The sequence below is a fragment of the Parerythrobacter aestuarii genome, assembly GCF_030140925.1.
In the GTDB taxonomy this organism is placed as follows: Bacteria; Pseudomonadota; Alphaproteobacteria; order Sphingomonadales; family Sphingomonadaceae; genus Parerythrobacter; species Parerythrobacter aestuarii.
Window position 1 is genome coordinate 279,753 of sequence record NZ_JARBWD010000001.1, and the last position, 55,108, is coordinate 334,860.

58 protein-coding genes and 1 tRNA gene (2 of these 59 only partly in view) are annotated in these 55,108 nt (G+C 63.9%); 30 read left to right on the forward strand and 29 right to left on the reverse strand.

The features are described from left to right. Positions 1-96, reverse strand: the beginning of a protein-coding gene (locus QPW08_RS01460; protein ID WP_284123950.1) for an EI24 domain-containing protein. 597 nt of this gene lie to the left of the window's left edge; only the first 96 of its 693 coding nucleotides appear in the window; the start codon lies at positions 94-96; the stop codon falls past the left edge of the window. Between the two features lie 134 nt (positions 97-230). Between QPW08_RS01460 and QPW08_RS01465 the strand changes: the two genes are divergently transcribed. Next, positions 231-1,226 carry an adenosine kinase gene (locus QPW08_RS01465; RefSeq protein WP_284123951.1) on the forward strand — a complete coding sequence of 332 codons (996 nt, stop codon included), beginning with the start codon at positions 231-233 and terminating at the stop codon, positions 1,224-1,226. 270 nt (positions 1,227-1,496) lie between these two features. Here QPW08_RS01465 and QPW08_RS01470 read toward each other — a convergent pair whose 3' ends face one another. Further along, positions 1,497-2,036, reverse strand: coding sequence for an NADAR family protein (locus QPW08_RS01470; protein WP_284123952.1), 540 nt, complete (start codon positions 2,034-2,036; stop codon positions 1,497-1,499). After that, positions 2,033-3,319: a phosphoribosylamine--glycine ligase gene (purD, locus tag QPW08_RS01475; RefSeq protein WP_284123953.1), complete on the reverse strand. Its 1,287-nt coding sequence runs from the start codon at positions 3,317-3,319 to the stop codon at positions 2,033-2,035. Before purD ends, QPW08_RS01470 begins: the two co-directional genes overlap by 4 nt. On the opposite strand from purD, the gene xseA reads away from it, so the two are divergent. The 4 genes from xseA to QPW08_RS01495 are packed head-to-tail and all read left to right on the forward strand — an operon-like array spanning position 3,318 to position 6,900. Continuing rightward, the gene (gene xseA / locus QPW08_RS01480) at positions 3,318-4,772 is read left to right on the forward strand and encodes an exodeoxyribonuclease VII large subunit (protein ID WP_284123954.1); all 1,455 of its coding nucleotides are present in this window, start codon (positions 3,318-3,320) and stop codon (positions 4,770-4,772) included. The genes purD and xseA overlap by 2 nt on opposite strands. A gap of 24 nt (positions 4,773-4,796) precedes the next feature. Then, entirely contained in the window at positions 4,797-5,000 is a 204-nt protein-coding gene (locus QPW08_RS01485) for a DUF2093 domain-containing protein (protein ID WP_284123955.1), read from the forward strand. Next, a complete protein-coding gene (locus QPW08_RS01490; protein ID WP_284123956.1) occupies positions 5,000-5,884 on the forward strand; it encodes a M23 family metallopeptidase in 885 nt (294 codons plus the stop codon). The genes QPW08_RS01485 and QPW08_RS01490 overlap by 1 nt, the downstream gene beginning before the upstream one ends. A gap of 17 nt (positions 5,885-5,901) precedes the next feature. Then, entirely contained in the window at positions 5,902-6,900 is a 999-nt protein-coding gene (locus QPW08_RS01495) for an esterase-like activity of phytase family protein (RefSeq protein ID WP_284123957.1), read from the forward strand. A 74-nt stretch (positions 6,901-6,974) separates the two neighbouring features. Here QPW08_RS01495 and rpmB read toward each other — a convergent pair whose 3' ends face one another. Beyond that, positions 6,975-7,262, reverse strand: a complete 288-nt coding sequence (rpmB, locus tag QPW08_RS01500; RefSeq protein ID WP_284123958.1) for a 50S ribosomal protein L28 — start codon at positions 7,260-7,262, stop codon at positions 6,975-6,977. A gap of 120 nt (positions 7,263-7,382) precedes the next feature. Here rpmB and QPW08_RS01505 point away from each other — a divergent pair, with 120 nt between their 5' ends. After that, a complete protein-coding gene (locus tag QPW08_RS01505; protein WP_284123959.1) occupies positions 7,383-7,838 on the forward strand; it encodes a nucleoside deaminase in 456 nt (151 codons plus the stop codon). Here the strand turns inward: QPW08_RS01505 and QPW08_RS01510 are convergent. The 6 genes from QPW08_RS01510 to QPW08_RS01535 all read right to left on the reverse strand — a co-directional run bounded on the left by QPW08_RS01510 (position 7,810) and on the right by QPW08_RS01535 (position 12,514). Further along, positions 7,810-8,223 (reverse strand): hypothetical protein, encoded by a 414-nt coding sequence (locus QPW08_RS01510; RefSeq protein WP_284123960.1) that lies wholly within the window; start codon positions 8,221-8,223, stop codon positions 7,810-7,812. The genes QPW08_RS01505 and QPW08_RS01510 overlap by 29 nt on opposite strands. A 29-nt stretch (positions 8,224-8,252) precedes the next feature. Next, positions 8,253-8,951, reverse strand: a complete 699-nt coding sequence (locus QPW08_RS01515) for a ribonuclease T2 family protein (protein ID WP_284123961.1) — start codon at positions 8,949-8,951, stop codon at positions 8,253-8,255. After that, positions 8,944-9,327 carry a hypothetical protein gene (locus tag QPW08_RS01520; protein ID WP_284123962.1) on the reverse strand — a complete coding sequence of 128 codons (384 nt, stop codon included), beginning with the start codon at positions 9,325-9,327 and terminating at the stop codon, positions 8,944-8,946. Before QPW08_RS01520 ends, QPW08_RS01515 begins: the two co-directional genes overlap by 8 nt. A gap of 47 nt (positions 9,328-9,374) precedes the next feature. Further along, positions 9,375-10,238, reverse strand: a complete 864-nt coding sequence (nadC, locus tag QPW08_RS01525) for a carboxylating nicotinate-nucleotide diphosphorylase (protein WP_284123963.1) — start codon at positions 10,236-10,238, stop codon at positions 9,375-9,377. A gap of 256 nt (positions 10,239-10,494) precedes the next feature. Then, entirely contained in the window at positions 10,495-11,292 is a 798-nt protein-coding gene (locus tag QPW08_RS01530; protein WP_284123964.1) for a LytR/AlgR family response regulator transcription factor, read from the reverse strand. A 4-nt stretch (positions 11,293-11,296) separates the two neighbouring features. Further along, positions 11,297-12,514 (reverse strand): sensor histidine kinase, encoded by a 1,218-nt coding sequence (locus QPW08_RS01535; RefSeq protein WP_284123965.1) that lies wholly within the window; start codon positions 12,512-12,514, stop codon positions 11,297-11,299. Positions 12,515-12,609: 95 nt separating this feature from the next. On the opposite strand from QPW08_RS01535, the gene QPW08_RS01540 reads away from it, so the two are divergent. Further along, entirely contained in the window at positions 12,610-13,230 is a 621-nt protein-coding gene (locus QPW08_RS01540; protein ID WP_284123966.1) for an HD domain-containing protein, read from the forward strand. On the opposite strand, the gene QPW08_RS01545 is transcribed toward QPW08_RS01540, so the two are convergent. The 10 genes from QPW08_RS01545 to QPW08_RS01590 all read right to left on the reverse strand — a co-directional run bounded on the left by QPW08_RS01545 (position 13,227) and on the right by QPW08_RS01590 (position 22,644). Then, complete coding sequence (locus QPW08_RS01545; RefSeq protein ID WP_284123967.1) at positions 13,227-14,177, reverse strand: M48 family metalloprotease; 951 nt, start codon at positions 14,175-14,177, stop codon at positions 13,227-13,229. The two genes, QPW08_RS01540 and QPW08_RS01545, sit on opposite strands and share 4 nt — an antisense overlap. 2 nt (positions 14,178-14,179) lie before the next feature. Next, a complete protein-coding gene (locus QPW08_RS01550; protein ID WP_284123968.1) occupies positions 14,180-14,890 on the reverse strand; it encodes a DsbA family protein in 711 nt (236 codons plus the stop codon). An 11-nt stretch (positions 14,891-14,901) separates the two neighbouring features. After that, positions 14,902-16,257: a M48 family metalloprotease gene (locus QPW08_RS01555; protein ID WP_284123969.1), complete on the reverse strand. Its 1,356-nt coding sequence runs from the start codon at positions 16,255-16,257 to the stop codon at positions 14,902-14,904. An 11-nt stretch (positions 16,258-16,268) separates the two neighbouring features. Continuing rightward, the gene (locus tag QPW08_RS01560; protein ID WP_284123970.1) at positions 16,269-17,120 is read right to left on the reverse strand and encodes an alpha/beta hydrolase; all 852 of its coding nucleotides are present in this window, start codon (positions 17,118-17,120) and stop codon (positions 16,269-16,271) included. A gap of 179 nt (positions 17,121-17,299) precedes the next feature. After that, on the reverse strand, positions 17,300-19,402 hold the full coding sequence (locus tag QPW08_RS14740; protein ID WP_407674540.1) for a PAS domain-containing protein: 2,103 nt from the start codon (positions 19,400-19,402) through the stop codon (positions 17,300-17,302). A gap of 118 nt (positions 19,403-19,520) precedes the next feature. Then, complete coding sequence (locus tag QPW08_RS01570) at positions 19,521-19,985, reverse strand: DUF2141 domain-containing protein (protein ID WP_284123971.1); 465 nt, start codon at positions 19,983-19,985, stop codon at positions 19,521-19,523. After that, the gene (locus QPW08_RS01575) at positions 19,943-20,632 is read right to left on the reverse strand and encodes a sterol desaturase family protein (protein ID WP_407674562.1); all 690 of its coding nucleotides are present in this window, start codon (positions 20,630-20,632) and stop codon (positions 19,943-19,945) included. The genes QPW08_RS01570 and QPW08_RS01575 overlap by 43 nt, the downstream gene beginning before the upstream one ends. Positions 20,633-20,706: 74 nt before the next feature. Next, positions 20,707-21,201, reverse strand: a complete 495-nt coding sequence (locus QPW08_RS01580; RefSeq protein WP_284123973.1) for an MmcB family DNA repair protein — start codon at positions 21,199-21,201, stop codon at positions 20,707-20,709. 49 nt (positions 21,202-21,250) lie between these two features. Further along, positions 21,251-21,649, reverse strand: coding sequence for a hypothetical protein (locus QPW08_RS01585; protein ID WP_284123974.1), 399 nt, complete (start codon positions 21,647-21,649; stop codon positions 21,251-21,253). Positions 21,650-21,687: 38 nt separating this feature from the next. Beyond that, positions 21,688-22,644: a hypothetical protein gene (locus QPW08_RS01590; RefSeq protein ID WP_284123975.1), complete on the reverse strand. Its 957-nt coding sequence runs from the start codon at positions 22,642-22,644 to the stop codon at positions 21,688-21,690. Between the two features lie 121 nt (positions 22,645-22,765). Between QPW08_RS01590 and QPW08_RS01595 the strand changes: the two genes are divergently transcribed. The 5 genes from QPW08_RS01595 to QPW08_RS01615 all read left to right on the forward strand — a co-directional run bounded on the left by QPW08_RS01595 (position 22,766) and on the right by QPW08_RS01615 (position 27,816). Continuing rightward, positions 22,766-22,842, forward strand: a tRNA-Arg gene (locus QPW08_RS01595). Between the two features lie 183 nt (positions 22,843-23,025). Then, complete coding sequence (locus tag QPW08_RS01600) at positions 23,026-24,156, forward strand: DUF1611 domain-containing protein (RefSeq protein WP_284123976.1); 1,131 nt, start codon at positions 23,026-23,028, stop codon at positions 24,154-24,156. 19 nt (positions 24,157-24,175) lie between these two features. Further along, complete coding sequence (locus QPW08_RS01605; protein WP_284123977.1) at positions 24,176-25,831, forward strand: ABC transporter ATP-binding protein; 1,656 nt, start codon at positions 24,176-24,178, stop codon at positions 25,829-25,831. Then, positions 25,821-26,660, forward strand: a complete 840-nt coding sequence (locus QPW08_RS01610) for a PHB depolymerase family esterase (protein ID WP_284123978.1) — start codon at positions 25,821-25,823, stop codon at positions 26,658-26,660. The genes QPW08_RS01605 and QPW08_RS01610 overlap by 11 nt, the downstream gene beginning before the upstream one ends. Then, positions 26,653-27,816 (forward strand): OprO/OprP family phosphate-selective porin, encoded by a 1,164-nt coding sequence (locus QPW08_RS01615; protein ID WP_284123979.1) that lies wholly within the window; start codon positions 26,653-26,655, stop codon positions 27,814-27,816. Before QPW08_RS01610 ends, QPW08_RS01615 begins: the two co-directional genes overlap by 8 nt. An 82-nt stretch (positions 27,817-27,898) precedes the next feature. On the opposite strand, the gene QPW08_RS01620 is transcribed toward QPW08_RS01615, so the two are convergent. Then, positions 27,899-29,398, reverse strand: coding sequence for a S8 family serine peptidase (locus tag QPW08_RS01620; protein WP_284123980.1), 1,500 nt, complete (start codon positions 29,396-29,398; stop codon positions 27,899-27,901). A gap of 201 nt (positions 29,399-29,599) precedes the next feature. On the opposite strand from QPW08_RS01620, the gene QPW08_RS01625 reads away from it, so the two are divergent. The 4 genes from QPW08_RS01625 to QPW08_RS01640 all read left to right on the forward strand — a co-directional run bounded on the left by QPW08_RS01625 (position 29,600) and on the right by QPW08_RS01640 (position 32,557). Then, positions 29,600-30,121 carry an RNA polymerase sigma factor gene (locus QPW08_RS01625; RefSeq protein ID WP_284123981.1) on the forward strand — a complete coding sequence of 174 codons (522 nt, stop codon included), beginning with the start codon at positions 29,600-29,602 and terminating at the stop codon, positions 30,119-30,121. Continuing rightward, the gene (locus tag QPW08_RS01630; RefSeq protein ID WP_284123982.1) at positions 30,118-30,861 is read left to right on the forward strand and encodes an anti-sigma factor family protein; all 744 of its coding nucleotides are present in this window, start codon (positions 30,118-30,120) and stop codon (positions 30,859-30,861) included. Before QPW08_RS01625 ends, QPW08_RS01630 begins: the two co-directional genes overlap by 4 nt. Positions 30,862-30,951: 90 nt before the next feature. After that, positions 30,952-31,461, forward strand: coding sequence for a hypothetical protein (locus QPW08_RS01635; RefSeq protein ID WP_284123983.1), 510 nt, complete (start codon positions 30,952-30,954; stop codon positions 31,459-31,461). A gap of 187 nt (positions 31,462-31,648) precedes the next feature. Beyond that, positions 31,649-32,557 carry a hypothetical protein gene (locus tag QPW08_RS01640; RefSeq protein WP_284123984.1) on the forward strand — a complete coding sequence of 303 codons (909 nt, stop codon included), beginning with the start codon at positions 31,649-31,651 and terminating at the stop codon, positions 32,555-32,557. A 114-nt stretch (positions 32,558-32,671) separates the two neighbouring features. Here the strand turns inward: QPW08_RS01640 and QPW08_RS01645 are convergent, their stop codons facing one another. Beyond that, positions 32,672-34,210, reverse strand: coding sequence for a fatty acid--CoA ligase (locus QPW08_RS01645; protein ID WP_284123985.1), 1,539 nt, complete (start codon positions 34,208-34,210; stop codon positions 32,672-32,674). A gap of 166 nt (positions 34,211-34,376) precedes the next feature. Here QPW08_RS01645 and QPW08_RS01650 point away from each other — a divergent pair, with 166 nt between their 5' ends. Both QPW08_RS01650 and QPW08_RS01655 read left to right on the forward strand, forming a co-directional pair. After that, complete coding sequence (locus QPW08_RS01650; RefSeq protein WP_284123986.1) at positions 34,377-35,357, forward strand: diacylglycerol/lipid kinase family protein; 981 nt, start codon at positions 34,377-34,379, stop codon at positions 35,355-35,357. After that, positions 35,354-36,268, forward strand: a complete 915-nt coding sequence (locus QPW08_RS01655; protein ID WP_284123987.1) for a hypothetical protein — start codon at positions 35,354-35,356, stop codon at positions 36,266-36,268. The genes QPW08_RS01650 and QPW08_RS01655 overlap by 4 nt, the downstream gene beginning before the upstream one ends. Here QPW08_RS01655 and QPW08_RS01660 read toward each other — a convergent pair. The 4 genes from QPW08_RS01660 to QPW08_RS01675 form a co-directional block, all read right to left on the reverse strand. Beyond that, positions 36,259-36,756 (reverse strand): DUF2141 domain-containing protein, encoded by a 498-nt coding sequence (locus QPW08_RS01660; protein ID WP_284123988.1) that lies wholly within the window; start codon positions 36,754-36,756, stop codon positions 36,259-36,261. The two genes, QPW08_RS01655 and QPW08_RS01660, sit on opposite strands and share 10 nt — an antisense overlap. Before the next feature lie 139 nt (positions 36,757-36,895). Then, positions 36,896-38,647, reverse strand: coding sequence for an ABC transporter ATP-binding protein (locus QPW08_RS01665; RefSeq protein WP_284123989.1), 1,752 nt, complete (start codon positions 38,645-38,647; stop codon positions 36,896-36,898). A gap of 8 nt (positions 38,648-38,655) precedes the next feature. Then, a complete protein-coding gene (locus tag QPW08_RS01670) occupies positions 38,656-40,533 on the reverse strand; it encodes an asparagine synthase-related protein (RefSeq protein ID WP_284123991.1) in 1,878 nt (625 codons plus the stop codon). 327 nt (positions 40,534-40,860) lie between these two features. Next, the gene (locus QPW08_RS01675) at positions 40,861-41,127 is read right to left on the reverse strand and encodes a PqqD family protein (protein ID WP_284123992.1); all 267 of its coding nucleotides are present in this window, start codon (positions 41,125-41,127) and stop codon (positions 40,861-40,863) included. A 166-nt stretch (positions 41,128-41,293) separates the two neighbouring features. Here QPW08_RS01675 and rpe point away from each other — a divergent pair, with 166 nt between their 5' ends. The 3 genes from rpe to purH are packed head-to-tail and all read left to right on the forward strand — an operon-like array spanning position 41,294 to position 45,409. Further along, entirely contained in the window at positions 41,294-41,959 is a 666-nt protein-coding gene (gene rpe / locus QPW08_RS01680; protein ID WP_284123993.1) for a ribulose-phosphate 3-epimerase, read from the forward strand. Further along, positions 41,956-43,815, forward strand: a complete 1,860-nt coding sequence (locus QPW08_RS01685; RefSeq protein ID WP_284123994.1) for a heparinase II/III family protein — start codon at positions 41,956-41,958, stop codon at positions 43,813-43,815. The genes rpe and QPW08_RS01685 overlap by 4 nt, the downstream gene beginning before the upstream one ends. A 7-nt stretch (positions 43,816-43,822) precedes the next feature. Further along, a complete protein-coding gene (purH, locus tag QPW08_RS01690; RefSeq protein ID WP_284123995.1) occupies positions 43,823-45,409 on the forward strand; it encodes a bifunctional phosphoribosylaminoimidazolecarboxamide formyltransferase/IMP cyclohydrolase in 1,587 nt (528 codons plus the stop codon). A gap of 24 nt (positions 45,410-45,433) precedes the next feature. Here the strand turns inward: purH and QPW08_RS01695 are convergent, their stop codons facing one another. Then, complete coding sequence (locus QPW08_RS01695; protein WP_284123996.1) at positions 45,434-46,006, reverse strand: hypothetical protein; 573 nt, start codon at positions 46,004-46,006, stop codon at positions 45,434-45,436. Between the two features lie 244 nt (positions 46,007-46,250). Between QPW08_RS01695 and QPW08_RS01700 the strand changes: the two genes are divergently transcribed. The 9 genes from QPW08_RS01700 (at position 46,251) to QPW08_RS01740 (ending at position 54,267) form a co-directional block, all read left to right on the forward strand. After that, on the forward strand, positions 46,251-46,388 hold the full coding sequence (locus tag QPW08_RS01700; RefSeq protein ID WP_284126355.1) for a hypothetical protein: 138 nt from the start codon (positions 46,251-46,253) through the stop codon (positions 46,386-46,388). 137 nt (positions 46,389-46,525) lie between these two features. Then, entirely contained in the window at positions 46,526-47,062 is a 537-nt protein-coding gene (gene msrA / locus QPW08_RS01705) for a peptide-methionine (S)-S-oxide reductase MsrA (protein WP_326521311.1), read from the forward strand. A 53-nt stretch (positions 47,063-47,115) separates the two neighbouring features. Beyond that, positions 47,116-47,574, forward strand: coding sequence for a Fur family transcriptional regulator (locus tag QPW08_RS01710; protein WP_284123997.1), 459 nt, complete (start codon positions 47,116-47,118; stop codon positions 47,572-47,574). 23 nt (positions 47,575-47,597) lie between these two features. Next, positions 47,598-49,613 (forward strand): adenylate/guanylate cyclase domain-containing protein, encoded by a 2,016-nt coding sequence (locus QPW08_RS01715; RefSeq protein ID WP_284123998.1) that lies wholly within the window; start codon positions 47,598-47,600, stop codon positions 49,611-49,613. Continuing rightward, the gene (locus QPW08_RS01720) at positions 49,594-50,475 is read left to right on the forward strand and encodes a hypothetical protein (RefSeq protein WP_284123999.1); all 882 of its coding nucleotides are present in this window, start codon (positions 49,594-49,596) and stop codon (positions 50,473-50,475) included. Before QPW08_RS01715 ends, QPW08_RS01720 begins: the two co-directional genes overlap by 20 nt. Then, positions 50,472-50,846, forward strand: coding sequence for a hypothetical protein (locus tag QPW08_RS01725; protein WP_284124000.1), 375 nt, complete (start codon positions 50,472-50,474; stop codon positions 50,844-50,846). Before QPW08_RS01720 ends, QPW08_RS01725 begins: the two co-directional genes overlap by 4 nt. A 93-nt stretch (positions 50,847-50,939) precedes the next feature. Beyond that, the gene (gene dxs / locus QPW08_RS01730) at positions 50,940-52,862 is read left to right on the forward strand and encodes a 1-deoxy-D-xylulose-5-phosphate synthase (protein ID WP_284124001.1); all 1,923 of its coding nucleotides are present in this window, start codon (positions 50,940-50,942) and stop codon (positions 52,860-52,862) included. Continuing rightward, positions 52,859-53,485 (forward strand): hypothetical protein, encoded by a 627-nt coding sequence (locus tag QPW08_RS01735; protein ID WP_284124002.1) that lies wholly within the window; start codon positions 52,859-52,861, stop codon positions 53,483-53,485. Before dxs ends, QPW08_RS01735 begins: the two co-directional genes overlap by 4 nt. Beyond that, positions 53,482-54,267 (forward strand): alpha/beta hydrolase, encoded by a 786-nt coding sequence (locus QPW08_RS01740; RefSeq protein WP_284124003.1) that lies wholly within the window; start codon positions 53,482-53,484, stop codon positions 54,265-54,267. The genes QPW08_RS01735 and QPW08_RS01740 overlap by 4 nt, the downstream gene beginning before the upstream one ends. On the opposite strand, the gene QPW08_RS01745 is transcribed toward QPW08_RS01740, so the two are convergent. Together QPW08_RS01745 and QPW08_RS01750 are read right to left on the reverse strand one after the other, a co-directional pair. Continuing rightward, on the reverse strand, positions 54,264-54,944 hold the full coding sequence (locus tag QPW08_RS01745; protein ID WP_284124005.1) for an NnrU family protein: 681 nt from the start codon (positions 54,942-54,944) through the stop codon (positions 54,264-54,266). The genes QPW08_RS01740 and QPW08_RS01745 overlap by 4 nt on opposite strands. A 60-nt stretch (positions 54,945-55,004) precedes the next feature. After that, a protein-coding gene (locus tag QPW08_RS01750; RefSeq protein ID WP_284124006.1) for an amidohydrolase family protein crosses the window boundary here: on the reverse strand, positions 55,005-55,108 show its final stretch. It continues 1,207 nt past the right edge of the window; only the last 104 of its 1,311 coding nucleotides appear in the window; the start codon falls outside the window, past its right edge; its stop codon occupies positions 55,005-55,007.

Here is a 55,108-nt window from a genome sequence, read left to right on the forward strand (position 1 = left end):
CAGTGTTATTGCGATGCTCTTCGCAAGCACCCGCAGGACCGAAGGGTCGGCCAACTGGCCAACGGCGCGGGCTAGGGCTGTGGGAAGGCTCATCATGGTTGCCGTGCTTGTGAGTCGGGCTTGCGGCCAAGTCAATCGCTCGCATGGCCCGCGCAGCCAAACAGGGCTTGGCCTGTGCATGGCGAGCGGCTAGGCGCTCCCGGCACCTCTCCCCAATCGACGGAATACCCATGACCGAACCCCGCTACGACGTAATCGCCATCGGCAATGCCGTGGTCGATGTGATCGCTTCCTGCACCGATGAGCTGATTGACGAGCTCGATCTTAATCGCGGCGGGATGACGCTGGTGGACGCAGAAGGGGCAAAGACGCTCTACGCCGCGATGGGGCAGGCCCGCGAGGTCTCGGGTGGTTCGGCTGCCAACACGCTGGCTGGCGCTTCGATGCTGGGCCTGCAATGCGCCTTTGTCGGGCAGGTCTGCGACGACCAACTGGGCGAGGTCTTCACTCATGACATGCGCGCCACCGGGATCGATTTCGACACCCCACCGCTCACCGACGAGCCGCCGACCGGACGCTGCCTGATCTTCGTCACTCCCGATGGCGAGCGGACCATGAACACCTTCCTCGGCGCAGGCCAGTTCCTGCCCGCCACGGCGCTCGACGAAGAGCTGATCGCGAGCGGCGCGATCCTCTATCTCGAAGGGTACCTGTGGGACCCGGAAGAGCCGCGCAAGGCGATGCGCAGGGCGATCGAGGTTGCCCGCAAGGCCGACCGCAAGATCGCCTTCACCGCCAGCGAAAGCTTCGTCATCGACCGCCATGGCGACGATTTCCGCGCCATGATCGAAGAGGGCGTGATCGACATCCTGTTCGTCAACGAACACGAGCTGGCGACGCTGACGGGCGAGAGCGACTTCGAAGCCGGGGTCGCGGCGGTGGCCGGCAAGGTCCCGGTGCTGGTCGCCACCCGCAGCGCCAAGGGTGCCATCGCCATCGCGCATGGGACACGCGCCGAAGTCGCTGCCGAGCCGATCGACAAGGTCGTCGACACCACCGGCGCGGGCGACCAGTTCGCCGCCGGGTTCCTGTCGGGCTACGCCAAGGGCGAGCCGCTCGACCGCTGCCTCAAGCGCGGCGCCATCGCCGCGGCCGAAGTGATCAGCCACTACGGCCCCCGGCCCGAGGTGGATTTGAAGGCGCTGATGGCAGAGAAGCTGGGCTGATCCTCCTTCTTCGTCACCCCGGCTCGGTGGCCGGGCTGACGAGGTGGGGCAGGTGAGTGGCTGGCCCGCAAGTTGGTTGCACCGAGTCCAAGTTGATCAAGTACATACAGCGGGCGGGGCCTGACCCCGCTCCATAGGCACGCCAGAAACGGCAAAGCCCCGCTGGCGGGCGGGGCTTGTCGGACTGTTGTTCTTCACATCTGTCAAAGAGCGGAAGGCAGGCTAGGCCAGAGCCAGTGCTGTAGGAAAGGTGTTTCTCGCCCAATATACCTACAGCATCTCTTCCTCACTTAGGTTGTCGCGCACCAAAGTCAGGATGCGTCCGAGAAAGTTGGTTCCGCGCCACTGATTCGGGTCGTGTGTGGCGGGGTCGTCTGCGGCGAGGCCGTTTCCCCAGACCCAGTCGCGCGGATTGGCTTCGACCAACATTGACGGAGCAGTGTTCCGCAGTCGACGACGCGCACCCGCGTTCTGCGAAAACTTCGCTATGCTGGCTGTATGAACAATGTGATAGCGCCAGCGAGACCAGGTCGCTGAATCGAAGCTCTTCACTTGCGCGCCTAGGCGCTTGTGCAGCGCCGGATCGTCGCTGCCCATGATTTGAGAGTAAATCGCCTCAGCACCGAACAGGCTGGCTTTCGCCGCCATCATATACTGTTCAGCGCAGTTGTAGGCGACTCCCTCAACCTCGAACGGAGTCGGATGCCACTGGCTGAATACCCCCTTCAGAAAGGGGTGAAAACTCCCGAACTCGTGCGCCGCGGGCAGGTCTGGTTCAGCGATCGCTGGCGAGGCGGGAAAGGCAATCACGAAGCCTCCCGCTCCACCTCGCGCCAGCCGATATCCCTCCGGCAGAATCCACTCGGGAAACTGATCGCATCGACAGCTGCGTAAGCTCCCAGCTGCGCTTCGCTCACACTCGAGCCCATCGCTGTGACATTGAGGACGCGGCCGCCATTGGCGACCAGCTGGCCCTCCCTGAGCGCCGTCCCGGCATGGAAAACCTTCGCCCCGTCCGCCTCAGCCCCGCCCAGATCGATCGCGCCGCCCTTTTCCGGGGTGCCGGGATAGCCTTTTGCCGCCATCACCACCGTCAGCGCGGTTTCGGCTGACAGCTTCGCTTCCGAATACTCGCCCAGCCGCCCCTCGGCGCAGGCCAGCATCAGTTCGCCGAGGTCTTCCTCCAGCCGCATCATCAGCACCTGGCATTCGGGATCGCCGAAGCGGGCGTTGTATTCGACAAGCTTGGGGCCTTCGTCGGTCAGCATCAGCCCGGCGTAGAGCACGCCCGAATAGGGCATGCCCTCGGCCCGCAGTGTGGCGACGGTCGGCTCGATGATCTCGCGCATCGCCTGCGCCTGCAATTCCTCGGTCAGCACCGGGGCGGGGGAATAGGCGCCCATGCCGCCGGTGTTGGGGCCGGTGTCGCCTTCGCCCACGCGCTTGTGGTCCTGCGCGGTGCCGATCGGCAGGATCGCGGTGCCGTCGGTCAGCGCGAAGAAGCTCGCTTCCTCGCCGTGCATGAACTCCTCGATCACGACCTCTGCACCCGCGTCGCCGAATTGCCCGCCGAACATGTCGGCCAGCGCCGCTTCGGCCTCCGCGCGGGTTTCGGCGATCACCACGCCCTTGCCCGCCGCCAGCCCGTCGGCCTTGAGAACATAAGGGGCGGCGAAGCGATCCAGCGCTTCGGTCGCCTGCGCCAGCGAGGTCGTGCGGACATAGCCCGCAGTCGGGATCCCGGCGCGTTCGCACAAATCCTTGGTGAAGCCCTTGGAGCCTTCCAGTTGCGCTGGGGCCTTGTCGGGTCCGAACACCGCCACGCCCGCCGCGCGCAAGGCATCGCCCAGCCCGTCGACCAGCGGGGCCTCGGGGCCGACGACGACCAGCCCGATGGTGTTGTCCGCGCAGAATTGCACCACCGCGGCGTGGTCCGCCACGTCCAGCGCCTCGCACTCGGCATGCTCGGCAATGCCGGGATTGCCTGGCGTCGCGTAGAAACGATCCCCATCTGCGGCAAGCAGGCGGGATTGCGCCAGTTTCCATGCCAAGGCATGTTCGCGCCCGCCCGAGCCGATCAGAAGGATATTCATGGCAGATCCCTATGGAGATGACAGTACAGGCGGGCTGGTAGCGCGCGAACGGGCCGGCGACAACGCCGAGCCGCTGACTGTCAGCGCCTTGTCCCAAATGCTCAAGCGCACGGTCGAGGATCGCTTCGGCTATGTCCGGCTACGCGGCGAGCTGTCGGGGGTGAAACGCGCCGCCTCGGGCCACCTCTATTGCGCGCTCAAGGATGACAAGGCGGTCATCGACGGGGTGATGTGGAAGGGCACGACCGGGCGACTGGCGTTCGTGCCGGAAGACGGGCTCGAAGTGATCGCCACCGGCAAGCTCACCACCTATCCCGGGCGCTCGAAATACCAGATCGTCATGGAAAGCCTCGAGCTGGCGGGCGAAGGCGCGCTGCTGGCGCTGCTGGAAAAGACCCGCCAGCGGCTCGAGGCCGAGGGGCTGTTTGCGCGAGAACGCAAGCGGGCGCTGCCTTTTCTGCCCCGGGTGATCGGCGTCGTGACGTCTCCCACCGGGGCGGTGATCCGCGATATCCTCCACCGGCTGGCCGACCGCTTCCCAAGCCATGTGCTGGTATGGCCGGTGCTGGTGCAGGGGCAGGGTGCGGCCGAGCAGGTGGCGCAGGCGGTGCGCGGCTTTGGCGCTATTCCCGAAGGCGGCGCGGTGCCGCGGCCCGATCTGCTGATCGTCGCCCGTGGCGGCGGCTCGATTGAGGATTTGTGGTGCTTCAACGAAGAGATCGTCGTCCGCGCCATCGCCGAGAGCCCGATCCCTGTCATCAGTGCGGTCGGGCACGAGACCGATACCACGCTGGCCGACTATGCCGCCGATCGCCGCGCGCCGACGCCGACAGCTGCGGCGGAAATGGCGGTGCCGGTGCGCGGTGAGCTGGCGGCGACGCTCAATGATTTCGCGGCGCGACAACAACGGGGGGTCCTGCGGCCGCTGGCACTCGGGCGCGAACGGCTGGAAGCGCGAGCGCAGCGCCTGCCCAAGATCGAGACGCTGCTGCAACCGCAGGCGCAGAAGCTCGACGAGCAGGTCGAGCGGCTGCGGCAGGGGTTGAAGGCACAGGCAAGCAAGGGGCGCGAAGCCCTCAGTGCGCTCAGGCTATCGCCGCAGGTGCTGGAGCGCGGCTTGCGCGATGCACGGCGCGGGTTGGAGCAAGTCCGGCTAAGCCCCGAGCTGGTGCAGAAGCAGCAGGCGCAGGTCGGCGAGCGCCTCGTCGCCCTCGCCCGCGTGCTGGCGAGCCTCGACCCCAAGGCTCCGCTCGAGCGCGGCTATGCACTGGTGCGCGATGCCTCGGGCGCGCTGGTGCGCAGCCGGGAGGCGGCGGCGAAGGAGGCCCAGCTGTCGGTCGAATTCGCCGATGGTGCGCTGGGCGTGGTCCCTGCAGTGGGACCCGCCCCGAAAAAACCTGCCAGCTCGCGCAAATCTCCTGCCTCAGGAACGCAGGAAGATTTGTTCGGTTAATCCTGGGCTGCTAGAAGGTCTCTCATGTTGATGTCATCACGCAACCAGCCCGCACTGCTCGAATATGGTCCCAACGGCTTTCGCGTCCTGCGCACGGGGCGCTTCGTATTGTGCGCGGTCAGCGGCGTCGAAATTGGGCTTGAAGACCTCCGCTACTGGAGCGTCGAACATCAGGAAGCCTACGCATCGGCCGAGCTGGCAACGAAACGCCTGACCGGGGAGGGCTGATGGCCCGCCGATGGCATTGGGGCGCTGCGGCTGGTGCAGCGCTTGCGGTTGCGTTTGTTCTCAATCTCGCTGCGCCCGGTAGCGGTTCGGCCGCGAGCGAGGCAACCGGGCCTGTTTTGCGCGAAACAACCAAATTCCTGCTCGAGGGCGAACTGGAGCAAGGTGGCTGGATACGAGGTCAGGCACCGTTGCGTACCGTACGATTACAGTTCGGTAATAGGCTGCTCGAGCTTGACCAGGACCGTCGCTTCTTTGCCGCCTTCGACCGCGATGCCGGGCCGTCGGCCGAGCTGATCGCCACCCTGTCCGACGGTAGCGCCATTGCTGCTCCGCTCACCATCAAGCCACGCGCCTGGAACATCGAGCGGGTCAATATCGCCCGCCGCAGCGGAGGGATGAGCGATGCCTTCTGGCAGCGCCGCAAGCCCGAGCTCGACCGGATCAACGCGGCGCGCAGCGTGGACGCTGACAGTCGCGGCTGGGCGCAGGACTTCATCTGGCCGGTGACCGGGCGCATTTCAGGCCGGTTCGGCTCGCAGCGGATCTATCGTGGCGAGCCGGGCAGCTATCATTCGGGCATGGACATCGCCACCGGCGCGAGCGGCACACCCTTCGTTGCCCCGGCCGACGGCGTGGTGACACTGGCGGCGACCGGATTCTCGCTCGAAGGCGGATTGCTCATTATCGATCATGGCAATGGGCTCAACAGCGCTTTCCTGCACCTCTCCAAGATCGCCGTCAGCGAGGGCGAGCGCGTGCGGCAGGGGCAATATGTCGGCAATATCGGTGCTACCGGGCGCGCCACAGGGCCGCATTTGCATTGGAGCATGAAGTGGCGCGATGCGCGGGTCGATCCGCTGCTGTTTACCGGCCCGATGCGCTAAGGGGCCGGGGATTGCCGATGAAGCGCCGCCTGATCCTGCTGGTGCTGGTTGCGGTCGCGCTTGCGCCGGGAACATGGCTGCGCAGTGCTCCTCCACCCGTGATGCTGAATGCCGGGGTCGAAGTCATTCGCCTCGCCATCGATAAACCGCGCATTGGAGCGCTGGACGTTATCGGGACCTGGCAGCTCAAGAGCGAACATTCCCTGTTCCATGGCTATTCGGGGCTCGTCGCGCTTGGTGGCGGCAAGTTCCTTGCTGCCAGCGACGCAGGGGCCGGGTTGGCGTTCTCCATGGCGTCGGGAGGCCCGACCGACTTCGAGCTGTTTCCCTACGATCCCGACACCAGGTTTACCGACAAGATGTACCAGGACATCGAAGCGCTGGCGCATGATCCGGGCACGGGGCGCGTCTGGGCAGCATTCGAAGGCCGCAACATGATCGAACGGCGCGAAGGGGACCTTTCGGACCCGGCCCAGGCCCTGCCGGAGCCGATGCGGCGCTGGGGCGAGAACAGCGGGCCCGAGGCGATGACGCGGTTGAGCGACGGGAGCTTCTTGATGCTGGGCGAAGGCAGGGCCGGGTTCATGGGCGAAGAATTTCCGGGCCTGAAGTGGCAGCGCGATCCGGTGCTGGGTGACAAGCCAATGGAGTTCAGCTTTGCCGCCCCAGAGGGCTTTCGCCCCACCGACATGGCGGCGCTGCCTGATGGCAGGGTCTTGATCCTTGTGCGCCGGATCGCATGGGGCTTTCCGCCGCATTTCAAGGTAGTGCTGCTGGTTGCCGACCCGGCGGAAATCGTTGTCGGCGAGAGTTGGAGCGGCACGGAGCTGGCACGTTTTGACCCGCCGTTTCCGACCGACAATTATGAGGGACTTGCGATCGAACCCGGAAGTGATCGCGGCACGGGCTACCCCGTGATGGTGACGATAATCTCGGATGACAATGCCGTATCCTACCAGCGCACGCTCCTGCTGCGGCTGCAATGGGACGGCAAACTGCCCGCGCCCTCAAGATAGGCCGGACACAGCAAAGGGCGCACAGGTTGCCCCGCGCGCCCTTGGATGCTGTCAGTGGCCCTGAGGCCCTTGGCTTACGCCGCGGCCAGAGCCTTCTTCAGCTCGCGCTTCACCTTGAGCGCGTTAGAGGAAAGCTTCTCGTCCTTGGTCTTGAGCAGCCAGTTGTCCAGTCCGCCATTGTGCTCGACCGAGCGCAGGCCCTGGGTCGACACGCGGAACTTGAAGCTGCGGTCGAGCTTCTCGCTCAGCAGCGTGACGTTCTGCAGGTTGGGCAGGAAGACGCGCTTGGTCTTGTTGTTGGCGTGGCTCACGTTGTGGCCGACCTGGCGGCCCTTGCCGGTCAGTTCGCAGATGCGCGACATGGTTCGTCTCTTCTCAAAAAATATCGGTCAATGCCGGGAAAGGCGCGCGCATAGCGGCGGAGGGGCGAATCGTCAACACGAGTCTGGCTATTCGGCACCAGCGGCGGTAGCGCCCATGGCATGACCCGCTGGCCCTTACCAGACCCGATGCGCCGCGCCCTCGACGCCGCCCGTGCGGCGGCCGAGGCCGGCGAAGTGCCGATCGGGGCGGTGGTGACACGCGGCGAGGACATCATCGCCGTCGCGCACAACTCTCCGCGCACGGACACTGACCCCACTGCCCATGCCGAAGTGGCCGCGATTCGCGCCGCTGCCAAGGCATTGGGGCAGGAGCGGCTGGAAGGTTGCGACCTGTGGGTGACGCTCGAACCCTGCGCCATGTGCGCCGGGGCGATCAGCCACGCGCGGATCGCGCGGCTCTACTACGCCGCCAGCGACCCCAAGGGCGGCGCAGTGGAGCACGGAGCGAAGGTGTTCGATCATCCGCAATGCCTGCACGCGCCGGAAGTGTATGCGGGCATGGGCGAGGACGAGGCTGCGGGGTTGCTCAAGAGATTCTTTGCTGAGCGTCGGTAGGGACAGGGCTTCCTTTGCCAAGTTGCTCTGCTCCGAGCCTTGTCAGGCATTCATCCCTTGCAGCCAACTCTCGGTCTGTCTTCGCTTCGGCAAGCAACGGTCCGAGGTGATAGAGCAGCAACTCTCGATCTCGTCGCGATTCCGGAACCAGCCTGCCCATCACCGAGAAGAACCTCGCCAAGCCCAGCAGTTTCCTGAACACAATGTAGGGCTTGGCATGGGCAAATACTCGCCCACGAAGATAATGCTCGGCCAGCGCAACCGCATCGACCCGCTTGAAAGAAAGATGCTCGAGCAAAGCGAATGCAACGCCGAGTTCGGAGGAATCGCGGGGATAGTTCGCGATCAGCCATTCTGACGCCTCATGGGACGGCATCTTGCGCAAGCGGGCAGCCTGTTCTCGAAGTTCTTTCCTCACAACCCCCGCCAGATCTTCGCCGACACATTGTCCCGCGCGCCCAGCTGGCTGCGCTTGCAGCGGGTCGGCATCCAGTCCTTGCCGTAGCAGAGCCGCAGTTCCTGTAGCCACCCGCGTTCGTTGAGTTTCACGCCGACCATCTCCGGCGTCCAGTCGGGGTTGGCGCGAGTGAAGGCGGCGCGGATGCGGCCTGCGGTCAGCCCGTCCTCGCGGCTCAGGCGGTCGTAGTCGGGGTGCTTGAGGCTGTTCCAGAGGATGCGGGTGACCTTGAAATAGGTCTCGGGCTTGCGGGTCAAGCAGGCGCCATGCTTGCGCCACTGGTCGGCCATCAGCCGGGCCGAGGGCATCATGCACATATTGCGCTTCGCCTCGGGCACGCTGACGCGCTGGGCGGTGCGGCAATATTGCGGCCAGGTGGAGCGGCCGTCCGGCCACAGGCCATGCACCACCATGCCGAAGCGCCCGTTGCGGCCCGAGCATTGCGAGCGATGGCGGGGCGAACTTTGACGGTTCTTGCAGAACTCCGGCGACCAGCTCAGCGCGAAGGTGTAGCCAGTGACCGGCAGCTGGCGCGGCTGGCCCGACTTGCCCTCCGGCACCAGCAGGTTCTGCGGCACGCGGCACTGGTAGGATTGGGCGAATGCGGGACCCGCACATAGGCCAGCCAAGCCGACAAACAGGGCGATCTTACGCATCGCTCCCCCGCGTTTGTCCAGATATGGCCCGTGATGCGGTGTAGCCGGCCACAGCGAACATCAGCAGGCCATTCAGGAGATACCAGTTCACCACCGTTTGGTTCACCGTATGACCATCATCCAGCGCAGCCTGCAGCCAGGGGATCGGCAGATAGAGAGCTAAGGCCCAGAAAACGAGATTCGTGATACGCCTCGGGTAGATCGCAAGAACGAGCGGTATGACTGCGTGAACGAACAAATACTCGACAATTTCCGGCCGGACGTAGGCGAACCTTTGGCGGACCTCTGGCTGATCCCAATAGGCGCGATATTCCGCAGTCGCAGCGGCGAGGTAGAAGAGGCTCGCAAGAAGCGCGCCTGCTATCAGCACACGCAAGACAATTACGGTCCTTGCATCGAGCCAACCGCGAGCGAACAGCCACCTCACAGCGGCTTAAAATCCAAGCCAATATCGGCTGCAGGCGCGCTCTGAGTCAGACGGCCGACGGAGACGTAGTCCACGCCCGTCGCGGCCTTGGCCTTGATGGTCTGGAGGTTGATCCCCCCGCTCGCTTCGGTCGGGACGCGGCCGGCGACGATGCTCACGGCCTCGCGCAGTGTATCGGGCTCCATATTGTCGAGCAGCAGCCGGGTCGCGCCCGCCGCCAATGCCGGTTCGATCTGGTCGAGCCGGTCGACCTCGCAGATGATCTCCTGCACCCCGGCCTCGACCGCGCGCCGCACCGCTTCGCCGACGCTGCCGGCGACCAGCACGTGGTTGTCCTTGATCATCGCTGCGTCCCACAGGCCCATGCGGTGATTGCTCGCCCCGCCCATGCGCACAGCATATTTCTCCAGATGCCGCAGGCCGGGGATGGTCTTGCGGGTGTCGAGCAGGGTGCAATCCGGATTGTCCATCGCGTCGACATATTCGCGCACCATGGTGGCGATGCCAGAGAGGTGCTGGAGGGTGTTGAGCGCGCTGCGTTCGGCAGTCAGCATGGCGCGGGCATTGCCTTCCAGCCGCATCAGGTCGGTCCCGGCGGGCACCTGCGCGCCTTCCTCGACGAGGATCTCGATGGTCATCTCCGGCTCGAGTGCGCGGAAGAACGCCTCGGCGATGGGCAGGCCGGCGACGCTGATGGCATCGCGCGTATCCATCACCCCGGCAAAGCGCGCCCCGGCCGGGATCACGCTTTCGCTGGTCACGTCATGCCCGCCGCCGGGCAGGCCATTGCCCAGATCTTCAGCCAGCGTGTCGCGAACGAAAACGTCGAGGTCGAAACCGGGGAGGAAGAAGTTGGTCATTGCGCGCTTTTGGCCTTTCTTTTGTTTGGCCTCAAGCGCCGGCGTTCGCGTCCGCTCACTTGGCTTCCGCCCTACCGGGCGGCGCGCAGTCGCGCGCTGTCGTCGCCTTTCAGGCGCCGAGACCTACGCTTGCTAGCAAACTCGCGCTGGACACGGCCATGATAGGGGCCGCAAGGGCGACCGCCCGCCCGCAGCGGGCGCAGCTTGCTGCGCGTCTAGCGAGGACGAAAGCGCGGAGGCGCATTCGAAAGCCAAATCAGTGCACGAAACGCGCGACGACATCCCTGTACGAGCGACTGACCTTCACTTCGGCGCCTGAATCCAGCACCAGGAAGCATTCGCCATTGGTATGCGGCTTGACCTGGCGGACCTGGTCGAGGTTGACGATGGTCGAGCGGTGCACGCGCTGGAATTTGCGCGGATCGAGGCGACGCTCGAGGTCCTTCATCGTCTCGCGCAGGATCAGCGAGTTGTCGCCGGTATAGATGCACATATAGTCGCCTGCGGCCTCGATATGTTCGATCGAGTCGGTTTCGACTCGGAATATCTGCCCGCGATCCTTGACGTTGATGAGCTTTTCGTAGCGGTCGCTGGTGTCGTCACCACCTTCGGCGAATTCCTCGGCCGCATCGGGTGCGACTTCGCTAAGGACGTTAAGCAGCTTCTCGGCCTCTTCGGCGCTTTTCTTCTCTGCCAGCCGCTGGCGCACACGCTCGATGGTGTCGGCCAGCTTGTCCTCGTCGACCGGCTTCATCAGGTAATTGACGGCATTTGCCTCGAACGCGCGAATGGCGTGTTCCTGGTAGGCGGTGACGAATACGAACAGAGGCGGTTCGATCTCCATCACGCCCTTGACCACGCTGAAGCCATCGAACCCCGGCATCTGGATGTCGAGGAACACCAGGTCGGGTTTCTCGGTCTTGATCTTGCGGATCGCTTCGCGACCGTTGGAACAGGTGCCGATGATCTCCACGTCTTCGAACGGCTGCAGCCGCAGCTGCAGGCCCTGGATGGCGAGCTTCTCATCGTCGACGAGGATGGTGCGAATGGTCATGGGTTCAACTTCCGGTGGCGCGATGGGCGTCTAGCGATTCCACATTGGCAGGCAGCTCCGACCTCGGGTTAGCTGCAGTTGGGGCAGGGCCGTTGGGGGAAATGGCCTCGCTATCTTCCAATGCGGTTTCATAGGGGAGTTCGATCACGACGGTGAAGCCGCCATCATCGGGGGTGCGAATTTCGAACAGGTGGTCCTCTCCATAGGCCTGCGCCAGCCGATCACGGATATTGGCGAGACCTACTCCGGTGGAGACAGGCTTGCCGGACAGCGCAATTGGCAAGCTGGCGCGCGTTTCAGGCCTTTGCAATCCCGGCCCGGTGTCGGACACGGTGATGCGAAGTCTCGGTCCGACCAATTGCGCCGACAGGGTGATGCGGGCACCCTCCTCCTGCGGTGAAACTGCGTATTTGATGGCGTTCTCGACCAACGGTTGCAGCAGCAATGACGGCAGCACCGCCTTGGCAGCATCGGGCGCTATGTCGAATTCGGTCCGCAGGCGCTCTTCGAACCGCATGCGCTCGATATCGAGATAGAGCTTCAGAGTCTCGACTTCCTGCGCCACCGTTACCTTGCCACCGGGCTCGCTGATCAGCGTGTGCCGCAGGAAGCCTGACAGGCGCGTCAGCATGGCATTGGCCGGCTCGGTCTGCTTGAGCAGCACCAGCGTGCTGATCGAATTCAATGTGTTGAAAAGGAAATGCGGGTTGAGCTGGTAACGCAGCATGGCCAGCTGGGCGCTGGTCGCCTGCGCCTCCAGGCGTTCCAACCGGTCGGCCTGCTCCTCGACCTGCAGGAAGAAGTTGATGGCGTAATAGAGCCCGGTCCAGGCACCCAGCACCGAAAAATCAACGAACAGGTACAGCAGCACCAACTGGGTCAAGGTGGTGGGGCGGTCAGCGAAATAGAGCGTGCTGATCCATGCTTCAACCAGGACATAGATGCCGACAGCGACTGCCAATACCCCGGCCGTTGCGCCCCAGGTAACCAACGGGGGCCTATTGATCAGCTGGCGGTAGACAACCGATAGCAGCGTGCTGAGCGAAAAGCCGGTGATGCCGACGATCAGCATCAGGATGATGTAACTGGCCGGCTGGCCGTTCGAGATGCCCTGAACCGATCGCAACATCACGGCCCCGGTCCAGCCGGCGAACTGCAGGTTCCAGAAAGCGCGGCTCTTGTTCTCGAAGAACGGGGTGGGGCGGAAGGGCAATACGGCCATGATCGTTTCGTCTTAGCGCAAATGCGCCGCATCGTCAGATATTTTGCTCACTCGGCGAATCTGCGATAATCTGGCACCCAAGAGGAGAATCCAGCATGAACGCACCGCAGCACCCCGAGCATGCCAGTGAGCATGAACGCGCCAAGTTCCGCGAGATGAAGGAAGGCACGGCGGAAGACTGGGCCCTGATTGGCAAGGAATATCGCGAGTTCTCGAAAGGACTGGCCGATCGCGTGCTCGACCATCTGAAGCTGCTCGATGGCGATTTCGGTGGCTTTCCGGTCGATCGGCTTGAGCATTCACTGCAGACGGCAACGCGCGCTCATCGCGACGGACGCGACGAACAATATGTAGTGATGGCGTTGTTGCACGATATTGGTGACACGCTGGGCAGCTACAACCACCCCGAAGTCGCGGCCTCGATCATCAAGCCCTTCGTTTCCGAAGAGATCCACTGGATCTGCCAGAACCACGGTGCCTTCCAGGGCTATTACTATTTCCACCACCTGGGCATGGACCGTAATGTCCGCGACAGGTTCGAGGATCATCCCTATTACAAGGCGTGCGCGGAATTCTGCGAGAAGTACGACCAGGCCGCGTTCGATCCGGACTATGACAGCGAACCGCTGGAGTTCTTCGAGCCGATGGTGCGGCGGGTCTTCGCCAGGCCGATCAACTCGATGTACGCCAAGGTGGCCGAGGAAGAGACGGCCTAACCCTGGGGCTTGATTTCGCGCCGGAAATTGCTGCGCCAGTCGGCTGTGCCAGTGGCGGCCATCTGTGCACGGACCAGCGGCACTTCGGCGGCGATGAATTCGACCCGCTCGTCCCACCCGTCATGCGTGCGCTTTCGGAAGATGCCGCCGCTGTGGTCGGGGCCCCAGGTCGCCATGAAACGCACCGCCGCTTCGGGATCGTAGCCGGCATTGGCGAGCAGCCACGGGGCGAGCCGGTCGGCCTCGCGCTCGGTCAACCGCACGTTCTTGCGCTTGCGACCTTTGGCATCGAGCCAGGCCCGGTGGCGCAGGACATTGTGCGCCAGCTCATGCGCCATGACCCCGGCGAGCAGCTCGTCGCTCCATTCGTGCCCGGGGAAGTCTTCGCCGATCACTACCCGGCTGCCATCGGCCACCGCGCGCTTGCCCAGGGGGCCGACTTCGAAGCGGCTCGCGCAGGCCGGGATAGCCTCGATCACCAGTGACTCGCCGCCGACAGCCTGAAACGCGAGCTTGCGCTCGGTCTGGAGCTGTTCGACCATCGCCACGCGGATGGTCTCGAGCCGCTTCCATCGCTTTTTTTCGTCGGTAGGCATCCCGGCGACGTCAAGCCCGGCAAGGCTGGCGATCGACTGGTCGGCGGCAAGTCCTGACTGGTCTGCGGGAGAACCCGGGACCACCGCCTGGATGCCAACGGGGCTGGTCATGCCCAGCAGCCGGCCCAGCTTCTCACCGTCGCCATAGGCCGCGAGATCGTGCAGCAGCAGCCCGGTGGCAGGGGTCTGCTGGTCGCAGAAGGCGGCATTGCCGGTCACCAGCTCATAGCCGATGCGAGCGACGCGGGCGTCCTTGGCGCGCAGTTCGACGAAGGCTTCGGGCAGTACAGCGGCGGCGCTAGCTCCGGCTGCCCACAGCAGCGCGGCACAGCCGAGCCACTTCGCACGCATCGTCACGCCCCGGTTTCGTCGCCCTGGGCGATCGCTTCAGCGAGCGTTTCTGCCGGAACCGCACCTTCGATGATCCGACCGCCGACGACCCAGCTGGGGGTCCCGGTAAAGCCCAGTTCGCGTGCGAACTGCGTGTTGCGCTCAAGCTCGTAGGCGATTTGCGGACTCCTGGCGTCAGCTTCCAGCTTCGTCACATCCAAGCCGACATGCCGCGCGGCGGCGATCAAACCGGCTTCCGAGGTGTCACCGCTGGCGAACAGGGCCTGGTGATAAGCTGCGTATTTGCCCTGCCGCCCGGCCGCGAGCGCCAAGGCGGCGGCGCGGTCGCTGCCTTCGAAGATCGGCCATTCGCGGATCACGACGCGTAGCTCGGGATCCTGCTCGATCAACTTCTGCACTTCACCGGCACTGGCGCGACAGTAGCCGCAATTGTAGTCAGTGAACTTGATCAGCGTGTGCTTGCCTTCAGGGTTGCCGAGCACCGCCCCGGCGAAGGGCTGGCGCACATCGTCCCCGGCGCGGGCGAGCCGGTCTTCAGCCTGCTTGCGCTCATATGCGGCAACCATCCGCGGCAGCAGCTCGGGATCGCTCATCAGGTAACGTTCGACCTGCCTGTCGCCGAGGCCCGACCAGCTGAAGGCGGCCGCCCCGGCGAAGCCGGCGACAATGGCGAGGATGGCGGTGAATATGGTGCTGCGCATGGGATTGGGCATAGTGTTGGCCGCTACCGTCGGTCACGCTCGCGTTCAAGCTCGGCTTCGGCCTGCAAGCGGATGTCCTGCGCCCTGATCCAGTCGGGTGTCCCCTTGGGCAGGGCGGATTCGGCGATCTGCGCGCTGTTCAAGGCCAGCACATATTGCCTCGTCATGACCTGCTGTTCGGCAGTGGCGAGCCTCGCCCGTGCCATGTCGCCGCGCGCGGCATAGACCACGCCCAGTTGATACCAGGCGAACGGCATGTAGCGATCCTTCGCCACCGCCGCGCGCAGGACCTTCTCCGCTTCGGCATAGTTGGCCTGGTCTTCAGTCGCGATCAGCGCATGCGCGAACAGCGAAGCAATCAGCGGCTGGTTGCGGGTGAGGTCGGTCGCCTTGCGCAACGCCGGGATCGCTTCCTGCGGGCGGCCTGATTCGAGCAGGACCTGCCCTTCGAGCTCAAGGAAATAGGGATTGTCTGGATCGGTCGCGAGCAACCCTTCGACTTCGGCGAGCGCTCGCTCGACCTGTGCGTCCTTGTGATAGGCATAGGCCCGGGCATAACGTGCGGGCACATCCATCTGCGTGCGAGGATAGTTGCGCAGGACGAAATTGGGTTCGGCGAGATAGCCATAGAGCTTGGCCTTGACCCGCTGGAATCGCGCCTCGATGTCGCGATCAAGCGGGGCATCCCACGCCGGGTCGATAGTGTAAACTTCGCGCAGGCGGGTGATGCGATCGCCAGAGAGCGGGTGGGTGCGGGTGAACTGCGCTTCGTCGGCCTGGCTGCGGCCATAGCGGAATTCCTGGTTGAGCAGCTTGCCGAAGAATTCCAGCGAACCCTTGCCCGTGATCCCGGCCCTGGAGAGATATTCGGCGCCTGCCGCATCGGCCGAGCTTTCCTGTGCCCGGCTGAAGGCGAGGAACTTGCCCATCGCCGCACTTTGGCCGGCCATCATGGCCGCCATTCCGGCATCTCCGGCGCCGGCGGCCATGGCTGCTACGCCCAGCAGCAGCGAGAGGATGGTGATATTGGTCGCCGCGCGATAGCTGTCAGCGCTGCGGATCACATGCCCGCCGGTGATGTGGCCGAGCTCATGCGCGATCACGCCCTGCACTTCATTGGCGCTGTCGGCGGCATCGATCAGGCCGGAATGGATGTAGACCACCTGCCCGCCCGCGACGAAGGCGTTAATCGACGGGTCGTTGATCAGCACGATGTCGACATTGCCCGGCTCCAGCCCGGCAGCCTCGACCAGCGGGGCGGCCATGTCCTGCAGCAACGCTTCGGTCTCGGCGTCGCGCAGGATCGATTGCGCCATGGCCGGCTGGGCGGTGAACGCCAGCGCCGTTACCAGCGCAATACAATGGAGGAGGAACCGCATCGGCCCCATGCCTAGCGCTCCGGGGGCTGAATGTCCCCTGAAGATTTCGCCTCCTGCCGAGCCAGGAAATCGAAGATCGCGGCTTTGACCTGCCCCTTGCCTTCAAAAGGGCGCGACAGGGCAAGGAGGATCGAAAGATGGGTCGTGCCTTCGAGCAGCACCGCTTCTGTCGGCTGGCCGGCTTCGGTCATGGCCTTTGCCAGTGCCTTCGAGTTGCGTGGACGGACAGTTGTGTCCTCGGTCCCCGAAAGCAGCAGCAGGGGCGGACCATTGCCGTGCGCGAAATTGATTGGCTGGGTCTGGTCCAGGTCCGCTGTGCCGCCAAAGGCATTGATCGTGCCTTCGCTGTCAAGCGGAAGGAAATCATAGGGGCCAGCAAGGCCGATCACGCCCTTGATCGCTCCGTCGGGCACGCCCGCGTCGGTGAGCCAGCGCTTGTCGAGCGCCAGCATCACCGCGTTATAGGCCCCGGCGGAATGCCCCATCAGGTAGATCCGTGAGGGATCACCGCCAAACCCAGCGATATTGTCGACCACCCACCGCATCGCGGCCGCGCCATCTTCCAGCATTGCGGGGTATTCACCACCGGGCACCAGGCGATAGCCAGCGCTCACACCGACATAGCCGCGCGCGGCCATGTTGCGGGCGACGAAGGCATATTCGGGGGCATGACCATGCGCCCAGCTGCCACCATGGATGAAAATAACGACCGGCCTCGGCTCGGTATCGCTGGCCTGCGTCCGGGCGACGACCAGCACTTGATCCTTGCCCGGACCAAACGCAATCGGCGTTGTTACCTCGGCCCCGCTGCCGGTGAACACGGCATCGGTGGTGTCGAGCAGCGCGACCGATTGCGCGCTCACTGCCCATCGCCATAGGCCAAAGAGGGCCAGCACAAGCCCCGCGAGGATAATCAAGCTCCAGCCGATCCAGCCCACTTTGCGCCCCCGGATTGTCATATCGTTCTGTCCAAAATGCAGCAGCGGCTGCCGGACCTAGCGATCCAGCAGCCGCATGCAAATGCAGATTGTCGCGGTCGCGTTTAGTCGAGCAGCTTGCGCGCTACCTTCTCGACCAGTGCTACCTCGTCGCTGAGGTCGCCGAGCAGGGCAATCTCGCCGTTTTCGAGGCGGCGGATGACCACCACACCGAACTCGGGACCATCCGGATCGAGTTCGTCGAACTGGTGCAGTTCGAGCTTGCGCAGTTTCTTCGCCAATGCCGGGCGCACTTCGGTGGCAGGGGCAACTTCCTTGCCTTCCTCTTCACGCCGCAGGCGGCGTTCGGCCTGGACCACGCCCTTGAGGCCGCCATCGGCCTTGGCAAGGAAGCCCGACAGTTCGCCACGCTCGATGCCCACGCGATGGGCATGGCTGAGCACGCTGGCGTATTCGGCCACACGAGTCTTGTCGTAATCGGCACCGAACACCAGCTTGACGATCGGCGTCATCGGCGCGCGATCCTGCATGGTCAGGCCGTTTTCAGCGACCAGTTCGGCGAAGTCTTCGGGCGCTTCCTCTGCGGCGAGGCTCACGTCGAAAGCGCGGCCGACCGCATCATACAACGCTGAGCGGCTGCGCTCTTCGCTGGTGCTGGCGATCTGCGCCAGTTCGCGGGCATCGGCGAGCGTGTCGTAAAGCCCCATCTCGTGGTCGTCCTGGCCGAAAGACGGCAGTACAATCTCGGTAGGCGGCTTCTCGGCAACCGGTTCAGTGACCATTTCCTCGACCGGGATTTCCTCGGCGGGGATTTCCTCGACCGGTGCTTCTTCGACGGCCTCCGCAGGCGTTGCCGCGACAGGCTCGTCATCCTCGTGTTCAGCGACGGGTACATCGATGGAGGCAGGAACTTCGAACCGATCCGGCTCATCGCTTGCCGGTTCTTCTACCGGCAGTGCGTCGGCGGGATCGAGATCGAGCGGGGCAGACCAGTCGTCCGTATCCTCTTCGACAGGCTCGTCGGTATAGTCGCCGCCCATAAGGCTGGCGAAGCGGTCGTCTTCCTGTCCGAAGGCGGGCGTCGGCAGGTCTTCGACCTCGTCGGGCTCGCCGACAGGATCGGGTTCCTCAGCCTGCGGCATCGGTTCGAGTGCGCTGGCAAGCGAAAGATCGAGCGGCTTCTTGGCCGGCTTGCTGCGCAGGCCGGTGAGGCTCGGTCCATCGTCCTCGTCTTCGCCAGCCGGAGCCAGCGAGGCATAGGCGGTGTGATCGATGGTGTCTTCTTCATCGGCATCGCCGATATCGGGCAGAGTGAACTCGGCAATCGGCTCGTCGTCATCATCGCCGTCGAACTCATCGTCATCGAAGCGCGCGGCGCTGCCTAGAAGGCTACCGAAACTCTCATCCGGGACCGATCGTTCGTCGGCGGACACCGACCACTGGTCTTCGCCCCCGGCCTCGTCCGCCGGTTCGGCGCATTCCTCGGCGGCTTGCGCAGTTTCGTCTTCAGCGACCGGACCTTCGGCCCATTCGCTTACCGGATCAGCTTCGGGCACATCGACCTCGCCGAGGGCGTTCTCATGGCCTGCTTCGCTGTCTTCGTTCTCTTCCAGAGCCTGGTCGATTTCGAGCAGCAACTCGTCGGTGGTCAGCTGGTCGGCCACTTCCTTCCAGTTGATCACGCCATAGATGAAATCGATGGTGTCATCGTCGCTGGAGAAAGGCAGCAGGATGCCACGATAAAGGATCGTCGCTCCGCGCTGGTTGACGAATTCCGCTTCGAAACCGATCGGCGCCTGGTTGGCGAGGATCTGCATGTAATGGTCGGTGATGCGGCTCAGCAAGGAGCGGCTGGGAACATCTTCTAGCGTGCGGATCGAACCATCGGTGCCACATTCTTCGCCCAGCTCATCGCCGAGATATTGCACAGCCGGGTTTTCGATCCCCGTAGTGAAGTCGAGCAAGACACTGTACGGGCCGAAGTCGGGCAGTTCTTCCGGATTGAGATCTTCGATCGACGGGAAATTGCGGTCCTGCAGCAGGCTGGCCCAGTGATTATAGGCGCGCACCTGCATGCGGCGCTCGTCCTGCCCGACGGGGCTTGGCGGCGCTTCGCGACCGATCTCGTCTCCTTCGAGTTCGGATTCGTAATCTTCGTCGCGGGTGTCGTCGTCAAACGAACCGAATTGGCCGCGCAGCGTGTCCATGACGTAAAATGCCCCTCACTTGGCGTTCAGGGCGGTTTTGCCGTCTCGTAGTAAACATCCCGTTAAGTGGACGTCGAAAGTATTTTCCTGACGTCAAAGGACCATTCGGGGCCGCTGCCTAGCGGAACAGGTAGCGCATCCGGATTTTCTGGTGGACCGGTGTCGAGCCGACCGTGAAAGCGGCGGCATCGAACTTGGGCGGACCCATGCGAATCTTGGCGTCGCGCGAGAATCCGAAACCTTCCTTGGGAATCATCAGTGTCTTGTCAGGCTTGCCATTGCCGTTCTCATCATGGAGCAGCGAAATGGCATAGGTTCCCGGCGTGACGTCACGAAAGGTGAAATTGACGACGTCACCGGCCTTTACCGTTACGGATTTCGCCTTGGGATCCTTGCTGCAATCGGGAAAGGCGTTGGGCTTTGACGTCAGGCAGGCCAGCACCTGCCCATCGGAAGAGCGCAGGTCGGTCACCGTCACGCTGACGTCCTGCGTTGCGGCCGCCGTGTTTGCCAGCAGCAGCGGTGCCGTCGCCGCCAGTGCTAGCGCCGATAGGCCTCGGCCAATCCCCCATCCGTTTTGCATATGCGATCCCAGAACCTGAAATAGAGCCCGTAGTTGCAGTTGTATCGTTCGTGATGCAGCTGGTGATGGCTCGCTGTTATCAGCCAATTGCCTAAGCGCGAGTGAACGAGCCAGCGCGGAAAGATCTCCCAGCCCATGTGGTTGGTGACCCCCATCACCGTCATGACCATGAGCACGAGCCCCAGCATAGCGACGTGGATAGGCAAGCAAAACACCAGCAGCGGGATAACCACAGCTCCGGTCAGCGCCTCGATGGGGTGGAAGCTCATGGCGGCCCAGGCGGTCGGCGGGCGGCTGGCATGGTGAACCGCATGGGCAAGCCGGAATTCGCGCGGACGGTGCATCCAGCGGTGGGTCCAGTAGAACCAGGTGTCATGGGCCAACAGGTAGAGGAACACCGACAGCGGCAGGTACCACAGCGGATAGGCAGCGATGTCGGTATAGATCAGCGTCCACCCCCGCGTGTCCCAGCCCCAGGCAACGATCCCAGCGGGAACGCCATAGATCGCTGCCGACGCCAGCGACCAGCGGATCTCCTTGCCGATCTGCGGGTCGAGCCCTTCGTAAAAGCCAGGGCGCACGCGCCGGGTCAGCCAGGCGAAAAAGCCGCTGGAGAGCAGGTAGCGCACCGCGACGATGGCGGTCATGGCGAGCGCTGAGAGGAGGATGGCAGTTGTCACTGGTCGCGCTTATGCCTTCGACGCCGGGTCGGCAACAAGGGCTATTTGGCGCGGCCCCACGGCTGGCAGGCCTCATCGGCCATCACTGTCATCCGGCGCATGGCGATCCGCGCCATCCGCTCCACCTCTACCTTGCGCCGTGCAGCGGCCAGTGCCCGGGTCGGGGCAGGCCTGACGATCTCCGCATCATAGCCGTCGGCGATGATCACGCCGCAGCAGTCGGGCTGGTAGGCTTCGCTCTCCAGCGGGCTGCGGTCGAGATGCGGAGCGACACCCCAGTAGAATCGGTCGCAATGCTCGAGATAGTCAGGCCATTTGGCATCGCCCAGCAAATCGCCGCGCGCGACCTTGATCTCGACAATAATGACCTGCCCCTTGGGATCGACCCCCATCAGGTCGGCCCGGCGGCCACCGCGCAGCGGCATTTCCGGCAGGCACCAGATATCGTTGCGGGCAAACAGCCGCATGATGCCGCGCGCCACAGCTGCGGCATCGGCCTGCGCAGGAGGTGAATCGATGAGCGAAGTTCCGTCCATCGGGCGATGATGGAACAGACCACGAACAACTGTCAAGAGGATGGGCGGGTCAAGCGCTCCTGCGCGGACCCATGTCGCCACCTTGGGGCACCAGTGCCAGCACGGAGTTGCGGGCATGATGGAACTCGCGCCACAGGGTAATGGCCGCAGCAGTTGCATCCTGTCCCCGGGCATTGACGGCCAACAGCGCGGTCACTCCGGGACGCATCATCGCGGTCAGGTCGCCGATCATTTCGGACGCCAGTTCGAAGCGCCAGCCGCCGACATCCTTGATCAGTGCGGGGAAATTGCGCACTTGCGGTGTCAACTTCTCCGGTGCGAGCCCGGCGAGGGCACCCACGGCAGAGGCTGCATCCTGCAGGGCGGTCCATTGCACGCTCAGCGACTGGGCAGTGCTGCGCTGACCGGTGCCTGCTTCGGCGGAAAAGCTGTTGGGTTGGGCGCTCATGACCCTGGTGCCATAGCGCGCCATCGCTTGCCAAATCGCTAATGCGGCCAGCTTTCCGCGCTATAGCCAAGCCGGGCAGCAAGTGGCTCGGTCATGTCCCTGACAACGCGCACCTCCTCGGCCGACAGCGCACTGCGCCATTGCGTCGTCGCCAACTGCGGGTCGCGCCGAATGTAGGAAGTGCCGTTCCCGCTCGGTGCGTCAGTGCGGAAGTTCCTCCGCAGGAAGCGGCCCAACCGGGGCGATTCGCTGCCCCCGGCAAAGGCGAGCAACCGTCGGGCGGTGACTTCGCGCGTCCCCATGAAGTCTTCCTGCCGCACCATTGCCGTGCGCTTATCGGGCAGCAGCTGGCGCTCGGCAAAGCCATACACCACGCGCCAGAGCAGCGCCGCCTGTGCCAGAGGCGGCTGCGGCTCCCGGGCAAAGTGCCGGATGGTCTCCGCCTCATCCGGCAGCTGCTCCATCAGCGCAGGCTGATCGACGAGATCGTTGAAATCGAACTGCCCCGCCTTGCGCACCATGCTTTCGGCAAACCCGCCCGGATGTCGCAGGCAAAGCACGACTTTGGTCCCCGCGCATTGCTGCAAGGTGCGCGCCGTGAAAGCAAGGAACGGATCTTTCAGGATCGCCGGCCGGGGCGCGATCAGCATGGGCAGCCTGCGCTGGGCATAACGCGCGACCTGCCCAAACTCCTTGCCGGAGCGGACCCGGCTCGCGCGCCTGAGCAGCTCGGGAACAATTGCTCTGCGCCGCAGCATCGGAATCAGGCCGCGCTGCAATCGCTCGAAATGGTCCTCGCCGTAGAAGGCATACCACTGCGGTGGCCGCAATGAATCATAGCTCAGGGTCGGTTGCGGATTGAGCGGCTCGTGCAGCAGGTGGAATTCAGGCGCAGTCGCAAGCAATGCTCCGACGAGGGTGGTCGCCGAATAATGCGTCCCTGTGACGATCACAGAACCGGCGAGCAAAGGGTCGATTGGGGCGGCTTGCGACATGTGGCCGATGTAAGCCACGCCGTGCACGCGGTGGCAAGCGCAAGGCCAGAGAGGAGGGCGCTTTTTACGTTGGCATCGGGCAAACCGCTCTGCTAGGTGCCCGCTTCGCTTCTCGCGATCCGCACCCGTAGCTCAGCTGGATAGAGCGCTGCCCTCCGAAGGCAGAGGTCACAGGTTCGAATCCTGTCGGGTGCGCCAAGGGGGAGAGCTCCAGCGGGGCTCTCCCCCTTGGCGTATCATGACGGTGCGCACCTCGGGATCCTCGTCCAGCCATCCAAACCGCAGGCGGTGCAGCGAGCGCAAGAAAATTTGGCGGGGCCGGGAATAAGCCATTGATCCAACCGTATTCGCTCCAATCGGAACTGTACGAGGATTGGATCGATGCTCTTGGAAGACGTGCAAAGCTTCAGCCATGAAAGCGAAGAGCTGTTGGCAACGCCAGTGAACCTTGGCTTTGGGCGTGGCGCTCATGTGCAGCGGAGGCTGAGCCAGGCGCGGCGCGCTTTTTCGACCCGCAATGTCGACTTCGGTTGCGCGGCGCAGCTAGACAGGACGGCCGCACCCGCGGCCGGTGACCTGGTCCTTGCCCGGGTGGTTTCGATTGGCCATCACACCAAGCTGGAAAGCCCCGAAGGGCGTCGCCAGCAGATGTATCCGGGCGACGAGATCGTGGTCGCCTATGGCAACCGCTATGCCCCCGATCAGTTCGAAGCAAAGGTCCCTGTCGACCAGCAGGAATGTGATCTCGTGGCCGGAGGCGGGATCGCCGCCGACATGCTGGCCAAGAACGCCCGCACCCGCAATCCGACCCGCATCCAGCCGCTCGGCCTGCTGGCTGACTGGAAAGGCGAAGTGCTCAACCTGCGCAGTTTCACCCCGCGGATCGAAGACTTCGTTGGCGGCACCGGCAATTGCAAGGTCATCGTGGTCGTCGGCACTTCGATGAATGCGGGCAAGACCACCACCGCTGCGCAGCTGATCCATGGTCTCAGCCGTGCCGGCCTCAAGGTCGGAGCCGCCAAGGTCACCGGCACGGGCTCTGGCGGCGACATGTGGGCCATGATCGATGCCGGCGCGCGCCTTGCGCTCGATTTCACCGATGCCGGGCATGCCACGACCGCCGGCGTTGCCGTGCCTCAGCTGGTCCGGGATTCGCTCAGGCTGATCCGGACGGTCAGCAAGGGCCATGACGTGGCGATTGTCGAAGTCGCCGACGGACTGTTCCAGGAAGAAACCGCCGGCCTGCTGCAACAGGCGGAGTTTGTCGATGCGATCGACCATGTGGTGCTGGCGGCAGGCGATGCGATGGGCGCTGCCTATGGCCATGGCTGGCTGGTCCGGCACGGCCTGCCGATCTCGCTGATCGCGGGCTGTGTCAGCTCGTCGCCGTTGGGCACTCGCGAGACCGAAGCTGCGACCGGTTTGAAAGTGGCAACGCTGAGGGAGCTGGCGGATGCCGAACTGGCACCGAGCTTCTGCTTTGCCGATCAACCGGTCTCGGCTGCGGCCTGACCCTGAAGGTTTCCCGAGCATGCCCGGTTTCCTGTCGCCCACGCGCGCACGCCTACTGGCGTTCCTGCTGCTGGTCTCCATGGCCCAGCTCGGAACCGCTGTCGCGGCTGCCGGGATGGTCGGCGAGCTGTTCCGGCGCATGATCGCCGGCGAGCCGGCCGCCGACGGGCTGTCAGCGATCCTGGCCGGCGCTATAGTGGTTACCGCCTGCACGGAATTCGGTCGCCGGCGGCTCACCGAAGCATTGGGGCTCGACTACGCGAAATCGGTGCGGCTGGCACTGTTCGAACGCCTCATTCGCCGCCCTGTTCGCGGGTCCCGGCCCCGCAGCAAGGGCAGCCAGCTGCTCCCCTTTGTCGGAGACCTGACAGCCCTGCGGCTATGGTGGGCAGATGGCATGGCCCGCGGCAGTTCCTCAGCGATGATCGCGCTCGGGGTGATTGCCTGGTTCTTCAGCACCGACCTGACGCTGGGCGCGTGGTTTGCCGGAGGGACAGCGGCAACACTGGCCGCGATGGCCCTGATTGCCCGCCCCTATTTCAATGCGACCCGGCGCCAGCGTTCGCGCCGTGGGGCGATGACGGCGCTGATTTCCGACAGGATCGGGGCGGCGCACACTGTGCTGGGGATGGGCGGCGTCCGGCGCGAACTCAATCAGACCGAACGGCGTATCGACCGGATGAACGGCGCTTCGCTTGCGCGAGCCGGCTGGTCGGGCGCCATGCGCGGGCTGGTTGCCGCATTCCCGTTCGCATCGGTGCTGGTACTGCTGCACCTGGCTGCGGCGGGAGCGGGCACCGGCAATACCATCATGCACGAATTCGCCGGGTTGCTGACGCTGGCGGGCATCCTGTCCGCCTCGATTGCCGATCTGGGCAGAGCGATCGAACTTGCGATCCCCGCGCGCATTGCGGGTAAACGCTTGCGCGACCGCCTGGCCGAAGTGGTTCCGATCGAGCGCGGCGAGAAGACCGGACGCGGCAAGAACGCAGCTATTGTCGGCATCGACCGGCTCAGCCTGGTGCCGGGATCGCGTGGGTTCACAGCCGAACTGAACCCGGGTGATATCGTTTCGCTCGCGGGCGCTGACGCGAAGGGGCTGGTCGAGGTGCTGGCCGGGCTGCAACCGCCGCCGGCGGGTGAGGTCTGCATCAAGGGCCGCCCGATCATCGGGCTTGGCCAGCGCCAGCGCCGCCAGTGGGTGGGTATCGCCGCCCCGTGGGTGCCGTTGCTGCTGGGGCAGCTGGGCGAAAACCTGCTGTTCCGCATGCGCCAGAGGGATGGCATCGCCGAGCTTCCAAAGCTGATGGAGCAAATGGGGTTGTCCCATCTCCTCGACGCTGGCGGCACGCCCATCGCGCTGCGGCTGCAGGACCAGGCACACGCGCTGTCACCAGCTGACCTGGCCGCGATCAAGCTGGTCCGGGCCATGATCGGCGCGCCCAAACTGCTGCTGCTCGATCGCGCGGCTCAAGACCTGGCACCGGCGCAGCTGACCGGACTGGCCCGGATCATTTCAAAATGGCGTGGCGTGGTTGTGATGACCGGCGAGCCACAGGAGCTCGGCGCGCTGTGCAATCGCCGCTGGGTGATCTCGGACAATGGCATCGAGGATACTGGAGAAGAGAGCAATGTGGCTACAGTCCACCCAATGTGCGGCACTCATGGGCGCTGAACCCGTGGCAGGAGCGACCCCTTGCCGGGCCTCGGAATCGGGCTTTCACAGCTTCGGCGAAACCGTTCCGCGCAGCTATTATTACCACGTTCCGGCAACGGTGCGGCGCGACAGCCCGGTTATCGTCTCGGTCCACGGAATTTCGCTCAATGCCGCAGAACACATGGTTCGCATGCGCTCGCTCGCGGAACGGCTTGGGGCCGTTGTTATTGCCCCCTGGTTCGACCGGACTCACTATCGCGGCTACCAGAAACTGCTGTGCCGCGATGGCGAAACCCGCGCCGACCTGGCTCTGATCGAGATACTGGATGATGTGACTGCTCGGTTCGGGGTCGATACCGGCTCCATCTTCCTCGCCGGATTTTCCGGCGGCGGGCAGTTCGCGCACCGCTTTGCCCTGCTTCATGCTGACCGGGTCCGGTCCTGCGTCACCTGTTCAGCGGGCTGGTACACCTATCCCGATCCATCTGCGGCCTACCCTTTCGGAACGGCGGCCGGCAGCTGTCCGGACGGGAGTTCCCCTCATCCCGATGCGCACAAGGTGCCCATCCACGTTCTGGTTGGCAGTCGCGACAATCACGTCGAGCCCAGCCTCAACATGGATGCGGACGTTGTGAGCCGGCAGGGCGTCGGGCGGGTCACGCGGGCACGGCGATGGGTCAAGGCGATGCAGCAAGCCCGCTCGCCGATCGACGGCGCGCCCGTCACGCTCCTGCGGGTCCAGCAAATGAAGCACGATTTCAGCAAGGCGGTCGATCGCAACGGGCTGGATGCCCTGATCATGGAACGGTTCGGCTTGCATGCCAGCGGAAGGGAATACGATGCATAAATACCAACACATTTCAGCACTGGCCTGTGCTGCGGCGCTCGTGTTCGGGCAAGGATCGGCCCGTGCCGACGAGGGGATCGACATTGGCGAGGACGGAATCAAGCTCTCGCTGGGTGACGATACGGTGGAGATCGACCTTGGCGGCAAGCTGATGTTCGATGCCTATACTTTCGATGACGAGGTGACCGACAGCACCTCGGGGGATTTTCGCAGGGTGCGGCCCGATCTGCGCGTCAAGATCGCCGATACGGTCACTATGCGGGCGGAATGGGAGTTCTCCGGCAGCAAGGGGTGGCGCAATCTCTATGTGCAGATTGAGCCGACCGACGGCCTCACCATCCGGGGCGGGAACTTCATCGTCCCCTTCGGCATGGATGATATCCAGAGCTCGAGCCGCATTCCATTTGCCGAAAGGTCGCTGGTCGGGGCGATTACCCCCGGTTTCGGACTGGGGGGACAGATTGGATATTCGGGTCGCCGGTTTACTGCCAAGGTCGGTTACTTCGACGATGCGCTTGATAGCGAAGAAGGTCGTTCGCCAGAGCGGGGCAAGGGCGTTTCCGGACGGATCACATGGCTGCCGATGGACAAGGGCAAGGCCAAGTTGCATCTCGGCCTCGGGGTTGAAAGTCGCAGCTTCGATCTTTCCGAAACCGTCCGCTACAGCGCGACCGGTGGGACCACGTTTGCTCCGAGAATTCTGCGCACGGCGCGGCTGGACGATCTTTCGTCTCTCAAATCCCTTAATGCCGAGATCGGGTTTGTTTCAGGTCCGGTCGCTGTCCAGGGGCAGTTCGTACAACAGTGGATCGATCGCCAGACATCCGCGAATGCGAAGGTCTCTGGAGGGTATGTCCAGGCGAGCTGGATGCCGACGGGTGAAAGCTATCGCTACTCGCGGGGCGGAGGTGCAATCTCCGGCCCCCGCATCAAGAACGGGATCGCGGTCGAGATTGCCGGCAGGCTGAGCTGGATCGATGCCACGGATCCGGCGCTCGGGGGTGTGAAAGCCCGGGCGGTAGACGTGTCGGCGGGTGTGTACCTGACATCCTTTGCCAAGATACTGCTGAGCGGGACGAAGGCGCGGAAGAGCGATGCTCTGGGTCTGTCTCAGGACCTGACAACGGCTGTGCTGCGGTTCCAGCTGGCCTTCTAGACCGGGGGCCAACGGGAATGAAGGGGCAGGTTCCCGGGTGCTTGCGTGCCGGGCTCCCTGATCCCTCTTTCGGCTCAGCCGGCTATTCGATCAGGCCGTAGCCATAGACCGGATCATAGCCCGGCTGCCCCAGGTCTCGTGCCGACTCGCGCAATCGCCGCGCGCAGCCTTGGGCGTTGTCCTTGCCTAGGCAACGGGCGATCCACGCCGCCACGTGAGGGGTCGCAAAACTGGTGCCATTGAAGCGCTTTACGCCGCCCTTGGTGTCGGCAGCAGGCTGGCCGACGCCGAATGCCGAAACAGTGATGTATCGCCCCTGGTTGGCGTAGCGATAGACACGGTTGTGGCTGTCAACGGCAGTCACCGCCACGACCTCTGGCAGGGCCGCCGGATAGGCCGGGGGAGCCGATGGGCCGCCATTTCCCGCAGCTGCCACGATCAGGGTACCCCTGCCGATCGATTGTTTGACAAGCCGGTCAAGGATCGCATTGCGCGGGCCGGACAGGCTCATGTTCACCACCGGCACTCGCTGGGCGACCATCCAGTCCAACGCATCGACAATGGCATCAGCCGAAGTGAACGGCTTGGTGGCCGTTCCCCTGAAGATATTGGCGCTGAAGAGCCGCGAGGTGCCTTCGCTGGCCAGGATCGAAGCGACTGCCGTGCCATGGGCTGGCGGGGCCGGGTTCCCGGAGGTGCCAAATGACTTGCGGGTAATCGCAACGCCTCGCATCAACGGGTGGCTCACCAGCCCGGTGTCGATCATACCGATCGTCAGCCTGCCCTTCTTGCGAGGCAGGGTTGCGCTATCCCCGACTTCGGCGACGCCCGACGTGGCGTATTGCATCCCGTAATAGTGGGTGTAGTCGAATGTCTCGCCCGGTGCAGCGTCGCGCGCCTGCCGGAGTGCGGCGGTGGCATCGGCGTCAGCTGGCGCGCGCAGACGGAAGACCGTGCTCCCGAGTGCTGGGAGCTGGTGCCGGGCGAGAACAAGGAAGCCCTGATCCTGCAACGTCGCAATTGTCTCGCCGGAAAGATCGAGCCCTACGATCTCGCCTTTCCTGACGGGATAGCCCCTGTCGTCATACTGGGGGCTTTCACTGTCGGCGAGGTCTTGCATTTGCGCGCTGCTGCCATATTCCGCCTCATCTTCGGAGCGCTCGGCGGCCTCTTTGGCGGCCCTTTCCTCTGCCTCTGCGGCTTCCTCGGCAGCTTCTTCCTCAACCTCGGCCAGCTCTTCGGCCAAGCGTTCGGCGATCTTCTCTGCTTCCTCCTGCTCCTTGGCGAGATCCTTGGCGCGGTCGGCGTCGAGCTTGGCCAGTTCTTCCTCTTGGCGCGCGGCATCCGTTCCGGTTTCCTCGAGAATGCGCGCCCGGTCCTCTTCGTAGCGGGTTTCGTCCCGCGCGGCTCGCTCTGCAACATCCGCAGCATCACGCTCTGCCCGTTCGATCGCATCGGTCGCATCGCGTTCCGCCCTGTCGGCGGCGCGTGCGGCGTCGCGCTCCGCCCGTTCGGCTGCGTCGCTCGCCCGATCCTCATCGGGCTTGGCTGCGCCTACGGATGCCCCCGCCAGAAGTGCCATGGCGCACAGGGGTGCCAGCAGTCGACGGCTACCAGGGTTGCTTGGTTTTCGCATCTCAATCTTGCCCTGAAACTATTGTATCGCCCGACAACGGACAAGTCTGCGCCCTATTCCCTTGCAGCCCGCTGAATCTGGCACTGTTTGCTTTGTTTGTGGTAAACGGGAATAAACCCGCTCCGCTTTCGTTCTTGGGGGGTAGGAATGACAGTTACCGAAGCAAGCGGAGGGGCTGATTTGCGTGCGCAGATCATTGAAGTCCTGCCACGCCTGCGAAGGTTCTGCCTCACGCTTGCTCGAGCGCCAGACCAGGGCGATGACCTGTGCCAGGCGACCGTGGAACGGGCGTTGTCGCGGGCCGACCAGTTCATTCCCGGAACGAGACTGGATAGCTGGATGTATCGGATCGCACAGAATATTTTCATCGACGAACGCCGCAAGCTGGCGACGCGCGGGGCCGAGATCGATGTTGACGAGGTTTTCGGCCTGGCCGGAGATGACGGGCTGCAGATTGTCGAAGGGCGGTCCGATCTCAATCGGGCCGGTGCGGCCCTGGCTGCCTTGCCGGAGGAGCAAAGGATGCTGATGACACTCGTGGTGCTGGACGGGATGAGCTACCGGGATGCCGCTGATGCACTCGGCATTCCGATTGGCACCGTCATGAGCCGGATTGCCCGTGCCCGCCGCGCAATTGACAGACAGATCAACGGGGAGCTGCTGCAATGACGAGCGCGCCGGACAGAATCGAGCAGATTGCAGCCTTCCTTGACGGTGCGATGTCTGACAGCGAAGCCGAGGCCTTCGAAAGAGCCATGGCCGATGATCCGCAGCTGGCGGAGGAAGTCGAACGTATCGCCGGCAATGATGCCTTGCTGCGCGAAGCCTTTGCCTTGCCGGCGGACGATGGCCTTGATGCCGGATTGCTCGAGCGGATGGGATTGGCGGACCGGGACATGGCAACCACGCCGGTTTCCGCGCTCCCGCCGCTGCCGGCCAACGACAACCCGCCATTCTGGCGGCGCTGGCAGGTCCCGCTGGGTGGTGCCATCGCCGCAGGCCTGGCCCTGGCGTTGACGATGACGCTTATGGGGAGCGGGACAATGAGTCCGATCGGCTCTGCGCTAGAGCAAACCCCTTCGGGTCAGATCGCCCACTTGAAAGGCGATACCGCGGTCACCCCATTGCTGACTTTCCAGTCGGGCGATGGACGATACTGCCGTGAGTTCAATTATGCCAACAGCGGCCGGGAGCGCAGCGGGATTGCATGCCGGGGGCAAGCCGACTGGACCGTCGAGGCCTGGGGTGAAGGGGCTGCAGCAATACCCGACCCCAGTGAAATCGCACTTGCCAGTGGGGCCGCCGAGGGATCGCTGGATGCAACATACCAGCGCCTCGCGGCTGGTGACCCTCTGGCAATGACGCTGGAAAAATCGTTGATTTCAGGTGGTTGGAAGAAATCTCCGTAAATTTTCCTGAGGGAGGGAATAAGCCCCTCATCGCGCCGTTGTCGTGCAGTCCGGGGGATGGACCGCCTCAAGGCAACGGAGAACCAGACAATGAAACCGATCACTTACTTTGGCGCAGCATCCCTAGGCCTGAGTGCCGCCCTGCTCCTTGTTTCACCGGTACAGGCACGCCCTGATCGCGACCGCAGCAGCGACCGGGCCGGCGAAGTGCGCCAGTGCCGTGGCTGCGACGATGGCCCCGGCGACATGCGCCGTGGTCGCGGGTCCGACGACCGGGGAGCCGAAGATCGCGGCCGTGGACGCGGTGCTGACGATCCGGCGGGCCATATCCGCCGTGGTCGGGGAGCGGATGACGGGCCGGGCGATGTAAGCGGCCGCCGTGGTCGCGGTGCCGATGATACGGGCGCTGACGATCGCGGACGCCGGGGTCGCGGCGCTGATGACGGGCCCGGTGACGATCACGGTCGTCGTGGCCGTGGAGCTGACGATTCGACCGACCGCGCCGGGGACGACCACAGCGTGGACGATACCCCCGGACAGGGCCGTGGTCGTGGGCGCGGTCGCGGCCGCGGCGGGGATGACTTCCCTGGCGGGCTGTAAGTCCGGTCGGGTCGCAAGGGGCAGCCCCGGTGGGTCCGCAGTCCGCCGGGGTTGTTCCCGCTCACATGAATTGACCAGCAGTATTTGGAATGCAAAAGAATTGTCCGGGGGAAGAACGATGAAGTTTTACGGGAAATCACTGCTTTTGCTTGCCGGCGCAGGCATGTTTGTTCTGCCGCATACGGCAATGGCGCAGGAAGATGACGGCGCTGCGGAGAAGAAGTCGAGCGATGGTTCGATCCGGCTCAGCACCGGCATTTCATACTCGAGTGGTGAATATGGCGAGCTGGAAGATACAGACGTCATCGCCATCCCGGTTAGCCTGACGTACAAGAAAGACGGGTTCAAGCTGCGCGTCTCGGTTCCGTGGGTGAAGATCGATGGCCCGGGCTCGCTTCTGGCGACGCCGGAAGGGCGCGATGCATTCTTCGGCGATAGCGGCGGCCAGGGTCGAGGGCGCGGCAGGGGACGCGGAGGCGATAGCGACAACTCCGGATCGGGATCGTCGAACTCCGGTTCGGGCAGCAATGACGTCGAGGTTGAAGATGAGCTCGACGATGACATTGTCGATGATGACGATATCACCGATGCGGACGGCTTTGCCGGACTCGACAACCAGCGCAGTGGCTTTGGTGACGTCAATGTCTCAGCGCTCTATTCGTTCAAGCTTGGTAGTGGAACCTATCTCGAACCGCAGGTGAAGCTCAAGCTGCCCACCGCTTCGCGGGCCAAGCGGCTGGGCACGGGCGAGATCGATGTAACCGTCAGTGCCGACCTGGTGCAGGAAGTAGGTGATGCCACTTTCTATGTCCACGGACGGCGCAAGTTCGCGGGCAAGCCGGAAGGATCGACCCTGCGATCGACTTGGGGCGCGGGTGCGGGTGCCAGCGTAAAGGCAACCGACGGTGTCTACATCGGGGTCGATTATTTCTGGCAGCAATCGGCGTTTCAGGGCCGTCCTGCGGCAAGCGAAGTGTCGGCCTGGGCGAGTACGCGCGTTGGCGGAGGTTTCAGCTTGACGCTGTACGGTGGCACCGGCCTCAACGACAACAGCGCTGACGTATTTGGCGGCCTCGCTATCGGAAAACGTTTCTGAGGATGCGGCACGACTGACCCCGGTTCGGGATCGAAGGTCTGCGAGGGTAGAGACGTTAAGGAGCTGATAGTCAGACAATCCTCTCTGGTGCGCGTCTACCCGCGCAACACACCATCAGTTCACCGCCCGCTCTTTCCCGTCCCAGTACGGTGCCCGCAGTTCCCGCCGCAGGATCTTGCCTGACGGGTTGCGGGGCAGTGCTTCGACGAAATCGATCGACTTGGGGCATTTGAACGCGGCGATGCGTTCGCGTGCATGGGCGATGATGCTGTCGGCGTCGGGGGTGCAGCCGGGTTTGGCGACGACAATCGCCTTGACCGCTTCGCCCCATTTCTCGTCCGGCACGCCGATCACCGCGACATCGGCGATATCGTCATGCCCGAACAGCGCGCTTTCGACTTCGGCCGGATAGACGTTCTCGCCGCCGGAGATGATCATGTCCTTGATCCGGTCCTGGATGTAGAGATAGCCCTCTTCATCGAGGATCCCGGCATCGCCCGTACGCAGCCAGCCGTCGCCGATCAGGGTCTTGGCGGTCTCTTCCGGCCGGTTCCAGTATTCCAGCATCACCGACGGGCTCTTGATGGCGACCTCGCCGATCTCGCCGGGCGGGAGCGGCTCCAGGTTTTCATCGAGGATACGGATTTCGTTGCCCGGCAGAGCCTTGCCGGCGCTGCGCATCACTTTCTCGCGCCCGGGCTTGTGGTCCTCGGGCGGCAGGCTGACGACGGTGCCATAGGTCTCGGTCATTCCGTACATCTGCGCGAAATCGCACTTCAGCCGCTCGACGCCTTCTTTCAGCAAGTCGAGCGGGATGGGGCTGGCGCCGTAGTTGAGGCCCTTGACCGAGCTGAAGTCGGCGGTTTCGGCGTCGGGATGCGACAGCACGATGCGGATCGCGGCAGGGACGAGGAAGATATATTCGACACGGTAATCGCGGATGTCGCGGATCGTCGCCGCCGGATCGAATTCGGCATGGATGATGAGCTGCTGTCCGGCAATCACCGCTCCGCCTGCCAGCCCGACCCCCGCGATATGTCCGTAGGGCATCGCCAGGATGATCGAGGTACCGGGATCGGCACTGGCCCATTCGAGCCCGGAAGCGCGCAATATCGGGCGCATCGCGGTGGCGTTGGCGTGGCTCAGCACGACCCCCTTTGGCAGGCCGGTGGTACCCGAAGTGTAGAGCTGGAGCATCGGGTCATCGACAGCGACTTCGGTCGTCACGGGCTCATCGCTTTGGGCGTCGCGCCAGTGGGCGAACTCGCGCTCCATCACGATCTTGCGGCCTTCGAACGGCACGCTCTCGAAACCTTCCTCTACGAACAGGACGGTCGAACCAGCGTCCTTGGTGATGAAGTCGATTTCGGCCGCTGCCAGCCGCCAGATGATAGGAACGAAAACCATCCCCGCGCGAACCGTGCCAAGGAACAACTCCACGGCCAGGTCGCTATTCTTGCCGAGATAGGCAATGCGGTCCCCCTTGCCGAAACCGAGCGCCGCGAGCCCATTGGCGATCTGCGTGGCGTGCCGATCGTACTCGGCATAGCTAGTGATGCGATCGCCGAAGCGCAGTGCAATCTGGTCGGGACGCTCTTGCGCTTGCGCGGCAAGTGCATGGCCCAGGGTCACGGGGCCGGGAAAATCTGGCATTGCTATCCTCTCCGTCTGCTTCTCCGTGCCCGAATCGGGCCGGAGATATCTCTCTGCCGAAAGACTGTGTCTTGAAGGCGGGTGCCAGTCAAAGCCCGCGTTAATTCGAGCATTACGCCGGATAGGGGCTGGTCCCCTGCGGGATTTGGCGGCATGGCGGTGTGCGATGACCGAGCAGGCGCCCATCAAGCTGTCCGATATGCCCGGCCTGCCGGTTACGGGCGTGCTGTATAATCCGCGCAGCCACCGCAATCGCGACGCCTCGATCGTAGAGCCTGACTACCCCGTGATCCGGGTCGAGCAACCGCAGCGGCGGCGCGAGCTCAAGGACGCCATGCAGCGCTTCGTCGATAGCGGAGTCGAGCTGCTGGTGATCAATGGTGGCGATGGCACGGTGCGCGATGCGCTGACCGGCGGGGCGATGGTGTTCGGCGACAAGTGGCCGGATATTGCAGTGCTGCCACGTGGCAAGACCAATGCGCTGACGATCGATCTCGAAATGCCGAAGCACTGGAGCCTTGAAGAGGCGATCATCGCCCACCGGGACGGCCGGCGGGTGCAGCGCCAACCGATGGTGCTCAAGCCGATGGACCGGGAAGACATCACAAGACTTGGCTTCATCCTGGGGGCCGGGGTTTTTCTCGCAGCGATCGATTCCGGTCAGGACGCGCACAAATGGGGGGCATTCGACGGGCTGGCGGTCGGTGTCACCACCGTGTGGGGTGTGGCGCAGGCGCTTTTTGGCAATGACGCCAACCCGTGGCGCCGCGGAGCCAGGGCCCGGATATTGTTGGGTGAAGCGTTGGAAGAACTGCCGCGCTCGCCGTTTGGCGACCCGGCATCGAGGGCAATGATCTTCCTGTCTTCGCTGACGCGGTTTCCAGCTGGCCTGCGCCCCTTTGGGGAATGCGAAGGCCCGTTGCGGCTGGCGGTGATCGACCACCTTCGCCGCCGCGTAGTAGCGCAGATGCCGTGGATCCTGCGCGGCTATCATTCCGATAAGCTGGCGGGGGCTGGGATGCACCGGCGCGGCACTGACCGGATCGAGCTCGACCTGGGCGACCGGTTCATCCTGGATGGGGAGGTGTTCAAGCCCGGGCGGTACTGCGTGACACCGGGGCCAATGCTGAATTTCGTGGTCCCATGAGCGGGGGGTTGGCGACCCGCATCGCGCATCAGCTTGAGCGCGAAGTGCGATCCGAAGTGGCGGAATTCGCGCGAGTCCTCGCTCAAGATGCAGGGGCGATGGCGGCGCTGTTTTATGGCTCCAACCTGCGCACTGGCTCGCTTGAGGGCGTGCTCGATTTCTACCTCTTGCTCCCGGGAAAGCAGCGCGAGAGGATCTGGCCTCGCGTCAGCTATCATGAGCACGACGTGGCGGGTATGACCTTGCGGGCCAAGGTCGCCACCATGAGCCTTGAGCAGTTTGCCAGGGCGTGCCGGGGCGAGAGCCGCGACACGACGATATGGGCGCGCTTCGTGCAGCCCAGCACGCTGGTGTGGCTGGCGGGCGAGCCGCTGGTCGATACAGTGGTCGAAGAGATTTCACACGCGGCACGCACGGCCGCGCGACTGGCGGTCGCACTGGGCCCATCCGAAGGCGCGGCAGAAGAGTATTGGCGGGCACTCTTCCGGGCGACCTACCAGGCCGAGTTCCGGGTCGAAAAGGCAGGGCGAGAGGATGCCATCCTGTCGGCCAATGCCGCCCATTTTGACGGGCTATTGCCGCTCGCGCTGGAAGCGGAGAGTATTGGCTTCGAACGTCGCGGCGAAATTCTGGTGCCGCAAATGCGAGACGCGGAGAAACGCAGGATCAGGGCCTGGTGGACGCCGCGCCGGCGGATTGGCAAGGCGCTCAACCTGCTGCGACTGGCGAAGGCGACGACGACCTTCGAAGGCGCGGCGCGCTATGCGGCGTGGAAGGTCGAACGGCACACCGGCGTCGCCATCGAAGTGACGCCGTTTCGTGAAAAGCACCCGCTGCTGGCGGCACCGGGCGCATTGATTGAAGTGCTGCGCGCGCGCCGTAGCGTGCAGGCAATGCCCGATCAGAAATAACGCATGTTGATGCTGATCGAAGTAACGCCCGAGCCAACGCTGAAGGCGGTCTTCTTGTAGCTTGGCTTGCCGAGGTTCCAGATGTTGATCGAGGGATTGTTAGACATCGCTCCGCCATCCGACCGCAGGTCCGTCTTGCCATTGCCGTTGGCGTCATGGCGCACCGCAATGCCATAGGTCCCGGCCGTAGGAACGGGCATGCAGAAGCTCATCGTACCCGCGCGGGCGGGAGCTTCCATGCGGTAGATCCACTTGCCCTTTTCCAGCCAGTCTTCCTTGGTCCCGCGATAGGATTGCACGCGGATCGTGCCGGACGATGACTTGATGCCGCTGACGGTGACCTTGACCGCCGGGCCTGCACCGCCGCTGCATTTGGACATGTCGTTGCTGATCTTCTGGCGATACTGCGCCGCAGCCGGGACCGCGATCCCGCCAAGCGCCATGGCCAGTGCCGCAGTGGTTGCGGCAATTGTTCCAGACTTGTTCATTCCGTTTCAGCCGGTGCGTTTCTCACACCGGTTCCCTTGATCTCGTTTTCGCGGATGTGCCCCGCAGTGTTGTCCTGTCACTAGGGATATGTGGGTGAATTGCCGCTGAATTCATTCTGTTCCCAATTGAAAGCCAGCCTCACCGGGATGGGCGGTCGGCAGCGATCCGGCCCTGCTCCAGCGTCACTACGCGCTCGGCGGTCTGGGTAAGGGCACCGCGATGGCCAATGATGAGGATGGTGCGCATGCCGCGCATGGCAGTAATGGCCCGGGCGACAGCCTCGTCTGCGGCGCGATCAAGCGCGCTGGTGGCTTCATCGAGGATCAGTAGCGCCGGGTCGCGCAGCAGCGCGCGGGCCAGCACAATGCGCTGCCGCTCGCCGCCCGAAACATGCTGCCCGGCATCGCCGATGGGGCAATCCAGCCCATTCGGCAGGTCGAAGACGAAACCCGCCGCCGCTTGCTCGAGCACCTGCCCCAAGCGCTCATCCGAAGCGTCGGGATCGGCCCACAGCAGGTTCTCGCGGACACTGCCATGGAACAGCGCCGGCCGCTGGTCGACATAGGCGACTTGCCGCCGCCACGCGTGTCTCATAGCTGGGTCAAGCAGGACGCCGTCGATCGCGATAGAGCCGCTGTCGGGCGCAATCAGGCCGCCGAGGATGTCTGCCAGCGTACTTTTGCCGGCCCCCGAATGACCGATCAGCGCCACAGTTTCGCCGGCGCGCAATTCGAGGTTGATATCTGAGACAGTAGGCGTGCCTTCGCGATGCGACAGGCTGACACCCCTGAGCGCGATCGACTGCTTGAAAGCGGGTGCTGCAGCCAATTCTCCGGGCGGATGTTCTGCCGCTGCCTCGGCTTCGCGGATCAGGCGATCCGCTGCGATGACGGCGGGTGCGGCATGCGCCCACAGCTGCCAGCTGTCGAGCCAGGCCCCGAGCTGGGGCAACGCGCGCGCGAACAAGGCAACCAGCGGCAAGGCGACCATAGCGGGTACGTTCCAGCGGGTCAGCGCGAACCACACCAGCACTGCCGCCAACACTGCCGAGCCGACCTGAAGCAGCGCCCGGCCGCGAGCGTTGTCGGCAGCAAATCCCACGCGGACATCGCGCAGGCGGCGGAACCCCTCTACGACCTTGGCATGCACGGCGTCTTCGCGCCCGAAGCTCTTGATCGAGCGCAAGCTGTCGAGGTTCTCTTCCAGCAGGCCGTGGATCCCGCGATACTGCGTGCTGAGCGCTTCCCCCAGGCTGCGTGCCCGCCGCCGTAGGCTGCCGTAAAGAAGGAACACCACGGCCCCGATGGCTGCCCCGACCACTGCCACTACAGGCGATATCGCCAGGGCGGCCAGGCCGATCGCGACCAAGCCGACGCCGATCCGCGCCAATGCGCCCAGCATGTCGATCGCGATGGCGGTCCGGTCGATCTCGGAGATCAGCAATGCGCGACTTTCGCTCTGCCGCATGGCGGACAGAGCTCTCCAGTCGGCTGCGAGCAAGGCTGCCAGGGCCCTGGCGCGCAGGCCGTCGACGATAGCAATCGATTGCCGCATGGAGATCACCAGCCGGGCATAGTCCGCTGCGGCCCGCAGGATCACAAGCCCGGCGAACACTGCCAGCAGCACTCCCAGCGACGGCTCCCAGTTCATCGCATCGAACCAGCGATAAACCGGTGACAGGAGACCGCCACCGTCCTCCTCCCCGACCACCAGCGCCAGCAGCGGCACCAGCAGCACGAAGCCGATTCCTTCCGTCAAAGCACCCAACACCGAAAGCGCTACGACAAGCGCTATCCGGCGTCGGTCGGCGAGTTCCAGCAGGATGGCGAATGTCTGGCGCGGCATGATGCACGGCGGGCTAGCAGGGATAGCGACGCTTGTCTCACCCATCGGTGTTCTCAGAGTTCGTTGAGCCCTTCGACAACACCGACGAATTGCGCTGCCAGCAGGCCCCGCGCGAGGCCCTGGGTATAAGGCAGGTTGTCGAACTCGTCGCTGCTGTCGCTTGCGGGGAAATTTTCCAACATGCTTTTCATGCGGGCTGTGTCGAGCAGCAGGGCGAGCTGTGGATGCCGTTCGATCCGCTCGAGATAATCAAGCAATTCGCTTTCTCGCGGGGCCATGTGGGCATGCCAATCTGCGCCGTGCCGACCATAGCGGCTTTCGAGCCGTTGCTCCTCCGGCATCCTGCCCTTCGCCAGTTCGCGCGCCAGCCAGCGGTGAACGCCATCGCGAACAAACATCCTTGTCGGCAGTCTCATGCAGTATTCGACCAGCGGTCGATAGGCCGTCACGTCGCGATAGCGCAGCCCATAGCGCAGCTCGAGCGCCAGAGTGATTTCGGCGCATTCATGGTCCTGTTCTGCGAGGTCGCGCCTGGCCGCCTCAGCCCGGCTTCTGGCAAAGGCAAAGCCTTCCCATGCCGGTGCCGAACCTCGATCCCTTGCTCGCCGCCGATAGGCGACCCTCGCGCGCGCAGAGAGCGGTGAATTCCACGCGAGTACGTCGCCACGAGCAGGTCTTACCAGTCGCTTGACCCAGACCCGCAAGGCGCGCGGCAGGTTGGGCAGCAATCCGAGTGCGAGAAACTTGCGCCAGAAGGGGCGCGGATCGTTGGCGCGACCGTGCAAATTGCTGGCCAGTCGCTTCCAGCGCAGCCCGCGAAAGTCCTCGGCATAGGACCAGCGCCCGTCGGCGCTGAAAGACTGGTTGCCAAGATCGGCCCCGAACAACCAGTCGCAGCCCAACGACCGGGCGGCTTCCCACACGCCATGGTGAGCGCCAAAATGTGCCAGCCCCGGATTGAAAGTGCCTGCCAGCGTAGCGATCTCGCGGAAGCGGTGATCGAAGCCGCCTTGGGCGGGCTCGGTGCGGTGGACGCGCAGCTGCTCATGCATCTTTGCGAACCGCTCGACCATCGGCCATTCCCTGTCGAACATGCCGGGCATGGTGCCCGTGCTATCTGGCGAGGAAGCATCGAATGTAACGCCATGCAACACTTGCCCGCCATCCATTTGACGCAGCAGCTCGTCTGCAACGGTGGAGGAATCTAGTCCGCCAGAGAGCGCGAGGGCAGGTTGGTTTGCAGGCCTCAGCGCCGCGTCGCAGGCATCGGCTAGCAACTGCGAGACCCGCTTGAGCACTTCGTCGTCGGTTGCCGTTTCGGTGGCGGGAATGCCACGCCTCGCATACCAACGATCCATGTGAGTGCCGCTGCTGCAGAGAGTAACAATGCTACCCAGCGGCACTCGCGAGATACCGGCGAAACCGCTGCCGGCAGGGTCGATGGCGATATCCATTGCCAACCGGTCGGCGATCTGCTCCCAATCAAGAGTCTGGGGGTACCCAAGGGCAAAGAATGCGCCCGGGAGACTGGCAGCCATCAAAGTTGTACCGATCCGCCCGTGCAGGAGAGGCGGGGCGCCCAGCGGTGAACGGGCAAGGCGGAGCGCCCCGTCCGGCAACGCTGTAATGGCTGCGTAGTGGCCGATGATATGTTCGTCAGCGGTCGCCCCCCAAGCGTCGATGGCGGCATCATAGAGCGCTGCGGGGTCGTCCTGGTCTACGCCCAATAGATCGGCCAGCTCCAAATTATTGTCGATCCAGCCGTCGAACAAGGTGCGCCTCGCGAAACCGCATCGTTCGCGCGCACCGACCAGCACGGCCTTGCCATATTCCTGCGAACCAGGTTCGAGGCCGTGTTGACCGATCCAGCGATTGAGAATGCCCAGCGCTGTTGCCGGGATATGCAATGGGTCGAGAACAGCCGCCAGCATATCAGGAGGGCAAGGCTAGCAAGAACTTCCGACTGGACCGATCGATCAGGATTTCCCGGCTACCGGCGTATTTCCTCCCGGATTGACCTGGGTCAATGGCGCCGGGCTGCCGGCGACATCCGAAAGATCGCCAAGGCACACCAGCTGCGGCCTTGTCCAGGCCGTGCGTGCGCCCTCCAGAGGTCGTTTCGAATGCATTGTCCTAGCTTCTTCCAGCAATCCGATCAAAGACTTGTTTCCGTGACGTCATACCATATAGCTTATGAACGCGAAGTTGACGCCTAAAAGTCTCAAGAATCCCCGAAATTTTACAAGGTTTGGCAGCTGTCACGATCGGCAGATGAAGTCGGCGGTTTCCAGCTGGTGAAGAAAAGCGTCGAGGTCGGCCTCCAATTCTGCAGTGGATGCGTCGAATTCTGCTGCAAGCTCCTCGAGGAGCGCACCCCTGTCGCGCGTTCCATCAATCTTCTGCCAGATGGCGAGCCCGGTATCCTTGAGCGAGAAGAACTGTCCCTTGTCGAGGCTGACGATCACGATTTCGTCATCGACCATGGTCTCGATGAAAGTTGACGTACATTTTTCTATTCCGGGCATGGGTCGGCACTTAGCCCGCCCGCTAACACTTGCAAAGCAGTGCGAGACCAAGCCCTTTGTGGATAAGGGCCCGCTCTGCCTGTCGGGCGATTCCACGCCGCGCTAGAGGTGGGCGAGTAGCCCCAAGGTGGATTTGCACCCGCAAGCACGGCCTCGAGACCCGCACATGCCCACGCCGCTTATTTCCCCCTCAATCCTGTCGGCCGATTTTGCCCGGCTGGGGGAAGAAGTGCGCGCGATCGACGAGGCCGGGGCGGACTGGATTCATGTCGATGTGATGGACGGGCATTATGTCCCCAACATCACGATCGGCCCGGCGGTGGTGAAGGCGCTGCGCCCGCATACGAAGAAGCCGTTCGACGTCCATTTGATGATTTCGCCAGTCGATCCCTACCTCGAGGAATTCGCCGACGCCGGGGCTGACATCATCACTGTCCACCCCGAGGCCGGCCCGCATACCCACCGCACGCTGCAGGCGATCGCCAAGCTGGGCAAGAAGGCCGGCGTGGTCCTCAATCCCGGGACGCCGGTCGAAGCGCTCGACTACCTGATCGATCTCGCAGACCTGGTGCTGGTGATGAGCGTCAATCCGGGGTTCGGAGGGCAGAGCTTCATCGACAGCCAACTGAAGAAGGTTGAAGCGATCCGGGCGCTGATCGAGCAGACCGGAAAGTCGATCCATCTCGAGGTCGATGGCGGGGTCAATCCGGAAACGGCGCGGCAATGCGTCGATGCCGGGGCTGATGTACTGGTGGCTGGCTCTGCCACCTTCAAGGGCGGCCCGGGCCAGTATGCAGCCAATATACGGGCGCTGAAGGGACTCGGCGGATGACTGACGTCACGACCCGCACTCCCGACATCGAAACGACAGGGCAAGTCGGCGAGCAGATAGCGATCCCGCTTGGCGATGGGCCTGAAGAGAAAGCGCTCGCCCGCCCGCACGAGCACATGGTCACCGAGCGTGTGCTGGAACCTTCGCGTGCACTTGTCCCGCTTGACCTGGCTGCCCCGCGGCTCAGCCCGGCTGAGCGGCTGATGCGGCTGGCCTACCGCGTTGGTGTGCCGGGCAAGACGCTGGCCGCGCCGTTCCGCAAGGCCAACGGCCTGCGGCTGCTGGCGACGGTCGAAACCCCGCTCGCGGGCGAACGCGCCGCGGGAGTGGCGCTGAGGGCCGGGCATTTTCTTGTCCATGGCGTCAAGGCACCGATCGGACAGGTCGATTTTGCTTCGGCCAGTGCCAAATTGACGCCGCCGTTCGAACGGGTGGTGCATGGCTATGGTTGGTTGCGCGACCTTGCCGGATGCTGCCCGCGCGAACAGGCTGCGCCGGTTGCGCAGCGAATTCACGCGGCCTGGCTGGAGGCCAATCCCAAGCCAGGCAAGGCAGCTGCCTGGGATGTCGAGCAAGTCGGCCATCGGCTCCTTGCGTGGCTGGTCAACGCACCACTGCTGATGACCGAAGAGCCGCTGCGCGGGAAGACACTGGCAGCCATCGAAGAAAGCGCCCGCTGGCTCGATCGCAATGTTACCAAGGCGAGCGACAGGCTGGGCGAAGTCGCCGGCTGGACTGCGCTGGCCGCCGCCGGGCTGCTGCTGTCCGACGGCAAGCCCCGGCGGCTGTATGCCGAAGCCGGCCTGGCCCGCGCGCTGGGTGACCTGATCGCCGAAGACGGTGGGGTGCTTTCACGCAGTCCGCTGGCACAGATGGATGCGCTGGCGCTGCTGGTCGAACTGACTGCCTGTTACCACGCCATGAAGCTCGATCCGCCGGACGCGCTCGCAACGATGATGGATCTGCTGGTGCCGCCCTTGCTGACCCTTATGCATGGCGAAGCCGGGCTTGGCAGCTGGCAGGGAGCCGGTGCGGTTTCGGCAGAGAAGGTCGCCGGGCTGATCCGCGCCAGCGGCGTGCGGACACGCCCGCTCAAGGATGTCCGTCAATGGGGCTTCCAGCGCGCCACCGGCGGCAAGACCATCCTGCAGTTCGACGCCGCCCCGCCGCCGCTGCCGCGCCATGCCCGCGCTGGCTGCGCTTCGACGCTGGCGTTCGAGCTGTCGAGCGCCGGCCAGCGCATAGTGGTCAATTGCGGCGGCGCAGCTTTCGCCGGGGGGCAGGTCCCGCACCGGATCGAACAGGGCCTGCGCGCCACGGCAGCGCATTCGACGCTAGTGCTCGACGACGCCAATTCCACCGCCGTGCTGATCAAGGGCAAGCTGGGCGCCGGGGTCAATGAAGTCGAAGTCGATCGTCGCGCCATCGGCACCGGCCGTGGCAGCGCGACTCGGCTCGAGGCCAGCCACGATGGCTATGCCCAGCGCTTCGGCCTGATGCATCGCCGCATCCTTGTGCTGCGCGACGATGGCAGCGAGCTGCTGGGTGAAGACGTGCTTCTCCCAGTCGGCAAGCGCGGCAAGACCGGCAAGATCGGCTATGCCATCCGCTACCATATTGGGCCGGGCATCGAGCTCAAGCTCTCGGAAGATCGCAAGGGTGCGGGCCTGGCCCTGCCCGACGGCACCTATTGGCAATTCCGGGTGGGTGGTGAATTCACCGGTGAAGTGGCGATCGAAGAAAGCCTGTGGGTCGATGGCAATGGCCGCCCGCAGCCGATCGAACAGCTGGTGGTACAGGGCATGACGTCACGCAGCGGGGGCTCGTTCTCCTGGCTGCTCAAGCAAATGGGGTGATTTTCACGTGAGCGATGTTGTCATCAAGCGGGCGCTGCTCTCGGTGTCCGACAAGAGTGGTTTGGTCGAGCTGGGCCAAGCGCTGGCCGGGCATGGGGTCGAGCTGGTCTCGACAGGGGGGACGGCCAAGGCGTTGCGCGATGCCGGTCTCGACGTGAAGGACATCTCGGAGGTGACCGGTTTTCCCGAGATGATGGACGGGCGGGTCAAGACACTGCACCCCAAGGTTCATGGCGGCCTCTTGGCAGTGCGCGACAACCCCGAACATGCCGCCGCCATGGCCGAGCACGCGATTGGCGCGATCGACCTGGTGGTCGTCAATCTCTATCCCTTCGAAGCCACCGTGATGCGCGGGGCGGAGCGCGACGAGATCATCGAGAATATCGATATCGGCGGCCCGTCCATGGTCCGCTCTTCGGCCAAGAACCACGCCTATGTCACCATCGTCACCGACCCGGCGGACTATGACACGCTTCTAGCGGAGATGGCGGATGGCGGCGCGACGTCGCTCGACTTCCGCAAAGCGATGGCGGCCAAGGCCTTTGCTGCCACAGCGGCTTACGATTCCATGATCAGCCAGTGGTTCGGTTTCGCCGACCAGCAGCAGCTGTTCCCCGATTTCCTCGCCGTCAATGGCAAGGCCCCGGTGACCTTGCGTTATGGCGAGAACCCGCACCAGAAGGCCGCGCTCTATACCCCGGTCGGCCCGCACGGACGCGGGATCGCGCAGGCCGAACAGGTGCAGGGCAAGGAGCTTAGCTACAACAATTACAACGATGCCGATGCTGCGCTCGAGCTGTGCGCCGAGTTCAAGGGCGGCGATCCGGCAGTCGTGATCGTCAAACATGCGAACCCCTGTGGTGTGGCGCAGGCTGGCACGATGCTGGAGGCATGGGAAGCAGCGCTGGCGTGTGACAGCGTGTCAGCATTCGGCGGGATCGTCGCAGTCAACCAGCCGCTCGACGGCCCGACGGCAGAAGCAATCTGCAAGATCTTTACTGAAGTGGTTGTCGCCCCCGCTGCCGACGATGCTGCGCGGGCAGCTTTCGCCGGCAAAAAGAACCTGCGGCTGCTGTTGACGGGCGACCTGCCCGATCCCCGCCGGGGCGGGCTCTCGGTCAAGCCGATCACGGGAGGGCTGCTGGTCCAGAGCCGCGACAACGGTGCGATCACGCAGGAAGAGCTCAAGGTCGTCACCGAGCGCGAGCCCACGGAGCAGGAGCTCAAGGACTGCCTGTTCGCCTGGACCGTGGCGCGGCACGTGAAATCCAATGCCATCGTCTATGCCAAGGACGGCGCGACCGCCGGCATCGGCGCGGGCCAGATGAACCGCCGCGACAGCTCGCGCATCGCAGCCATGAAGGCTGCCGAGGCTGCGGAAAAATACGACTGGTCACAGCCCAAGACAGTCGGCAGCGCGGTTGCTTCAGACGCCTTCTTCCCGTTCGCCGATGGCTTGCTCGCCGCAGCCGAAGCGGGCGCAACCGCAATCATCCAGCCAGGCGGCTCGATCCGCGACGATGAAGTGATCGAGGCCGCCAACAAGGCCGGCCTCGCCATGGTCTTCACCGGGATGCGTCACTTCCGGCACTAATCGGCAATCGATCGGGATGATCCACTAGCAATTGGGATCGTTTGACGGGCAAACTTTCTGGTTTCCAGCGGGTGATTGGGTTTTCGTTGGCGCGGGCATGTCGAACCGGCAGCCCTGGTAGAGGATTGTCTGACCATTCTGGGCAGAAGCAACAGGTCGGCCGCCCGGGCTACTCGAAGAACGGACCTGGCAGGATACATCGCGATAATAGCGGAACACCGCCTTCCCATTCGGCTGCTGCCAGTTTGACACGGGCCCGGTGTACCAATCTGCCGGTGCCTTGTGCGACGGGCAGTAGGAGAGAGCGAAATCCTCATCAATTTTTGCAGGGCTGTTTTGTGTAAAATACGATGGGGATTTCGACTGCTCGAAAGCGTAGTAGTCCTGCTCGACCAGAACGGTGGCAGTCGCATATGTCGCACCCCTGTCATCGCACGAAAGCAGTGGAGGCGGGGCCGCTTCGCCCGATGCTGTGCTATCTGCGACAGCCTCTTCTTGCTCTTCAGCCCCGCTACTGGCCGGAGAACTGCCGGAATCGGTGCAGCCAGTAACAAAGACTGTGGCAAGACACATCGATAGAGCAATACTATTGTTCAAATGACCCTCCATTCTTCTGATTTATTAGAGAAGAGTATTAATTCCGATGTGTCAAGTTGGAGATGATCTAAGGTGCAACTCGACCCTTACACTCCATCAAGTTTTACAAATGCCCCGTTCGCCTTGTAACCTCGCTCGCTCTCCGCTCGAATGAACGGAAGGCAACGGCAGCATTAACCGCGTTGCAAGAGCTTATGGTTTACACGGGGTTTCAATCGGACATTTCCAATGACGGACACTCGGCATGCGCCTCATCAAATCGGACCTTTCGCAGAACTTCGCTATCGGCTTCGCCATTGGCGCGCTGATGGTAGCCGTCCAGATCGCACCGCTCGAACTGTCGAGCCTGCCGCAGGCGCTCGCCGCGATCGTCGCGGGCTGACGCGGCTCTTCCCGCTCCTTGCCGCCGGCAGCCTCGCACTGGCGGGCTGCAATGCCCCGCTGACGGCGGCTGAGAACCACTTCCTCGCCCCAGCGCCCAAGGTCACCGCGAAGGAACGGCCTGGCCTCAAGACGGCGATTTTCGCCGGGGGATGCTTCTGGGGCATCGAAGGTATCTTCAGCCACACCAGGGGCGTGCAGAGCGCCGTCTCCGGCTATCATGGCGGGAGCAAGCGGCAGGCCAGCTACAACCTGGTTGCCAGCGGCATGACCGATCACGCAGAAGCGGTGAAGGTGGCCTACGATCCCAAACTCGTCAGCTATGACCAGCTGGTGCGGATCTTCTTCTCGGTCGGGGCCGATCCTACGTTGAAGAACCGGCAGGGCCCCGATGTCGGGACGCAATATCGCGCTGCCCTGGTCCCCATGAACGGCGAGCAGCGCAAGGTCGCCGCAGCCTATCTCAAGCAGATGCAGGCATCGGGCAAATGGTCGCGCCCGATCGTCACGCAGATCGAAGACTACAAGGCGTTCTACCCGGCCGAAGAGTACCACCAGGACTTCATGGCAAAGAACCCCAACCAGGGATATATCGTGCGCTGGGACAAGCCCAAGGTCCGCGCGCTCGCAAAGCTCTTCCCCCAGCTCTATCGCCCGACTTTCAAGCGCGACTGATCCGGGCCAGCCAGAGATTGGCAAAAGCGCGTCATGCGCCATATATGGGCGTCATGAGCGAGCATAAACATCACGAGCACAGCGGGCACGACCTGGTCCAGGCCGCCGAAGCGGCGCTGACGCAGGCCGGCGAGCAATGGACCGGCATGCGCGAATCCGTGTTCACCGAGCTGGCGAAGCACGATTGCCCGGCCTCGGCCTATGACATAGCCGACAACCTGTCCAAGTCGCGCGGCAAGCGGGTCGCCGCCAACAGCGTCTACCGCATCCTCGACCTGTTCGTGGCCAATAACCTTGCCATGCGGGTCGAGAGCGCCAACGCCTATCTCGCCAATACCCACCCGGGCTGCGAGCATGACTGCATCTTCCTCGTCTGCGACGAATGCGGTGAAGCAACCCATGTCGACCATGACGGGGTCTCACGCGAAGTGCGCGGTGTTGCCAAGGCCAACAAGTTCCAGGCCCGCCGTCCCATCATCGAAATCCGGGGTATCTGCGCCGCGTGCCGATAAGCGCAGCGAGGGGGCAAGCGCAGGTGCGGGTGCTGCCTCGCCTGCTGCGTGCGCTTCCCTATCCACTTTGGCCCCTGCTGTTACTTGCCTGCCTGGCGCTGCCTTTTGCCACCCGCGCGCTGCCGTTCACTGACGGGATCGAGCGCGCGATCCACGATCTCTATCGCTTCGCTCTGGCGCCGACCGTCCCGGAAGAAGGCAGCGATCCCGACATCGCCATCGTTACATATGACGACGCCGTCGCCCGTGCTTCCGGTAAGCTGAACCCGGTCGACCGGGCAACGTTGGCCGAGGCGCTGGGGGCGATCGAGGGTGCCGGGGCCAAGGCCATCGCCATCGACATGATCTTCACCCTGCCGACCAAGGACCAGCAGGTGCTGATCGACCGGTTGCGGTCCATGACCATCCCTGTCTACCTCGCCTACGCCGACCCGGAGCGCGACCGCGTGACCTATTGGGCCCCTGAGGTCGATAGCGAAGCGAGGCCTTATCAGGATTCGTTCTTCGCCAGCCTTGCCGGAGGCAAGGTCGAGCCGGTATCTCCTGCAGTAGGGACCGATGAGGCCGGCATTGCCCGGCGCTGGCCCCGCTTTGGCGAAGGCGGGAAGCCTCCGCTGGCATTCGCCATGGCCGACCTTCCCCGACAGTCCTACTCCGGCGGGATCGGTTTCACGCGGCTGACCTCGGAAGCGGCAGCAGGCGAAGGCGTCGAATACAGCCATGTTTTCCCGACCTTGCCGATGGACCTCACGGTCGACCCTGACCTGGCCGATATCTTCCTCCCGACCCTGACCGGCAAATATGTCCTGGTCGGTGCCGATACCTTCAACGACGACCAGCATGCGACGCCGATCACCCGTATCGCCGGTGACGTGCAAACGCCGGGCGTGACAATCCACGCGCAGATGCTGCGGCAGGCGCTCGATGGCCGTTTCCCGGTGCCGCTGTCGTCGTGGCTGGTGGCGCTGGTGGCAGCGCTGGCTACCATCGCAGGCGTGGCAAGCGCCATGATCGAGCGACGCGCGGCGCTGCTTTGGGCTCTTGCGCTGGCGCAGTTCGCAACGCTTGCCGCATTGCCGCTGGCGCTCAAGGCCGCGAATATCGATTACCTTGGCCTGCCACTTTTCGGCTTTGCTCTGTCCTGGCTGCTGGCCTTTGTCACGGTCGGCTATGCGTTGCGCAGCCGCACCTCCATCGAGCGCGCTTTCGCGCGTGGCGCGCTGGGCAAATTCCTGCCTGAGAAGGTGGCGAAGCAGATACTCGATCAGCCAGCCCTGCTCGACCTGACCGGCGAACAGCGCGACCTGTGCATGATGTTCACCGATCTCGAAGGCTTTACCCGCTTCAGCCACGGGCGCGAACCGCAAGCGACAGCGGCTATCCTCAACCGCTACCTCGAACAGATGAGCGGGATCGTGCTCGATCATGGCGGCACACTCGACAAATATGTCGGCGATGCGCTGGTCGCGTTCTGGGGCGCGCCCATCGCAAGCGACGATGATGCCGAGCAGTGTGTTGCCTGCGCAATGGCGCTGCATGCGGCGTCCGAACGGCTGCGGGCGGAGATCGCGGCGGAGTATGGCGATACGCTGGGCCGCACGCGGATCGGCCTCCATTGCGGCAGCGTGGTGGTCGGCAATTTCGGCGGCACGCGGCGGATCCAGTACACCGCGCTGGGCGATGCGATGAATATCGCGGCACGGCTGGAAGGAGCGAACAAATATCTCGGCAGCGACATCCTCGCTTCGGGCCAGATGCGCGCACGGGCACCGAATTTCGCCTGGCGTCCGCTCGGCAGGGTTGCGGTATCAGGGGTCGATACTGCACTGGACCTGTGCGAGCCGGTGGCCGGGGAACGCGCCGCTTACACCGGGGATTGGATAGCTGCTATGGGCCAAGCGGAGCGAGGCGACGATGCAGGCGCCCATGCCTTGCGAAAGCTGGCATCGGCCCATCCCGGGGATGCTGCCTTGCAGGCGTTGGCAGGACGGCTCGACGCGATAGCAGGAGGCGGGATCCATGCCCTTGAATCGAAGTAAGTCTGTCCGTCCGATCCTCTTGCCGCTCGGCCTCATGATCCTGTCGGCATGCGCCACAACCGGAGCGACTGATGCGAACGGCGCCGAGACTGAGGAATTCACCGCCCCCATTGTGCTCTCCGCCGATACGCATGAGCCGCGATTTGCTGTCGGCGAAGCGCTCGCGCCAGATGCCGAAATCTGCCTCGTGCAAGGCGAAGCGCTGACGCTGCTCGATGCCGATGGCGAACATGTCCTGGCAGGGCCGGGCTGCAAGACGCCGGTGGCCGGCAATTTCCGCGAGGACGAGCCGCCTGAGCCGGAAACGATCGAGGTCGAAGATCGCGCGATCCGCGTCGCCGGGGGCAGCAATTCAGCGCTGGCACGATATCCCGCCGGGTCACTCGTCGACGAGAAGGATATCTGCCTTGAAGAAGGCGAGCAATTGTCAGTCGAAGGGCCCGACATCTCAGTCAGCCTCTCTGGCGCAGGTTGCTTCGGGCCTGCCGAGGTTGCCGCTCGGCTCGAAAGGGCCAAGATGCGCCGCGCACGAACCCAACAGACGCGGCAAGCCAGTGCTGGCAGAAATTTCAGCCTGCTCGGCCTTCAGCCGCGACCCGAGGACATGTTCGTCTATCGCGGGAGCAAGAGCGCGCTTGCGCGCTATCCACGCGGCACGCGCAAGGCGCAGTACCGGCAAATCTGCCTGAGGGGCAGCGAACGACTGACGCTGGTGAGCAAGAGCGGCCGCAAGCTGACATTGGGCAAGGGATGCGATAAACCGCTTGCACCGGATGAGGGTGGCAATTCGGGCGCAACCACTATCGGTCGGCTGGACCGGCGGTCGGGTGGTGGCGACTGGGCAACGGGGGCAGGGGAATGAGACATTCGAAGGGAGCGGCTGCGGCCCTGGTGTTTGCTTTGGCTGTGGCCGGGTGCCAGGCCACCAGCCCGGGCGGGGCGGAACCCGTGGCTGTGCCGCCGCCCCCACCGCCGCCGCCGCCTCCACCGGCGATTGGAACTGCGTCGACCACGCCCTATGTCGTGGTGCGGGGTTCGGCCAGCGCGCTCGAGCGCTTTCCGCGGGGGACGAGGAAATTCCTCAACCAGCAAATATGTCTCAATGAGGGCGAAACGCTGACGCTCGTCCATCCCACCAGCGGGCGGAAGGTGACCTTTGGCGGTGCCGGCTGCAACAAGCAGGCGCAGACCCCGGATGATGCACAGAGCGGTGCCACCAGCGTCGGCGAGTAGCGGTTCGGGCGCTTCTATTGGCAGGTCCGGCCAAACGGTTTCAGCGGCAACCTCTTCATCGACAAGCCAGATTCGAGCGTGTAACCCGAAGTCATGAGTTCATCACCTGAGACACCGCTCCTCGACACAGTCAAATACCCGGCCGACCTGCGCAAGCTGGAGAAGGAGCAACTGCGGCAGCTGGCAGACGAGCTGCGCGCTGAAATGATCAGCGCCGTCGGGGTCACCGGCGGACACCTTGGCTCAGGCCTCGGCGTGGTCGAGCTGACCGTGGCGATCCATTATGTCTTTAACACGCCCGACGACCGGCTGATCTGGGATGTCGGCCACCAGTGCTATCCGCACAAGATCCTGACAGGGCGGCGCGACCGTATCCGCACCCTGCGCCAGGGCGGCGGCCTCAGCGGTTTCACCAAGCGCAGCGAGAGCGAATACGATCCCTTCGGCGCTGCGCACAGCTCGACGTCGATCAGCGCCGGCCTCGGTTTCGCCGTCGCCAACAAGTTGCAGGGCCAGCCGGGCAAGGCCATCGCCGTGATCGGCGACGGGGCGATGAGCGCAGGGATGGCCTATGAGGCGATGAACAATGCCGAAATCGCCGGCAACCGGCTGGTGGTGATCCTCAACGACAACGACATGTCGATCGCGCCGCCGGTGGGCGGGCTGTCGGCTTATCTTGCGCGGCTGATGTCCTCCAGCGAGTACCTCGGCCTGCGCAGCCTCGCCTCGCGCATGACTGCCAAGCTCAGCCGCCGGGTGCACAAATCGCTCGGCAAGGCCGAGGAATATACCAAGGGCATGGTCACCGGCGGGACGCTGTTCGAAGAGCTGGGCTTCTATTACGTCGGCCCCATCGACGGGCACAATCTCGACCATCTGATCCCGGTGCTGGAGAATGTCCGCGACGCCGAGGAAGGCCCGATCCTGATCCATGTCCGGACCGTGAAGGGCAAGGGCTATGCCCCGGCCGAAAACAGCGCCGACAAGTATCACGGGGTTGCCAAGTTCGACGTTGTGACGGGCGAGCAGAAAAAGAGCGCCGGGGGGCCGCCAGCCTACCAGAACGTGTTCGGCGAAACGCTGGCCAAGCTGGCCGACAGCGATCCGCGCATATGCGCCATCACCGCCGCCATGCCGAGCGGGACGGGCGTCGACAAGTTCGCCAAGGCGCATCCGGACAAAGCCTTCGATGTCGGCATTGCCGAGCAGCATGGCGTCACCTTCGCCGCCGGGCTGGCGGCGCAGGGCATGCGGCCTTTCGCGGCGATCTACTCGACCTTCCTGCAGCGCGCTTATGACCAGGTCGTGCATGACGTCGCGATCCAGAACCTGCCGGTGCGTTTCGCTATCGACCGCGCCGGGCTGGTCGGTGCCGACGGCAGCACCCATGCCGGCAGCTTCGACATCACCTATCTCGCGACCCTGCCCAACATGGTGGTGATGGCGGCGGCCGACGAGGCCGAACTGGTGCACATGACCTATACTGCGGCGGAATATGACGATGGCCCGATAGCCTTCCGCTATCCGCGTGGCGGCGGCATAGGCATCGACCTGCCCGAGACACCGCAGAAGCTGGAGATCGGCAAGGGCCGGATCGTCAAGCAGGGCACCAAGGTCGCGCTATTGAGCCTCGGCACGCGACTGGAAGAAGCCCGCAGGGCCGCCGACCAGCTCGAAGCCAAGGGCCTCAGCACCACCATCGCCGACATGCGCTTCGCCAAGCCGCTCGATACCGATCTGATCGAAAAGCTGATGAAGACCCACGAGGTCGTCGTCACTGTGGAGGAAGGGAGCATCGGCGGCCTCGGCGCGCATGTGCTGACCTATGCCAGCGACGAAGGGCTGACCGATGCGGGGCTGAAAATCCGCACGCTTCGCTTGCCCGATAGCTTCATCGAGCAGGACGCGCCCGAGAAGCAATACGACCTCGCCGGCCTCAACGCCCCGCAGATCGTCGATTGCGTGCTCAAGGCACTGCGTCACAACAGCGCGGGCGTGGAAGAGGCGCGGGCTTGAGTTCCTTATTGCTCGCGTTGGCATTGCAAGGTGCGGCACCACCGGAGCCCGTTCCCTCATTCGAGGCCCAGCGAGCGGAGTTGCTTGCTGCAGCGCAAGCGTGCGGATTCTCTGAGTTCCAAGAGACACCCGACGATGATTACGGGTTGAACGTTATCGTCATCGCAGCCTCGGACGCCAGCGATGACATGTTGAGATGCCTTGCGGAGCGTGAACTGGAAAGCGGGGGTTTTGTCACGTTCGCTGGACAGTCAGGCCCGGATACGATCCATCATCGCTACCAGCATTTCCAGAACGAGGCCTATCGACCGAAGCTGGAAATGGATGCACGAGAATGGTTCGCCGCACGTCCAGAGTATGGCGAACCGCCTGTATTTGATCCAAATACCGATGACGGAGAAGAGTTTGCGCCTAGGCTCACCGAATTCTGTGGTGCCGCCAAGTGGATGACCTTCTCCTACTCCAATGGCACCTTCGTGCTCACACCAGTCGGAGGTGCGGTCATCGATGTGGCCAACGAGCAAAATATGAAGGCGGTGTCCTGCGTCCTGCGCCTTGCGCATCTGACTGGGGCGCCAATCGGATTCATTGGCAATGAACTGGACGCAGACAGCGCGAAGTGATCCGCACCCTTCTGATCCTTGTAGCGCTCTACGCCTTTGCCGCGCTGGGACTGACCCTGTTCCAGCGCAGTTTTCTCTATCCGGCACCGAGCGGCTCAGGCGGTGTTCCGTCGGGATTCGAAGTCAGCGAATATCCGACCGATGATGGCCTGACCTTGCGCGCCGGCTATCGCGCGGCGGCCAAGGGCAAGCCGACCATCGTCTATTTCCATGGCAATGGGGCGGACTGGCAATCGTCGGTCGTTGCGACGGACCGACTGGTGCCGCAGGGATATGGCGTGCTTGCGGCGGAGTATCGCGGCTATGCCAGCAATCCGGGCAGCCCGAGCGAGGAAGGTCTTTATGCCGATGGCCGCGCAGCGCTGGCGTGGCTGGACGAACGGGGACTGAGCCCCAAAGACATTGTCATCATCGGTAATTCGATCGGGTCGGGCGTAGCGGTGCAAATGGCACAGGAAGTGCAGCCCGCTGCGCTGGTGCTGATCTCGCCCTTCAACAGCCTCGAGCAGCTGGCGGGCGAGAAAGTGTGGTGGCTGCCCACCTCGCTACTGCTACGCGATCGCTATCGCAACGATTTGAAGCTGGGCACGATCGAAACGCCGATCCTTATCCTGCATGGCGAGGCGGACACAATGATCCCGGCGGCGCACGGGCGCCAGCTCGCCGCCGCCAATCCGCGCACTGTCCTGCAAACTTTCCCGCGCGCCGGGCACGAGCTGGCCTGGCTCGACCCGGCCGAGCAGCGGACGCTGGAGTTCCTCGACGAGGTGCTTGCTCGCTAGAGCCAGCGCCACACACCGGCGGCCCAGCCGCTGGGGTGGATATGCGCCCAGCTTGCCGCCAGCCAGATGACGGTACCGATGGCCCAGGTCTTCCAGCCGATCGCACCGATGTTCCCGAGTTTCGGCCAGTAGCTGGTCTTGCTCTCCCATGCCGCCCAGGCCTCGCCCATCAGCACTTCCTTCTTGCCGTCCTGCAGCCTAGCTCCGACCAATGCGAGGATTGCCAAAGCGATGGTTACAACCAGCGTGCGCGCTGTCGGTGCAGCGATGGCATGCGCCAGCGCCCATAGCGCAAAGCCCCACATCATCGGGTGGCGGGTGATGCGGAACGCGCCGTGTGGCTCCTTGAGAGCGGCTTGCTCTGCGCCCGGCGCAGAGAGTGCGGGATTGCCGACGAAGGACCCGGCCAGCAGCACCATCGCCAGCAGGGTCAAGACGCTCGCAACGGCCCAACTGGCATCGTCGAAGCCGGTCCACAGCGGCGTGGTGACCGGTGCCGCCTTGAAGGCGAAATACATCCATCCGATCGCACCGAAGCTGACCACGCTATAGGCGATCTGGAAGCCGTTAGCCCCCAGCGCCTTGACCATGGCGGCGCGCAGCGGATGCGACATCAGGAAGTGCGTGCCGACGAAGGTCGCACTGGCGGCGATCAGGGAAGCAAGTTCGGTACTCATAAGCCCTCCTCCCGATAAAAGGTTAGGCCATTAAGTAGCTATTTGCAACTTAAATAGCCGTCACCAGTCATATGCCTTGGGCAGGTCGCTCTCGTCGAGGTCCTTGTAGCGATCGCGTAGCCCGGTCTGGTGGTTGTCCTGCGGCTGCTCGATCCCGTCGATGA

Excerpts from the sequence above, each read along its gene's own strand:
- QPW08_RS01465 (WP_284123951.1), top strand. The coding sequence starts at position 231 with ATGACCGAACCCCGCTACGACGTAATCGCCATCGGCAATGCCGTGGTC.
- xseA (WP_284123954.1), top strand. The coding sequence starts at position 3,318 with ATGGCAGATCCCTATGGAGATGACAGTACAGGCGGGCTGGTAGCGCGC.
- purD (WP_284123953.1), bottom strand. The coding sequence starts at position 3,319 with ATGAATATCCTTCTGATCGGCTCGGGCGGGCGCGAACATGCCTTGGCA.
- QPW08_RS01485 (WP_284123955.1), top strand. The coding sequence starts at position 4,797 with ATGTTGATGTCATCACGCAACCAGCCCGCACTGCTCGAATATGGTCCC.
- QPW08_RS01490 (WP_284123956.1), top strand. The coding sequence starts at position 5,000 with ATGGCCCGCCGATGGCATTGGGGCGCTGCGGCTGGTGCAGCGCTTGCG.
- QPW08_RS01495 (WP_284123957.1), top strand. The coding sequence starts at position 5,902 with ATGAAGCGCCGCCTGATCCTGCTGGTGCTGGTTGCGGTCGCGCTTGCG.
- rpmB (WP_284123958.1), bottom strand. The coding sequence starts at position 7,262 with ATGTCGCGCATCTGCGAACTGACCGGCAAGGGCCGCCAGGTCGGCCAC.
- QPW08_RS01505 (WP_284123959.1), top strand. The coding sequence starts at position 7,383 with ATGACCCGCTGGCCCTTACCAGACCCGATGCGCCGCGCCCTCGACGCC.
- QPW08_RS01515 (WP_284123961.1), bottom strand. The coding sequence starts at position 8,951 with ATGCGTAAGATCGCCCTGTTTGTCGGCTTGGCTGGCCTATGTGCGGGT.
- nadC (WP_284123963.1), bottom strand. The coding sequence starts at position 10,238 with ATGACCAACTTCTTCCTCCCCGGTTTCGACCTCGACGTTTTCGTTCGC.
- QPW08_RS01530 (WP_284123964.1), bottom strand. The coding sequence starts at position 11,292 with ATGACCATTCGCACCATCCTCGTCGACGATGAGAAGCTCGCCATCCAG.
- QPW08_RS01535 (WP_284123965.1), bottom strand. The coding sequence starts at position 12,514 with ATGGCCGTATTGCCCTTCCGCCCCACCCCGTTCTTCGAGAACAAGAGC.
- QPW08_RS01540 (WP_284123966.1), top strand. The coding sequence starts at position 12,610 with ATGAACGCACCGCAGCACCCCGAGCATGCCAGTGAGCATGAACGCGCC.
- QPW08_RS01545 (WP_284123967.1), bottom strand. The coding sequence starts at position 14,177 with ATGCGTGCGAAGTGGCTCGGCTGTGCCGCGCTGCTGTGGGCAGCCGGA.
- QPW08_RS01550 (WP_284123968.1), bottom strand. The coding sequence starts at position 14,890 with ATGCCCAATCCCATGCGCAGCACCATATTCACCGCCATCCTCGCCATT.
- QPW08_RS01555 (WP_284123969.1), bottom strand. The coding sequence starts at position 16,257 with ATGCGGTTCCTCCTCCATTGTATTGCGCTGGTAACGGCGCTGGCGTTC.
- QPW08_RS14740 (WP_407674540.1), bottom strand. The coding sequence starts at position 19,402 with ATGGACACGCTGCGCGGCCAATTCGGTTCGTTTGACGACGACACCCGC.
- QPW08_RS01570 (WP_284123971.1), bottom strand. The coding sequence starts at position 19,985 with ATGCAAAACGGATGGGGGATTGGCCGAGGCCTATCGGCGCTAGCACTG.
- QPW08_RS01575 (WP_407674562.1), bottom strand. The coding sequence starts at position 20,632 with ATGACCGCCATCGTCGCGGTGCGCTACCTGCTCTCCAGCGGCTTTTTC.
- QPW08_RS01580 (WP_284123973.1), bottom strand. The coding sequence starts at position 21,201 with ATGGACGGAACTTCGCTCATCGATTCACCTCCTGCGCAGGCCGATGCC.
- QPW08_RS01585 (WP_284123974.1), bottom strand. The coding sequence starts at position 21,649 with ATGAGCGCCCAACCCAACAGCTTTTCCGCCGAAGCAGGCACCGGTCAG.
- QPW08_RS01590 (WP_284123975.1), bottom strand. The coding sequence starts at position 22,644 with ATGTCGCAAGCCGCCCCAATCGACCCTTTGCTCGCCGGTTCTGTGATC.
- QPW08_RS01600 (WP_284123976.1), top strand. The coding sequence starts at position 23,026 with ATGCTCTTGGAAGACGTGCAAAGCTTCAGCCATGAAAGCGAAGAGCTG.
- QPW08_RS01605 (WP_284123977.1), top strand. The coding sequence starts at position 24,176 with ATGCCCGGTTTCCTGTCGCCCACGCGCGCACGCCTACTGGCGTTCCTG.
- QPW08_RS01610 (WP_284123978.1), top strand. The coding sequence starts at position 25,821 with ATGGGCGCTGAACCCGTGGCAGGAGCGACCCCTTGCCGGGCCTCGGAA.
- QPW08_RS01615 (WP_284123979.1), top strand. The coding sequence starts at position 26,653 with ATGCATAAATACCAACACATTTCAGCACTGGCCTGTGCTGCGGCGCTC.
- QPW08_RS01620 (WP_284123980.1), bottom strand. The coding sequence starts at position 29,398 with ATGGCACTTCTGGCGGGGGCATCCGTAGGCGCAGCCAAGCCCGATGAG.
- QPW08_RS01625 (WP_284123981.1), top strand. The coding sequence starts at position 29,600 with ATGACAGTTACCGAAGCAAGCGGAGGGGCTGATTTGCGTGCGCAGATC.
- QPW08_RS01630 (WP_284123982.1), top strand. The coding sequence starts at position 30,118 with ATGACGAGCGCGCCGGACAGAATCGAGCAGATTGCAGCCTTCCTTGAC.
- QPW08_RS01635 (WP_284123983.1), top strand. The coding sequence starts at position 30,952 with ATGAAACCGATCACTTACTTTGGCGCAGCATCCCTAGGCCTGAGTGCC.
- QPW08_RS01640 (WP_284123984.1), top strand. The coding sequence starts at position 31,649 with ATGGCGCAGGAAGATGACGGCGCTGCGGAGAAGAAGTCGAGCGATGGT.
- QPW08_RS01645 (WP_284123985.1), bottom strand. The coding sequence starts at position 34,210 with ATGCCAGATTTTCCCGGCCCCGTGACCCTGGGCCATGCACTTGCCGCG.
- QPW08_RS01650 (WP_284123986.1), top strand. The coding sequence starts at position 34,377 with ATGACCGAGCAGGCGCCCATCAAGCTGTCCGATATGCCCGGCCTGCCG.
- QPW08_RS01655 (WP_284123987.1), top strand. The coding sequence starts at position 35,354 with ATGAGCGGGGGGTTGGCGACCCGCATCGCGCATCAGCTTGAGCGCGAA.
- QPW08_RS01660 (WP_284123988.1), bottom strand. The coding sequence starts at position 36,756 with ATGAACAAGTCTGGAACAATTGCCGCAACCACTGCGGCACTGGCCATG.
- QPW08_RS01665 (WP_284123989.1), bottom strand. The coding sequence starts at position 38,647 with ATGGGTGAGACAAGCGTCGCTATCCCTGCTAGCCCGCCGTGCATCATG.
- QPW08_RS01670 (WP_284123991.1), bottom strand. The coding sequence starts at position 40,533 with ATGCTGGCGGCTGTTCTCGACCCATTGCATATCCCGGCAACAGCGCTG.
- QPW08_RS01675 (WP_284123992.1), bottom strand. The coding sequence starts at position 41,127 with ATGCCCGGAATAGAAAAATGTACGTCAACTTTCATCGAGACCATGGTC.
- rpe (WP_284123993.1), top strand. The coding sequence starts at position 41,294 with ATGCCCACGCCGCTTATTTCCCCCTCAATCCTGTCGGCCGATTTTGCC.
- QPW08_RS01685 (WP_284123994.1), top strand. The coding sequence starts at position 41,956 with ATGACTGACGTCACGACCCGCACTCCCGACATCGAAACGACAGGGCAA.
- QPW08_RS01700 (WP_284126355.1), top strand. The coding sequence starts at position 46,251 with ATGCGCCTCATCAAATCGGACCTTTCGCAGAACTTCGCTATCGGCTTC.
- QPW08_RS01710 (WP_284123997.1), top strand. The coding sequence starts at position 47,116 with ATGAGCGAGCATAAACATCACGAGCACAGCGGGCACGACCTGGTCCAG.
- QPW08_RS01720 (WP_284123999.1), top strand. The coding sequence starts at position 49,594 with ATGCCCTTGAATCGAAGTAAGTCTGTCCGTCCGATCCTCTTGCCGCTC.
- QPW08_RS01725 (WP_284124000.1), top strand. The coding sequence starts at position 50,472 with ATGAGACATTCGAAGGGAGCGGCTGCGGCCCTGGTGTTTGCTTTGGCT.
- dxs (WP_284124001.1), top strand. The coding sequence starts at position 50,940 with ATGAGTTCATCACCTGAGACACCGCTCCTCGACACAGTCAAATACCCG.
- QPW08_RS01745 (WP_284124005.1), bottom strand. The coding sequence starts at position 54,944 with ATGAGTACCGAACTTGCTTCCCTGATCGCCGCCAGTGCGACCTTCGTC.